This window comes from Fischerella sp., assembly GCF_013388695.1.
GTDB lineage: Bacteria > Cyanobacteriota > Cyanobacteriia > Cyanobacteriales > Nostocaceae > PCC9605.
Window position 1 is genome coordinate 1 of the sequence record NZ_JACAEU010000181.1, and the last position, 44,222, is coordinate 44,222.

39 protein-coding genes, 1 tRNA gene and 2 pseudogenes are annotated in these 44,222 nt (G+C 42.2%); 22 read left to right on the forward strand and 20 right to left on the reverse strand.

Going from position 1 to position 44,222, the window contains the following annotated elements; all coding sequences use genetic code 11:
- Positions 1–599: 599 nt before the first annotated feature.
- Positions 600–704 (reverse strand): annotated as a pseudogene (locus tag HXY43_RS24475) (transposase); the annotation flags it as partial.
- Positions 705–866: 162 nt separating this feature from the next.
- Between HXY43_RS24475 and HXY43_RS24480 the strand changes: the two are divergent.
- From HXY43_RS24480 to HXY43_RS24500, 5 genes are all read left to right on the forward strand, one after another.
- Positions 867–1,160: a transposase family protein gene (locus HXY43_RS24480; protein ID WP_290889076.1), complete on the forward strand. Its 294-nt coding sequence runs from the start codon at positions 867–869 to the stop codon at positions 1,158–1,160.
- A 59-nt stretch (positions 1,161–1,219) separates the two neighbouring features.
- A complete protein-coding gene (locus HXY43_RS24485) occupies positions 1,220–1,465 on the forward strand; it encodes a transposase (RefSeq protein ID WP_290889079.1) in 246 nt (81 codons plus the stop codon).
- Between the two features lie 45 nt (positions 1,466–1,510).
- The gene (locus HXY43_RS24490; protein WP_290889082.1) at positions 1,511–1,942 is read left to right on the forward strand and encodes a transposase; all 432 of its coding nucleotides are present in this window, start codon (positions 1,511–1,513) and stop codon (positions 1,940–1,942) included.
- Between the two features lie 559 nt (positions 1,943–2,501).
- A complete protein-coding gene (locus HXY43_RS24495; RefSeq protein ID WP_026732862.1) occupies positions 2,502–3,275 on the forward strand; it encodes an ABC transporter permease in 774 nt (257 codons plus the stop codon).
- Between the two features lie 171 nt (positions 3,276–3,446).
- Positions 3,447–4,340, forward strand: a complete 894-nt coding sequence (locus tag HXY43_RS24500) for an ABC transporter ATP-binding protein (protein ID WP_290889087.1) — start codon at positions 3,447–3,449, stop codon at positions 4,338–4,340.
- 85 nt (positions 4,341–4,425) lie between these two features.
- Here HXY43_RS24500 and HXY43_RS24505 read toward each other — a convergent pair whose 3' ends face one another.
- From HXY43_RS24505 to HXY43_RS24515, 3 genes are all read right to left on the reverse strand, one after another.
- A complete protein-coding gene (locus HXY43_RS24505; protein WP_290889090.1) occupies positions 4,426–7,803 on the reverse strand; it encodes a substrate-binding domain-containing protein in 3,378 nt (1,125 codons plus the stop codon).
- Between the two features lie 507 nt (positions 7,804–8,310).
- Entirely contained in the window at positions 8,311–9,468 is a 1,158-nt protein-coding gene (locus tag HXY43_RS24510; RefSeq protein ID WP_290889093.1) for a precorrin-8X methylmutase, read from the reverse strand.
- Positions 9,469–9,492: 24 nt separating this feature from the next.
- On the reverse strand, positions 9,493–14,037 hold the full coding sequence (locus HXY43_RS24515; protein ID WP_290889098.1) for a caspase family protein: 4,545 nt from the start codon (positions 14,035–14,037) through the stop codon (positions 9,493–9,495).
- Between the two features lie 583 nt (positions 14,038–14,620).
- Between HXY43_RS24515 and HXY43_RS24520 the strand changes: the two genes are divergently transcribed.
- Positions 14,621–15,553 carry an alpha/beta hydrolase gene (locus tag HXY43_RS24520; protein ID WP_290889101.1) on the forward strand — a complete coding sequence of 311 codons (933 nt, stop codon included), beginning with the start codon at positions 14,621–14,623 and terminating at the stop codon, positions 15,551–15,553.
- A gap of 139 nt (positions 15,554–15,692) precedes the next feature.
- Here the strand turns inward: HXY43_RS24520 and HXY43_RS24525 are convergent, their stop codons facing one another.
- From HXY43_RS24525 to HXY43_RS24555, 7 genes are all read right to left on the reverse strand, one after another.
- Positions 15,693–15,827, reverse strand: coding sequence for a hypothetical protein (locus HXY43_RS24525; protein ID WP_290889104.1), 135 nt, complete (start codon positions 15,825–15,827; stop codon positions 15,693–15,695).
- 59 nt (positions 15,828–15,886) lie between these two features.
- Positions 15,887–16,108, reverse strand: coding sequence for a hypothetical protein (locus HXY43_RS24530; protein ID WP_290889107.1), 222 nt, complete (start codon positions 16,106–16,108; stop codon positions 15,887–15,889).
- 51 nt (positions 16,109–16,159) lie between these two features.
- Positions 16,160–16,294 (reverse strand): hypothetical protein, encoded by a 135-nt coding sequence (locus tag HXY43_RS24535; protein WP_290889110.1) that lies wholly within the window; start codon positions 16,292–16,294, stop codon positions 16,160–16,162.
- A gap of 199 nt (positions 16,295–16,493) precedes the next feature.
- Positions 16,494–18,785 carry a 1,4-alpha-glucan branching enzyme gene (gene glgB / locus HXY43_RS24540; RefSeq protein WP_290889205.1) on the reverse strand — a complete coding sequence of 764 codons (2,292 nt, stop codon included), beginning with the start codon at positions 18,783–18,785 and terminating at the stop codon, positions 16,494–16,496.
- Positions 18,786–18,976: 191 nt separating this feature from the next.
- Positions 18,977–19,297: a hypothetical protein gene (locus HXY43_RS24545; protein WP_290889113.1), complete on the reverse strand. Its 321-nt coding sequence runs from the start codon at positions 19,295–19,297 to the stop codon at positions 18,977–18,979.
- Positions 19,298–19,382: 85 nt separating this feature from the next.
- A complete protein-coding gene (locus tag HXY43_RS24550; RefSeq protein ID WP_290889116.1) occupies positions 19,383–19,595 on the reverse strand; it encodes a hypothetical protein in 213 nt (70 codons plus the stop codon).
- A gap of 6 nt (positions 19,596–19,601) precedes the next feature.
- Positions 19,602–20,678, reverse strand: a complete 1,077-nt coding sequence (locus HXY43_RS24555; RefSeq protein ID WP_026732870.1) for a PIN/TRAM domain-containing protein — start codon at positions 20,676–20,678, stop codon at positions 19,602–19,604.
- Positions 20,679–20,929: 251 nt separating this feature from the next.
- Between HXY43_RS24555 and hemW the strand changes: the two genes are divergently transcribed.
- The 5 genes from hemW (at position 20,930) to HXY43_RS24580 (ending at position 25,965) form a co-directional block, all read left to right on the forward strand.
- Positions 20,930–22,117: a radical SAM family heme chaperone HemW gene (gene hemW, locus HXY43_RS24560; RefSeq protein ID WP_290889119.1), complete on the forward strand. Its 1,188-nt coding sequence runs from the start codon at positions 20,930–20,932 to the stop codon at positions 22,115–22,117.
- 636 nt (positions 22,118–22,753) lie between these two features.
- Positions 22,754–22,975 carry a hypothetical protein gene (locus HXY43_RS24565; RefSeq protein ID WP_290889122.1) on the forward strand — a complete coding sequence of 74 codons (222 nt, stop codon included), beginning with the start codon at positions 22,754–22,756 and terminating at the stop codon, positions 22,973–22,975.
- A 168-nt stretch (positions 22,976–23,143) separates the two neighbouring features.
- Positions 23,144–25,177, forward strand: coding sequence for an FAD-dependent oxidoreductase (locus HXY43_RS24570; protein WP_290889125.1), 2,034 nt, complete (start codon positions 23,144–23,146; stop codon positions 25,175–25,177).
- A 132-nt stretch (positions 25,178–25,309) separates the two neighbouring features.
- On the forward strand, positions 25,310–25,636 hold the full coding sequence (gene clpS, locus HXY43_RS24575; protein ID WP_026732875.1) for an ATP-dependent Clp protease adapter ClpS: 327 nt from the start codon (positions 25,310–25,312) through the stop codon (positions 25,634–25,636).
- A 5-nt stretch (positions 25,637–25,641) separates the two neighbouring features.
- The gene (locus tag HXY43_RS24580) at positions 25,642–25,965 is read left to right on the forward strand and encodes a DUF2103 domain-containing protein (RefSeq protein WP_026732876.1); all 324 of its coding nucleotides are present in this window, start codon (positions 25,642–25,644) and stop codon (positions 25,963–25,965) included.
- 84 nt (positions 25,966–26,049) lie between these two features.
- Here HXY43_RS24580 and HXY43_RS24585 read toward each other — a convergent pair whose 3' ends face one another.
- Positions 26,050–26,370, reverse strand: coding sequence for a hypothetical protein (locus HXY43_RS24585; RefSeq protein WP_026732877.1), 321 nt, complete (start codon positions 26,368–26,370; stop codon positions 26,050–26,052).
- 213 nt (positions 26,371–26,583) lie between these two features.
- Here HXY43_RS24585 and HXY43_RS24590 point away from each other — a divergent pair, with 213 nt between their 5' ends.
- The 5 genes from HXY43_RS24590 to HXY43_RS24610 all read left to right on the forward strand — a co-directional run bounded on the left by HXY43_RS24590 (position 26,584) and on the right by HXY43_RS24610 (position 30,299).
- The gene (locus tag HXY43_RS24590; protein WP_367161503.1) at positions 26,584–26,925 is read left to right on the forward strand and encodes a response regulator transcription factor; all 342 of its coding nucleotides are present in this window, start codon (positions 26,584–26,586) and stop codon (positions 26,923–26,925) included.
- A gap of 60 nt (positions 26,926–26,985) precedes the next feature.
- On the forward strand, positions 26,986–27,492 hold the full coding sequence (locus tag HXY43_RS24595; RefSeq protein ID WP_290889131.1) for a HugZ family protein: 507 nt from the start codon (positions 26,986–26,988) through the stop codon (positions 27,490–27,492).
- Between the two features lie 300 nt (positions 27,493–27,792).
- A tRNA-Ser gene (locus tag HXY43_RS24600) sits at positions 27,793–27,879 on the forward strand.
- A gap of 196 nt (positions 27,880–28,075) precedes the next feature.
- The gene (locus HXY43_RS24605) at positions 28,076–28,219 is read left to right on the forward strand and encodes a hypothetical protein (RefSeq protein WP_290889134.1); all 144 of its coding nucleotides are present in this window, start codon (positions 28,076–28,078) and stop codon (positions 28,217–28,219) included.
- A 490-nt stretch (positions 28,220–28,709) separates the two neighbouring features.
- Complete coding sequence (locus HXY43_RS24610; protein ID WP_290889137.1) at positions 28,710–30,299, forward strand: glycoside hydrolase family 57 protein; 1,590 nt, start codon at positions 28,710–28,712, stop codon at positions 30,297–30,299.
- A 126-nt stretch (positions 30,300–30,425) separates the two neighbouring features.
- On the opposite strand, the gene HXY43_RS24615 is transcribed toward HXY43_RS24610, so the two are convergent.
- The 5 genes and pseudogenes from HXY43_RS24615 to HXY43_RS24635 form a co-directional block, all read right to left on the reverse strand.
- The gene (locus HXY43_RS24615; RefSeq protein WP_026732848.1) at positions 30,426–30,653 is read right to left on the reverse strand and encodes a hypothetical protein; all 228 of its coding nucleotides are present in this window, start codon (positions 30,651–30,653) and stop codon (positions 30,426–30,428) included.
- A gap of 261 nt (positions 30,654–30,914) precedes the next feature.
- A pseudogene (locus HXY43_RS24620) lies at positions 30,915–32,663 on the reverse strand (NAD+ synthase).
- A gap of 100 nt (positions 32,664–32,763) precedes the next feature.
- Positions 32,764–33,510: an NUDIX domain-containing protein gene (locus HXY43_RS24625; RefSeq protein ID WP_290889140.1), complete on the reverse strand. Its 747-nt coding sequence runs from the start codon at positions 33,508–33,510 to the stop codon at positions 32,764–32,766.
- Positions 33,471–34,070: a nicotinate-nucleotide adenylyltransferase gene (locus HXY43_RS24630; RefSeq protein ID WP_290889142.1), complete on the reverse strand. Its 600-nt coding sequence runs from the start codon at positions 34,068–34,070 to the stop codon at positions 33,471–33,473. The genes HXY43_RS24625 and HXY43_RS24630 overlap by 40 nt, the downstream gene beginning before the upstream one ends.
- A 90-nt stretch (positions 34,071–34,160) precedes the next feature.
- Positions 34,161–35,540 carry a nicotinate phosphoribosyltransferase gene (locus HXY43_RS24635; RefSeq protein WP_290889145.1) on the reverse strand — a complete coding sequence of 460 codons (1,380 nt, stop codon included), beginning with the start codon at positions 35,538–35,540 and terminating at the stop codon, positions 34,161–34,163.
- Positions 35,541–36,070: 530 nt separating this feature from the next.
- Here HXY43_RS24635 and HXY43_RS24640 point away from each other — a divergent pair.
- Both HXY43_RS24640 and HXY43_RS24645 read left to right on the forward strand, forming a co-directional pair.
- Positions 36,071–36,226, forward strand: a complete 156-nt coding sequence (locus HXY43_RS24640) for a hypothetical protein (RefSeq protein ID WP_197036029.1) — start codon at positions 36,071–36,073, stop codon at positions 36,224–36,226.
- A 202-nt stretch (positions 36,227–36,428) separates the two neighbouring features.
- A complete protein-coding gene (locus HXY43_RS24645; protein WP_026732843.1) occupies positions 36,429–36,752 on the forward strand; it encodes a Rieske 2Fe-2S domain-containing protein in 324 nt (107 codons plus the stop codon).
- 107 nt (positions 36,753–36,859) lie between these two features.
- Here HXY43_RS24645 and HXY43_RS24650 read toward each other — a convergent pair whose 3' ends face one another.
- Together HXY43_RS24650 and HXY43_RS24655 are read right to left on the reverse strand one after the other, a co-directional pair.
- Positions 36,860–37,471, reverse strand: coding sequence for a hypothetical protein (locus tag HXY43_RS24650; RefSeq protein WP_290889150.1), 612 nt, complete (start codon positions 37,469–37,471; stop codon positions 36,860–36,862).
- A gap of 628 nt (positions 37,472–38,099) precedes the next feature.
- Complete coding sequence (locus HXY43_RS24655) at positions 38,100–38,801, reverse strand: hypothetical protein (RefSeq protein ID WP_290889208.1); 702 nt, start codon at positions 38,799–38,801, stop codon at positions 38,100–38,102.
- Between the two features lie 312 nt (positions 38,802–39,113).
- On the opposite strand from HXY43_RS24655, the gene HXY43_RS24660 reads away from it, so the two are divergent.
- Positions 39,114–39,578, forward strand: coding sequence for a hypothetical protein (locus tag HXY43_RS24660; protein ID WP_290889153.1), 465 nt, complete (start codon positions 39,114–39,116; stop codon positions 39,576–39,578).
- 91 nt (positions 39,579–39,669) lie between these two features.
- Here HXY43_RS24660 and HXY43_RS24665 read toward each other — a convergent pair whose 3' ends face one another.
- Positions 39,670–40,380, reverse strand: coding sequence for a diacylglycerol/polyprenol kinase family protein (locus HXY43_RS24665; protein ID WP_290889156.1), 711 nt, complete (start codon positions 40,378–40,380; stop codon positions 39,670–39,672).
- A 58-nt stretch (positions 40,381–40,438) separates the two neighbouring features.
- Between HXY43_RS24665 and yidD the strand changes: the two genes are divergently transcribed.
- The 3 genes from yidD (at position 40,439) to HXY43_RS24680 (ending at position 43,418) form a co-directional block, all read left to right on the forward strand.
- The gene (yidD, locus tag HXY43_RS24670; RefSeq protein ID WP_290889158.1) at positions 40,439–40,660 is read left to right on the forward strand and encodes a membrane protein insertion efficiency factor YidD; all 222 of its coding nucleotides are present in this window, start codon (positions 40,439–40,441) and stop codon (positions 40,658–40,660) included.
- A 482-nt stretch (positions 40,661–41,142) separates the two neighbouring features.
- Positions 41,143–42,138, forward strand: coding sequence for a DUF1350 family protein (locus tag HXY43_RS24675; RefSeq protein WP_290889199.1), 996 nt, complete (start codon positions 41,143–41,145; stop codon positions 42,136–42,138).
- 170 nt (positions 42,139–42,308) lie between these two features.
- Positions 42,309–43,418 (forward strand): tocopherol cyclase family protein, encoded by a 1,110-nt coding sequence (locus HXY43_RS24680; protein ID WP_290889202.1) that lies wholly within the window; start codon positions 42,309–42,311, stop codon positions 43,416–43,418.
- Positions 43,419–44,222 lie beyond the last annotated feature (804 nt).

The following is a 44,222-nucleotide window of genomic DNA, read 5'->3' on the forward strand; positions in this document are numbered from 1 at the left end:
AACCCATCCCGAACTCAGTTGTGAAACGCTGCTGCGGCGACGATAGTTGTCGGGTTGCCGACCGCCAAAATAGCTCGATGCCAGGACTTATACTCCACACAAAAGCCTCCTCTTCATAAATAGAGGGGCTTTTTAATTGCTTTTAAGCTGTTCCACATCTAATTTGCATAACTTTGGCGGGCTGTCCGGATCACCCCATAAGAGATTGAGAAAATATAATTGTGCAATTTAAATGTGCTTTAGCTTACTAAGTTGCAGTCAATGAAGTAATCTGTCATGCTGAGGACAGCATAGACGCGCAGCAGCTCCTCGTAGGGTAGCATATCGGAGATTCTACCCTACACTTAGGGCGTAGCCCTCCTCGTAGAGTAGCCGCAGAAGCGTCTACAGAATGATATGTTAGAATCCAACTTGGTATTGGTTGATGTCACATTTTTCTACATATTTCTACACAAATCTGAAATCTGAAAAGTGTTGTTTATTTGCCCATCATACCGCTCCCGCAGTAAAAATCTATCAAAACTAATGTGGGAGGGTGAGAACCCCTGAGATTTATCCAGGGGATGAAACCCGACCCAAGAGGCTTTAGCCTCGTGTTTCTATTTGCCTTTTTGATTCTCAATGTATCTTTTAACTACCTCGGTGCTGACTTGACCAGTTGTTACAACAAAATAGGTCGGTGTCCATAATGCAGGTAGTTTTTGGTTCTTTAGGACTTGTTATGCTAAACCATGAAATAAAAAGGCAAAAAGCAGTAAAAGATTTATCCAAATAGTGAAGAAAAACCTTGTTTTACTTGACACAGAAGCAATATTTATTGTTAAGTGTAAATACAACAAGAATAAATTTGTGATAAATATTCAGCAATGATGAAGAAAAGAGCCATAAAGGTTTTAACAGAACTCCTGGGTTTAAAAGATATAAAAGTCGTAGGAGAAAACCTTTATGATGGGATTGGAGTTATCTTACAAACGCAGTCAACAATATCATACAGTGTTTGTCCACACTGTGGAACAAAAAGTGAGAAATTGCATCAAAATCATCGGCATATTGTCAAAGATTTACCCTGGGGAGAGAAACAGGTATTTTTAGAAATAAATAGAAGACAAGAAGACAATTTAAATGCAATAGATGTAAAAAACCTTTTAGTGAGGAGCTAGAATTTGTACAGAAAAAAAGAACTTATACAAAACGACTGGCAGAGAAAGTAATCCAAGAAGTGTTAGACAATGATATTCACAGTATAGCGTCCAAAGGAATAGTAACAACAGAAGAAATAGAAAGAATGTTAAAAGACGCATCTGATGCTAGAGGTGATACTAAACCATCTGGATTAAAAAGGCTAGGAATAGATGAAATAGCCTTAGTTAAAGGTAAAGGGCATTACTGTGCAGTATTAATAGATTTAGACACATCTAAACTCCTGGCTATTTTGAATGGAAGAACACAAGAAATAATCAAATAAACCCTGAATGGATGGGGAACAGAAGTTTTAGAAAAAATAAAAGAGGTGAGTATAGATTTATGGCAAGGCTATAAAAAGTTAGTCACAGAATTGATGCCAAATGCTCAATTAGTTGCAGACAGATTTCATGTGATGGCACAAATAAATCAAGAATTAGATACACAAAGAAAAACAGCACACTGTGATATGCACTTCATGTATGCACTTAGAATACCATCTTTAACAGAAGGCGATTGCTATTTCTCCGACATCGTACAACGCGCCGCCAAACTCATCTGCACTACTCCAGAATTTGACGAACTGGCTATAGAGACGTTAAATTTAACGTTTCTACAATGTGGCATTACCGAGGAAAGCGATCGCGCTAAACTCCGCGCCGAACTCGACGGAATGATAGCGCACCTCTACAACTTAACGGAAGCAGAATTTGCTTACATCCTCAGCACCTTCCCCATTGTTCCCGAACAAGTTAAATAGGATGCATTAGCAGCTTATCGCACCTTTACCCCACAACAGAAAGAGACAAAAATAGCCGCATTATAGCGGTACTTGCATTCAAAATTTCAAACACAGCATTTAGAAAAAATAGAAATAAATTTTTCGGCGTTGCTGATTTGAAGTATGAATTTGATGTTGTCATGCTGAGTGTAGCAATGCGAAACGAAGCATCTATCGAGATTCTTCGCTCCACAAAGTTCCGCTCAGAATGACAATTCATACCTTGATTCAGCAACGCCAATTTTTCCATCTAACCAGTAATTTTTATCCAAATGCGACGTTATGGGAATGCTTGCGACCTACACCCCATCATGTATCTAGGTATCAGCCGCAAGACAGATAAAGTGATTAACATAACTTAACATTTGTGTTAAGTTTAGGGTATCTTGTTGAAAAACCGTTAGTTTTGACTAAGTAAACCGAGAGTTATCTAGCGTTCCTGTTAAAGCACTAATACTTAAAGTTGATGTGCGATCAAAAACAGGGCTTACTCGGTTGAATGGGAGTATTGACTGACTACCGTTGCAACTGAATCAAGATGAAATTTTGGCGTGAAACGATTGCTGTAACTCAGCGTATTTTAATTGAACTATTGCGGCGAAAACGCAGCCTGATTCTTTGGACTATTTTTCCTGTTTCTGTACTGTTGATCAACGGGTTTATTTTATCAGAGAGCCTGAAACTATCAACAGAGCGAGGTTTTGAATATGCTGCTCCTTCAACATTGGTGGGAGCAGCGCTGTTTTTTAGTTGTTTGGGTGGCAGTGTTGCCACTGTGGTATCAGAAAGAGAACAACAAACCCTCAAGCGCTTGTTTATTTCTCCTTTAAGTGGTACATCCTATTTTCTAGGAATTTTTTTAGCTCATAGCTGCATTGGCTTTGGGCAGACATTACTTATTTATACTATTGCTGCATTTTGGGGTGCAACATTTAAGGGTTCTATGTTTTTGGGCACAATCATTATTTTCATGAGCATTGTTGCTTACGTTGGTTTAGGGTTTATTTTAGGTACACAACTGGCTCGTCGTACTGAAGATGTTAACTCTCTAGTTGCTGCTTTTGGAGTCCCTCTGTTAATTTTAGGCGGAGCTTTTTTTCCTACTACTTTTTTACCTGAATCACTACTTGATATTGCCAAAATCAATCCTATTTATCACATGAATGAAGCACTTGTGGCAGTATCTTTCCAGGGGAACAACATAAAAGATATTACGTCTCATTTTCAGTTTTTATCAGGGTTCGCTTTCACAATGTTTCTGGGTGGTTGGTTATCTTATCGAAGAATGTTGATAATAGAAAGAAAACTTTAAAATTCCTCGCCCACAAGGGGCGAGGAATTTGGTAATAGGTAATGGGAAATAAAACTACCAATTATCAATCAATCGTGCTCTATATTTATCTCCACCATCAAACTGGATTTTTGCAATAAGTTGATGATTTGGTGCGGTTAAATGTAAGTTCAGCTAAATAATATAAAAAATATGCTGCATATAGAAAATCTGAATAAGTCTTTTGGTAATAGAAAAGTTCTTCAGAATTTAACACTGCACGTTGAGCCTGGAGAAGTTTATGGTTTACTGGGTGCAAATGGGGCGGGAAAAACTACAACAATAAATATTATTTGTAACTTGTTACAAGGTGATAGCGGTATAGTAAAAATTAATCATCAACCAGTTTCAGAAGCAACAAAAAAAATAATTGGTATTGCACCACAGGAAAATTTGTTATATAAAAGTTTATCTTGTGAAGAAAATATCAAGTTTTTTGCCAAAATTTACGGTTTGGATCGGATAAAACGACGGCAGCGGCTCAAAGCTACCCTAGAGGCTGTAAATTTATTAGATAGGGCTAAATGTCCAGTAGAAACACTGAGCGGTGGGATGCAACGGCGGTTGAATATAGCGGTTGCTTTGGTACATCAGCCGAAATTAGTGATTTTGGATGAACCGACTACAGGCTTAGACATTGAGGCACGATATGAAATTTGGGAGTTGATCAAACAACTGAAAAATCAGGGAATTACAATTTTACTAACTACTCACTTATTAGATGAAGCAGAGCGTTTGTGTAGCAGAATTGGTATTTTAAAAAATGGTCGAATTCTCGCTGAAGGTAGTATAGAAGAATTGCGTACTTGCATTCCGGCCAAAGAAATTATCGTGGTGCAGACTCAAGAAGAGGAAAAAGCGATCGCACTAGCTATTGAATATGGTTTTACACCTCGGCGTTATGGTAATGATTTGGCTTTTTGGTTAACGGAACACTTAGAATTAAAGGATATTATCGCACGCTTTGATGGCATTGCCATTGATTCAATTTCACGGCAACCTGTTAGGTTAGAGCATATTTATCTAGAGTTGACACAAAAATGCTAATGGTTAGTGGTTAGTGGTTAGTGGTTGTTATAAACTACTAACTACCTACTAACTACTAACTACTAGCCAACACACAACAATTCTGTTACTGGCTGTTAGAATCTTTTTCTGGAGTGTCTTGAGAAAAGTGCATGCGAATGGTTTTAGCCTGTTTGCTATCAGCAGCAATAGCAGTCATCACATAGTTAATCAAATTTTCTGTAAAGGGAATACGCAAATGGAAAGTACCATCAGGTTTGAGTTTAATAGAATGATTGCCAACGGTTACGGTTGAACCTGGTTCAGTTGCTCCGTGAATAATTAGCTCAGCATCAGCTACAAACCAGAAATCTTTATCGGGACGGTTGAAAACGCGAGCAATTTCTGAGCGTGCTATTAACAACCAATGACTATCTTCTGTGGTGTAGCCAATTTCTGCCATGTAGTTGCGATCGCCTGCTGGAATCGCTACATAGCGATCGTTTGTTGTCTCTTCGCATTCATACTGCTGCACAAGTACGGGAGTTTGATAACTCAGATCAATGTCAGTGACATCATACATTCGTAACGCAAATTGAGAACCACCTTGTTGTCGCAGCGCCTTCTTAGCAGCATCAGACACTTTCCAATAAACATAAGCCCATTTGGGAGTGCGTGGTAAAAGAACAATACTGTTCTCAGCATTTACATCTTTTGATTCAACAGCTGCTGTGGATGCTATGGATGCAGCTTCGTCTACATTATGAGCCTGCAAATGATTTGAGTTATTATTTTCTCCTATGCCATAAATGTCAGCCCACGATCCAATTGTTACTGAGTCTGCTGGTGGAGTTAGCTGTTCTGAAGGCTGAGAGATGTTTGCAGTATTATCTACTTCTGTAATATTAACAGTTGGTTCTGCTGCATCTGCTACCATATCTAATAAATCTTCGGAAATTTCAGGTAGTTCTGGAGCAGTTCCTGCATCATATATAACAGCAGGGATATCGTGTTGTTGTGCTGTTGGTGCTGGCTCTGGAGTTGTATCTTCCCAAACATCCGGTAGTGGAGGATATGAAGTATTGACAACTGTTACTGGCGCTTCCAAATCCAAAGCCTCTTCAGAAACAGTAGGCGATCGCTCGGAAACTGTATCTGTTTCAGGAATAGATGGTGTCTGTGGTGGCGAAATTTCAGTCACGTCTTGTTGTTCATGGGAAGCAAAATCGGTGACTTCATCCACTGGCAGCACTTCTAAATCAGGTAGTTGAGGAGCTGTGTTTGTTTCATGAATAGATGGTGCTTGTGGTGGCGAAATTTCGGTTGCATCCTGTTGTGCAGAAGTCGAATCAGTAACTTCCACCACTGGGGGCAATTCTATATTTGGTGGTTGGAAAATTGTATCTTCCTCATGAACTGTTCGTACCTGCGGTGGCTGAATTTCGGTTGCATCCTGTTGTGCAGAAGTCGAATCAGTAACTTCCACCACTGGGGGCAATTCTATATTTGGTGGTTGGAAAATTGTATCTTCCTCATGAATCGTTCGTGCCTGCGGTGTCTGAATTTCAGTAGCGTCTAGTTGTTCGGAAGCAAAAGCAATAACATCAGCTACTGGCATTTCTGCATCAGATTCAACTGCCGAAACACTGCGTTGTTTGGGGATTTCAGTTGTTTCCTCTCTCAACGAATCTTCTGGTTTGGATGCTATTTGAGGAGTATTTGGTTGTTGTACTGTTGGTGTTTGTTCTTGGGCTATATCTGCCCAAAAATCCATAGTTAATAAATCAGAAGTTGCCATCTCAGCTGTCGGTGCTTTCATTTGGGCAACATCGCTGAGTGGTGTTGCTGAACTTTTGTCAGACAACTGCTCACTTGTGATTTGGGTGGTTTCTTGCACTCCTGGTTGCACATTAGATGAGGCTTGATTAATTTCTGATAGTGGAGGATATGAAGTTTTGACAACTGCCACCGGTGCTTCTAAATCTACTCCATTGGCATCATCAAATGGCGATCGCATTTGAGATGGAGAATTTAGTTCAGATACCGCTGGTTGTACGTTTTTGGTTTCATCTGTAGCTACGGTTTCTGGGTTTTTCTCTGACCATTTTGATACTAGTGTACCTCCCGTTGCTAGAGCGGCAGCACCGCTTCCTATGCTAGCAGCGACGGTGGGAGTAAGATTTGCAGCTAAATTCTGACTGGGTAGGGTGTTATTTACCTCTGGTGTCAAATCGGATGTTGTCTGAGTGGTTGCACCGATATTAGGAATCTCCGGTGATGCCGTTTCTGGTGATGGGAGAGTCGGATCTGATTCCGGTGCTGCCTTTGTTTCCCCTTTTTGAGGTGGGCGTTTTCTTCGCAATAACCATAATAATGAGCCACATGCAGCCAAAATAGCGAAGAAAAACACCAACCACCCAACTTTTTGAGATTGGGCAGTTTGATTGTTACCAGCAGGAGCCGCTAAGGTGGAGTTATCAGAAGCAGTATTTGCTTGGCTGGTTGTAGCGTCGCTTTCACTTGACAAAAATGGCGAGACACTAGCATTAGGTGAGGCAGTAGCATTGCTGTCCGTAGCAATCTGCGATTCTCCTCCCTTTACCGCAGTTGCGATCGCTTCCGCCTCAGCACTTCTTGCTTCCTCCATAGCCTGCTGTCCGGGTGAGTTAGTCGCAAAGCCCAGAAAACTAGCCACTGCTGGACTGGGATTTTTCTTGTAAATGTATACTAAAGGCTGAGAGAAGGGATATTTAGGATTATCTGGCAGAGTTTGATGTATTTTGAGAACTCGCACACCTTCGAGTTTCGATATCTGACTGGCTAAAACGTAGCCAATACCATCCTTGCCTAGTTGTTTGACAACTTCGGCGGTGCTGTCCTCAATGAGTTGGGTAGCTGTTGAGCCTGTGGCAAACTTCACATTCTCGAAGGCTGGGTAGCTGCGAAAAGAATCTCGAATGTCGCTGGTTGGCGGGCGATCGATCACCCGAATCTTACCCGCAGTTCCACCTACTTGCGACCAATCTGTAATTTCGCCCCGGAAAATCCGGGCAAATTGTCGATTAGTCAAGTTCCCCTTGAAGGGATTATCTTCACTAACTATAATTGCAATCTTTTCTCGCCGCAAACGCACTTGTTCCAAACCTTGTGCTTTTTCCTCCGGCGTCAGACCGCGACCAATTGCTGCTATGTCAATTTTTCCTTCTTGCAAGGCTTGCAGTGCTGTATATTGACCGTTGGCGGCAACTTCCACTGTAGTACCGGAGAACTGTTGCTCGAATCGCTGTTTCAGGGTTTGGTTAATCGTACTCATGGTACTTGAACCATCGATCCGCACAGTAGTGCCACTCGACACTGTTTGCGGTAGTGGAAAAGTTGGAACCTCGGTAGATTGCGCCAGTGCCGAGTCTGACTCCACAAGAGTGGCTGCCATTGGGGTTGTTGCTAATGTCAGCAATAATGCCAGACCGACTATCGAATTATCTTTTTTTTCTTTTTGCCACATATGCCCTCTTATTAAGCTAGAGGAATTTGGGTAGAGTAAACAGAAAATAAATCTGTCCCGATCGCTATTTGTTTTCTGGAGGAAACGCGCTAATTATACATCTGTGTTATCTTTTTCTTAAGTTGGGGCAAGCACTAGTGTTTATTTATACTTAATTATCTTAGCTTGTTTGGCTCGCGTTAATCTCATTTGAGATTGTTTAAAGTATTTAATATTACAATCTTTATTATTTTTTCAGCTATTTTGACCCTATTTTTTTTCAGAAGTTAAGCAACAATTTTAACGAACTAATTTGAGAAGTAGGTATTGACATCATTAAAGATATTTCAATCCTTATCTTCAGAAGATAACCATAATTTATATATAAATTTCTAGAGTTGATCTACTGAGATTGGTTTCTGCTCAGGGTGTAAATCAAACAATTTATCTAAATTTTCACTAAAAATTTAGATATTAAATGTATTATTAGCTTGTTTAATATACAAAATAAATCGTAACAAAATTAAATTATTTTTTTATGTTGCGCAGGTTAAGACCGTTGTAGCAACTGCCGTCTTTCTGCTTAAGATAACAATGACAATCAGGTTTTTCAATTACTGATGCAACTAAGACATTTAAGGTAGTAGCTGCTAACAAACCACCTCCCAAAGTCCCTTGTATGACAATCCAAGCAACGTTTTTTTGCATGAGTTGTCGCTTAGCAGCGGGAGCATGGCTAAAGCCAATGGGCATGCCAATTACTAGTGCAGGTTGAATGCGCTGTTGTTCAATAGCTTCGCAAATCGATAGTAGTATCGAAGGTGCATAACCAACTACGAAAATGCAATCTTTTGTTACTTTCTGCAATCTTTCCTGCCATTGCCGATCTTGCCAAAAGGCCTGTTCTGCTTCCGCGGGAGTGGTAACGTGGGGATTGTCAATTAAAGTTTCTAGGTGACATCCTAAGTGAACTAATCGTGTTTGGTCTAAAGCAGCTGCAACTGTGGGAATATCTGCAATCACCTGACATCCCGATTTAAGGGCTTGACGACTAGTGGCGATCGCCTCTGAACTGAACCTGACAAACGACGCTAAACTCACATCTCCACAAGCTAGCACTAATTGAGAAATCAAGTCTCGTTCAATTGCAGAATGCTTCGACAGATCGGGTAACAAGCATTGTAGCGATTCGTGAAAATCTTCTGGATGAGCGTGAATTTGAGCATCCAAACCACTCCAGAGTTTTTCCAACTCCCCCAATCCAGCCTTAGTTTCTACTTCTATTAACTTGAGTTGGGCTAGCACTTCAGCTTGCATGATTTGACAATCGCGATCGCGTCCTAGTAAACCTTCTAATGCAGATGCAGTTTGCCGCAATTGGGAGATTTGCTGCATCACAGTCTGGTATTGCTGCTGAAGTTGTGCCATCAAACTGGCAGTTGTATCTGTTTGTGGTTCAACTTCGAGAATTTGGCGAATATGGTTAAGCTGGAAACCTTGCTGCTTTAGTGCGACAATGCGTTGCAATCGAATCACATCTTTTTGAGTGTAAAGGCGATAGTTGCTGCGCGATCGCATTGGTTGGGGTAGTAATCCCAATTGATGGTAATGTCGCACCATCCGTGGCGTAATACCGTCCCCGACTGCTTCGGTAAGTTCTTTAATAGTTAAGCAATCAGTTTTCATATCAACCCCAACAACCATACAACACTAATTGTTGCAGAGACGGCGATCGCGATTCTGATGGGTGTTATTCTTCAGATAATCATGAAGGCGATCGCAAGCCCGATTCATCAACTCGTCAAAAGATTCAATCTGCCACACCTTAACAGTACCATCATTGCCGGCTGTAGCTAGTAACTTGTCATCCTGACTCAAAGCGACGCTGTTTACCGATGATTCATCCGTTTCCCATGCTGCTAAAGGCAGCTGGTCTTCCGTTGTCACATCCCACAACTGCACATTGCCGTTATTTGTACCGCTGATAATTCTCTTGCCATCACGACTAAATACTAATGACATTACTCTTGGCCCATATAGTTGAAATAGTCTAATAGTTTCGCCCTGCAAGTTCCACAAGCGAACAGTGCCATCTTCTCCGCCACTGGCTATTTGCTTACCATCTGGACTAAATACCGAACTATGAACAGGCCCTAAATGCTCCTCAAATTTCTTTTGCTGCTGACCCTGCAAGTCCCAAACAAAAACAGTACTATTTTGTCCAGCACTAACAATTAGTTGACCATCCGGGCTAAAACTGACGCTGTTAACTCCTTGTTGCTGTGCTTTCCAAACCAGGGGCTGTTGTGGAGAATCGTGCTGATTTTGCGTCTTCCATAGGCGGATAGTATCATCATTTCCTGCGCTAATCAATTTTTGACCATCTGGACTGAAACTGACACTGTTGACTAACCCTTGATGCCCTCTCAATTCTGCCAACAGCTGACCCTGCAAATTCCATAGGCGAATAATGCCATCTTTGCCAGCCGCTGCCCATCGCTGACCATCCGGGCTAAAACTAACACCCTTAAACGAGCCTCGATTTACTGTTGAGCTTATTAACTGCCGATTTTGCAAATTCAAGAGGAAAGTACCATCATTACCAGCGCTGACAATTTGGCGACTATCGGGGCTAAAGCTGACACTGTTGACAGACTGTTGATGGCCTGTTGACTCTGCAAATTGTTGACCCCGTAGATTCCAAAGTCTAACAGTCAGGTCATCTGCGGCGCTAGCTAGTACCTGACCATCCCGTCTAAAACTAAGGCTTCTGACCGGGCCTTGATGCCCTACAAATCTCTCCATCTCATTACCCTGTAAGTTCCAGAAACGAACAGTACCGTCACCTCCTGCGGTAGCTAATTGCTGACCATTTGGGGTAAACGCCACATCCCAGGGTTTAATTTGTTGCGTTTTCCATTCTTTCAATTGCCGACCTTGCAAGTTCCACAGGCGGACAGTATCGTCTTCTCCGGCGCTAGCCAGTTGCTGACCATCCGGGCTAAAACTGACACCGTTGATTATCTTTTGATGCCCTTTCAATTCCTTTACTTGCTGATTCTGCAAGTTCCACACGCGGACAATTTTATCATCTCCACCGCTAGCTATTAGCTGACTATCCGGGCTAAAACTAACGCTTTTGATCGAACCTTTATGTCCCTGCAATTGTGTCATCAATTGACCTCGCATATTCCATATGCGAACAATGCTGTCATCTCCAGCACTAGCCATCAGCAAATTATTAGGGCTAAAACTAATGCTTCTAACCGAACCTTGATGCCCCTTCAATTCTGCCAATAGTTGACCCTGCATATTCCACACGCGGACAATGCTGTCATCCCCAGCGCTAGCCAATAGCTGACCATCTGGACTAAAAACAATGCTTCTAACAGAGTCGGTATGACCCTGCAATTTTGTCATCACCTGACCCTGCATATTCCACACACGAACAATACTGTCATCTCCACTGGTAGCTAATTGTTTACCATCCGGACTAAAACTGACGCTTCTGAGTGGGCGTTCATACATTTCTTGGCGGTTACTTTCTCTGACTGTGTAAACCGCTTTTTGCAGTGTTCCTCTCACTTGCTCCCGTAGCTTCTGTTCTGTGGGAAATAACCACAAAAGAGGGTGCTGAAAAATTTTTCCTGCGTGTAAAATTTCTAGCATTCCATCTAACGTTTGGTTCTGATTCAAACTTACTTCAGCGGTTTTTCTAGATGTACGGATTTGACCTATTAGCGTACCTCTCAGACCAAACAGAGTCAAAGTAGTCAACACAATTGATACAGTTATAACACCGATCGCAGTGCTCCAACGCAGATGAATATTCCTTTGTTTTTGCATCACGCTTTGCTGCACAAACTCAGCTTCTAACTGGTTAAACCAGCGATCGCCAGACTTGAGTTGCTCATGCAATACTTCGAGATAGGGATTAGCATTCCAAAGAAACTGCCGTGGTTTCTCTTTGGATTGCTCTTGGCGATCTGATGTACGTCGTCGCGATCGCACAAACCTAGTATTTATTTTGTTACACAAATTTTCGGCAAAGTAAAAACTGCGATCGAGCAACTTTAAAATAGGTTCGGCTTTGGCGAGAAAATCTGTTGGCTGTTTTTTGGATTTGATGTTTTTCCATTCTTGGGCTGCTGGGGTCAGCCGCCTTTGTAAAATTAAATTTTCCTCCGCATCTTGTTTCCACGCCAGCAGCTTTTGCCATCCTCGCACTAACGCATCATGGGCAGGTTCTACATATGGGTTCCCTTCTGTGTCTTGTCCTTCCACAAGTAAGCGCGCTGTTGAGAACCGCCTAATTACCTCCTTTACCCTTGCGTTTTCTGGTTCTGGGTACTCTAATTCCGATAACGGTACTCGTCTGCGTGCCAACTCACCCCCGCCTACTGCTACCATTCGTAACATCACATGGCGGATTGTCTGTTCGTAGGCTCGATCCTGTTTGACTAACTCCTCATATTCACTATCCGCTCTTTGGGTGAGACTCCGCATCACTCCACCCAATTCTCGGTAATCTGCCTCGGCGATCGCTCGGTCAATTGTTTCACCGTATTGTTGAGCGATTCTTTGCCGTTTTAAATACTTGAGATAAAGCTCACTCAGTGTAAAAGATAATAGAGGCAGCGTACCAGGCATATCTGCTACTTCATCAATCAGGCGATCGACCAAAGGATAATTGGGATCGTCTGATTGAAAATACATCACTTTGGCAGATGCAGGTTCTTCTATTGCTTGACGCAATTCCCCTCGTGTCATCGCTGGTACAATAAATCGAGCTGCTGCCCAATGTCGTTCTAAGGCAGTATTTTTAAATTGGGGTTCAAAGTCACTTCGTAGTGTCAGCACTAAGCGTAACTGCTCTGGATATTCGTTTACAGCTTTCGCTAAAAAGTTGATAAAGTTTTCCCGCTCTTGTTCATCCCGACAAAGAGTGATCAGTTCTTCAAATTGATCAACTATTAGTAGTAAATTTGACTGCGGGTTCAATTCCATCCAAGTTGCCAGATTGGTAGAAAGAGTTTCTAATTTTTCAATGGAAGGCAAGCTGGTAATAGAATAAATAAGTGATTTTTCTTGTGTCAGCGTATTATTTAAAGCCCGTAATGGAGACTCTCCGGGACGCATTGGAGCTAGGATACGCCATTGCTGCCTTGCCCCCTCCCCATCAACGGGGGTGGGGTTCTGCATCCTTTTAATGTAAGGAATCAATCCCGCCTTAACTAAGCTAGATTTACCCGTACCCGAAGCCCCCAGCACCACTGTCAATGGTTGCCCCAAAATGTATTGATACAGTTGTTCGGTCAAAGCTTGCCTGCCAAAAAACAGGTGACTGTGTCTTTCATCAAACGATTGCAAGCCACGATAGGGATTTTGAGATTCATCTAGGGGTGGCGCTGGGGGTAAGTTGAGTGGATGCCCAGGAGCTAGAAAAATATACTCGCCTTTATCGTGTTTTTTCAGAGGCCAGATACCGGGGGTTTGCCGTTGGCGGTATCCTTCTGTTCCTGGTTCAACTGCGTCGCGCAAATATAAGTACAATTCAGTAGCAGTAATTACCCCATCTCCTGATGATTTACCATTAGCAGCAGGAGGATAGGCATCAGCTTTACCTTCTAGCGCTTCCAGTAAAGCTGCGGCAAAAGGGGAATGGTCGCCGATTTGACCGCGTTCGGTGTTGAGCACGAAGGCATCTAAGGCTTTTTGATCGTAAGCAGCAGAGGTAATGACTTGCCAGGCTGGATCGGTAATAAAGCGATCGTATCTTTCTTTGTGAATGACTTTTGGCACAGGTAACAAGTTTCTAGTACTCGACCAGCGAAAAGCACCAGCAAAGCAGCAATCAAGGATTCCCAAGAAATGACGACAGGGCAAATTACTTAAGCACTCCTGCAACTGGGTCATCGGTAGGTAAGTTTTGGTGTCTCCTAGCTTGGCATCTTGGGGGATTAAATAACCTTGCGGGCCATCATCGCCATTGAGGGCAATTCCATGTCCAGCAAAGTAAAACAGCAGACGGTCATCTGCTTTAATTTGTTGTGGTAGAGTTTGTTCGAGGAATTTTTTCAGATTACTAAGGATGGCTACCTCATCTAAGCACACCCATACGTGATAATCATGCTTTGTACGCAGAATTTCTACTAGCTTTTTGGCATCGTTAACCGCGTTTTGCAGAGGAGAAATGCCATTACCATAATTGTTAATCCCAATCACAAACGCTAGATTGCGCGAGAACTCAGACATAGCACCCCAGTTTTTTCTTTGTTCACGTGACGTGTTGTTCAGGTCAGCTATTATTCAGTTTGAACTGTCTGCTTACCTAATAAAATAGGTGAAACCACATGCAAGTTATGCAGTTTCCTAAAAGAGACTATTAGCGATCGCCCTTCTCTGCTAAATATTTGACAAATAGCTTTTTTATGGTTTTGGAATCAACTGGCTAGTTTTGTTAGTGCGATCGCCTGGTTGTATGTCATACCATTTTGGATTTTAGATTTTGGATTGGGAATTACTGTCTCTGTCCGGGTTCTGTCATACTAAATAGCAGTCAAAGATAGTACTTCCCTCACCCCGCCCTCTCCCAAATTGGGAGAGGGGAAGGGGAGAGGGCACGAATTGCTATGTTAATTAGCTACAAGCAAGTTAGTGAAAACTCGGTTATAAAAAATTGATTGACCTTTTTACAAGTAATCGAATTTTAGATCGATATCTCAATCCTGGTTGTAATTGTTATGAAAGTGCATCATTCTTAAATTGCATCACACAAGATGTAAGTATTAAGGATGTAGACTATAGCCTGAAGCAGAAAAATTGCAAAGGTAAATAAATGCTCTGGCTGATTCTTGCAGTAATTGTTTTGGGGACTTTAATTGCAGTAGCGATCGCTTACGATTGGTACACGAATCAAGCAATTCGACGGGCTGAAGCTGAATTTCCCCCTCAAGGAAACTTTGTGAAAGTTGCTGGAGTGAAGTTGCACTATATTTGCAAAGGTTCCGGTCAAGCCGTTATTTTGCTGCATGATAACCCTGGCTTTTTGCAAGATTATTTACCTGAAACATTCAACTGCATTGCTCAAGAATATTGTGCCTATGCTTTTGATCGTCCCGGACATGGTTATAGCACTCGCCCTAATCAACAAGCAACGCCGTTAGTGCAAGCTCAACTGTTACGTGGTGCGTTGCAAAAACTCGGTATTGAGAAACCGATATTAGTTGGACATTGTTGGAGTAGCGCTATCGTGCTAGCCTATGCACTGCGCTACCCCGATGAAATCTCTGGGATTGTGCTTATTTCTGCCATAGCCTACAAAGTTACTCGGGCACTTTTGCCGCTAGCCAAGTTTGCACAGTTCCCACTACTAGGAATGTTGCTCAAATTTCTACCCCCGATCCTGATCGGACGTATTTTCCGCAAACGTCTGCGTGAAGCGTTTTCACCAACACCCTTACCAAGGGAGTATGCTAAAGCAGCACAAGCACTGTGGGCAAGACCGATTCAAATTCAAGCCATGCTGCAAGACAACAGTAGTTTGCAATCAACATTAAATATTATGAAAAAACATTATGGCGAGATTAACATCCCTGTTGTGATAGTTATAGGTGATGCTGATAATTTTATCTCTCCCAAAGTCAACGCCTATCGATTGCACTCTCATATCCCTCACTCCCAGCTATGTGTTCTACCCAAAACAGGCCATGCAATTCCACAAACGCAGCCAGAAGCAATTTTGAAAGCTATCAATATTATTGGGAAATAAGCGATCGCACTGAAATTTTCTGGTCTTTGCGGTGATTTTTCGCTCACCAACTTCAGCAAATTTCACAGCGAGTACTCTTGACAAAATCCTTACCTGATTGAATAAAACAGCCTTGCTTTTTTAGGGGGGTTGGGGGGATCTACATATTGCGATCTAACGACAACTTGTTGCGATCTAACGACAACTTGTTGAGATCTAACGACAGCTTGTTGTGATCTAACGACAGCTTGTTGTGGAATTGCGATCGCTTTTTTCTAGAGAACTGCGATCGCATGTGTTCACCTAGATAACGCTTCCCAAACAGAGGTGCGATTGCTCAATTTTATTGTGAGCTTATTGAGTGCGATCGCCCTTCTCCAAGAAATTTAACCCAAATCCTCTCCCTGAACCCCTACGCGTTGCTGGCGATCGCCTGGCAATGCCTGAAACAAACTTTTCGTCCCACAACCGCCAAACTTGAAGATGTGTTAATGGTAGTGTCGCATGCTGGGTCAACAGTCTCTGGCTACTCGTCACCCTCATGCCAGCGGTGGCGCTGATGTCGTTCGTGGTCATCCCGCGAGAGGAGCAATACCTGGAGACCCGCTTCCCGTCGGACTACTTGCCCTATAGGGCTTCTGTGCGTCGCTGGCTGTAAGCAGCCGCCGAACAAGGGCATGGAGCTGACTGCCTCCAGCGTCCGCTCCTGCGTCGCTCCCGCTTCCGGCAGCAGCTCATCTCAGCCGTTAGTTTTGAGGTCATCGTGCCAAAACGGGTTGCATTGTACGCGCTCGGAATCAAAGCGATTGCCCAAATCCTTACTAGATAAGAGTTTGGACTAACTAAAAGGGAATTTTTTTCATCCGCAGAGGGCGTAAATTATCAAGGCTACTCACCGACTTCAAATTCCAAATATAATCACCAGTCAAAAATTTAGGGTGGGCAATGCCCACCCTCTCGATTAAGATTCCATCACTTCTGCTGTCTTCTTCCTATCCAACTTGAGAATTAACACTCCCAAGGGCGGCAAACACAAATCTAGTGAATAGGAACGGTTGTGCATTGACCAATTATCCGTCCATTTACCGCCTAGATTACCCATATTGCTGCCACCATACTGACGCGCATCACTATTAAACAACTCGGTATAAAATCCTGGTTCTGGTACACCGATGCGGTAGTGGGAATGGGGTTGGGGTGTGAAGTTGCAAACGATGATAACGAAATCTTCAGAGTCTTTGTCTCTGCGGATGAAGGAGACTACGCTATGGCGATTGTCGCTACAATCAATCCACTCAAAGCCCTCCTGAGCAAAATCGAGAGTGTACAAAGCAGGTTCATTGCGATAGAGATGGTTTAGATCCTTGAAAAATTCTTTGAGTTGTTGGTGCGGCTCATGCTGTAACAAGTGCCATTCTAAATCGCCCCAAACATTCCACTCACTCCACTGCCCAAACTCCATGCTCATAAACATGGTTTTCTTGCCTGGGTGAGCAAACATATAGCTAAACAAACAACGCACGTTAGCGAACTTCTGCCATCTATCCCCTGGCATTTTGCCGATGATATTGCTCTTGCCATGCACGACTTCATCGTGAGAAAGTGCCAACATGAAGTTTTCGCTGTGGTGATACCACATGCTAAAGGTGACGTTGTTTTGGTGGAACTGACGGAACCAAGGGTCCATGCTGAAATAATCAAGCATGTCGTGCATCCAGCCCATGTTCCACTTTAAGTTAAAGCCCAATCCGCCAGTGTAGGTAGGCCAGGAAACCATTGGCCATGACGTAGATTCTTCGGCAATGGAGACAATGCCAGGAAAATAACTAAAAATAATGTGATTTACCTGACGCAAGAAATCAGCTGCTTCTAGGTTTTCTCTACCACCGTACTGGTTAGGCAGCCATTCGCCTTCTTTGCGGCAATAATCGAGATAGAGCATCGAGGCAACAGCATCGACGCGAATGCCGTCAATGTGGTACTTGTCAAACCAGAACAGGGCATTGGCAACTAAGAAATTGCGGACTTCGTTGCGTGAGTAGTTGAATACTAAAGTACCCCATTCTTTATGTTCGCCTTTGCGGGGATCGGCATGTTCGTAAAGGTGAGTGCCATCGAAGAAAGCTAAACCATGACCATCTTTGGGGAAGTGACCGGGAACCCAATCCACAATTACGCCAATTCCATTTTTATGGCATTGGTCAACAAAATACATGAAATCTTCGGGTCTGCCATAACGGGAAGTAGGGGCGTAGTACCCGGTGACTTGATAACCCCAGGAACCATCAAAGGGATGTTCGGCAATGGGCAATAATTCAATATGAGTGTATCCCAAATCTTTAACATAAGGGATCAGTCGATCTGCCAATTCCCGGTAGGTGAGGAAGCGTGCACCAGGGTTGAGTTCAGAAACAGGAACTACAGGTTCAATTTCCCCATTGGGGAGTTTGGGTGGTTCGGCACTAGAGGCGTGTAACCAAGAGCCTAAGTGTACTTCGTAAACTGAAATAGGCTGAGTGAGGGGATCGGTGTGACGCCGCACCTCCATCCAGTCTTGGTCGTTCCACTGATAGTTGTCTAAATCAGTGACAATCGATGCTGTTTTGGGGCGGGGTTCTTGTTGGAAACCGTAGGGATCGGATTTTTCGTATATGTGGCCTTCTATATTTTTAATTTCGTATTTGTAATGTTCTCCTATCCCAAGTTCGGGAATAAACAATTCCCAAACTCCAGTTTGACCTTTACGCATTTGGTGTTTGCGTCCATCCCACTGGTTAAAATCGCCTATGATGGAGACATTGCGGGCATTGGGTGCCCAAACAGCAAAATACACGCCTTTGACGCCGTCTACTTCGGTGAGGTGCGCTCCCAGTTTTTCGTAAATCCGGTGGTGATTACCTTCAGCAAACAGGTGCAAATCAAAATCAGTCAAGCGGGGCGAACGGAAAGCATAAGGATCGTAGATGACTCGCTCGTGTTCGCCTTCTTTGATTCTTAACTGGTAATTTGCTAATTCTTTTGTTTCAATGGCGCATTCAAAAAAGTGGGGATGATGCACGGTTTGCATTGGGTATTCTTTTCTTTCCTCTGGAAGGATAACCCACGCTGCACTGGCATTAGGTAGGTACGCTCGCACAGCCCAGACGGTTTTGGTACCATTTTCTTCTATGAGATGGGAACCCAGTACTTCAAACGGATCTTGATGTTGATTCCAAACAATGCGGTTTACCTGTTCGGGGGCGATCGTGGTCATAGACATGGAGCTACCTACGTTGATTGAATAAAGTGACTAAGTAAATTTGCTTTTTTAAGTTCTATATATATTCTTTACATTTATTTGCAATTTTTGTCTCCACGATCATAGTACTTGAGAGGGAGAGAGGGGGAGATAGGGAGTAAATAAAAATAACTACTAACCACTAACTACTAACCACTAACTCTTGACTAAATCAATGTATCCAAAAATGGGAAAAGCTGAAGTAATGCTTTACGCAGGTTCAGCAAAAAGATATTTTGCCGTATGTTAGGACTCAGTTTTGGTGGTGGGGCTTGTTGCAGTTGGGCTTGCAGTTGTGCATATTCTGCGGCTGTTAGGGGTTTGCCATCAATGGGCGATCGCGCTGCGGTGATAATTTCTGTCCGTAAGATTTCTTCTGGTGTATCTTCTGGTGGCGGTAATGCGATCGCCACCGTTCCCCAATAACTAACGATCCCCAACCCAATGCTAGTAATAGCTGTCAAAACAGTAAATTTTATCGCTTTCATTCTAATTCTTTATTATTTTTTTATTTTTTATTGTTGATTTTAATCAATTACTTTTATGACAGCGCATAAATAATATCATGTCCATCTAATTGGCGATCGCACTGAGATGGAGTGGGGGAGTGGGCATTGGGCATTGGGAATTGGGAATTGGAAATAACCAGCAACCAATGTACAGACATGCCATGGCACGTCTGTACAACAACCAACAACCAACCACTGAAGAAACGATCGCAAAAAAAGAATCGGTGCAGCCAATCCGCACCGATTCAGAGGATTTGATCAAATTTAAACTTGACATTTTTCCTCATGCCAATGCCGAAGCTTGCGGTTTGGCAAAAATCATTCTTCCAGCAGTAGTCTGCAAAGCACTGGTAACGACTACCCGCAATTCACCACCCACATAACTACTACCTTCCTCAACAACAACCATTGTGCCGTCGTCTAAGTAGCCAATTCCCTGGCTGGGTTCTTTACCTTCTTTGAGAATCTTCAGGTCAATGTTATCGCCTGGTAAGTAGGTGGGACGTACAGCGTTTACTAAATCGTTAACATTCAGAACAGGCACTTTCTGAACGCTAGCAACTTTGGATAAGTTGTAGTCATTGGTTAGTAGTGTGCCGTTGATTTCTTGGGCAAACCGTACTAACTTCGCATCTACGGTAGTGATATCATCGTAGTCCACAGGGTTGATCAAAATGCGATCGGGGTACATTGTTTTGATCCGGTTGAGAATCTCTAGTCCGCGTCTTCCCCGCACCCGCTTTTGGTCTTTGCTGGCATCTGCAACCTGTTGCAATTCTTGCAAAACAAATTGCGGTACCAGAAGCTGTCCTTCTAAAAAGCCAGTTTCTAGTAGTGTTTCGATGCGACCATCGATAATACAACTAGTGTCTAAAACTTTTGTGCTAGCTGGTTTAAGTGTTCCTTCTACTACCATTGTTTCCACGGTGTTGGGATTAATTAAACGCAACAATCCGCGTCCGTGGGTGTCTGCTAGATTCATGCCGGTGTATGCCAGCACAATGCTACCAACAACTGCTACCAGTGGTTTGATAAAGCTAAAGTCAACAGGAATTGGCAGCAAGAACACTGGTGCTAACATCAAGTTAGCCACCAGCAACCCGATTACTAAACCGATCGCCCGAGTCAAGATGACTTCAAACGGCATTTCCCGGACTTGCGCCTCTAGACGCCGATATTCGGTCTGGAATCTCAGTCCGACTGCGCCCCCAATAATAGCAGCAAAAGCGGCAACAACTAAGCGCAAAGCCTCTAAGTTCGTCACTCGATCTAGTGCCCCGCTTGGTAGCAAATCGATACTATAGAACCCTACACCTGCTGCTGCGAATATGAATGAGAAAATGATAATTGCATCAAGCATGGTTGTATTGCTTTCCTACAACTGTGTTAGCTAATCAGTCTAGTATTTTTAAACTTATCGCTAAGACAGATTTACAATATATGAGCTTCATCCTAAAGGCTGAGACAGATAACATCTGCAATCATTATAACCAAAGATTTTTATGCTTTATTTTTGTCATCTTTTTGTTGGAAAACGATAAAAAATTGTTAATAACGTATTAATATTCATGTTTTGTAATTCTTAGAATGATATTTTAATTTTTACTCAAAATGGCACAAAAATATATAGTTTCAGGAATTCCCAGTGCTGCTTATATACATGTTCCCTTTTGCAGGCGTCGATGTTTTTACTGTGATTTTCCCATCTCGGTTTTGGGCGATCGCTTGCGCGGTGAAACATCTGGCACTGTCTCTGAATACGTAGAAATGCTATGTAAAGAAATTGCGATCGCGCCTGATTTTGGTCAACCTCTGGAGACTATTTTTTTTGGTGGTGGTACTCCTTCTCTTCTATCTGTGCAGCAGTTACAACGTATATTGACAGCTTTAAAACAAAAATTTGATATTTATCCTAGTGCAGAAATTTCTATGGAAATAGATCCAGGTACGTTCGATTTAGCACACATCCAAGGCTATCGCAGCGCCGGGATCAACCGTGTTAGTTTGGGTGTACAAGCGTTTCATACAGATTTGTTGCAAGTCTGTGGGCGATCGCACACCGTTGCTGATATTTTTGCAGCAGTGGAGTTAATTCACCAAGTCGGGGTTCCCGAATTCAGCATAGACTTAATATCGGGATTGCCGCATCAAACTTTAGACAGGTGGCAGGAGAATTTAGAAAAAGCAGTTGCGATCGCACCGACACATATATCTATATACGATCTAACTATCGAACCCGGAACTGCCTTTGGTCGTTATTATAAACCTGGTGCTGCTCCTCTACCAACCGATGAAATGACGGTGCAAATGTACCGAATGGCGCAGCAAATCTTAACTGGTGCAGGCTACGAGCATTATGAAATTTCCAACTATGCTAAACTAGGACACCAATGTCGGCATAATCGAGTTTATTGGGAAAATCGCCCCTATTATGGCTTTGGCATGGGTGCAGCGAGTTATGTAGAGGGGAAGCGGTTTACTCGTCCGCGTAAAACAAAGGAATATTATCAATGGGTAGAAACTGGATGTGTGATTGATTGTGAAGTCACATCACCTGATGAAATTTTGTTAGAAACCTTAATGCTGGGGTTGCGTTTGGCAGAAGGTGTGAGTTTAGAAGTGTTGGCAGAACAGTTTGGGGAAGACAAGGTAGAAGAGATTAGGAAGTGTTGCGATTTGTACTTTGAGAAAGGCTGGATGGAAGTTGTGGGAGAAAGGTTGCGCTTAACCGATCCCGATGGATTTTTGTTTTCTAATGTGGTTTTGGCAAAGTTGTTTGCTGAGTTGGGATCGAATTAGGGGTCAAGCAAGAGTGTTCAGTTTTGGTCGCACTGCCAGGTAACTACAGACTGGTTGTAGTTAAACTGCTTAGGTTGTCGGTAGAAGCAGTATTCGAGGTTATCTGTTCGAGTTCAAAATCAAGTTAAGCTGCCAAAGCGTATGTGAATGGTTTATAAAAGACTTGGAATTTAGGATGTTTTGTAGAAAAATTCGGCTTTTTATCCCTTCATGGGTAGATATATGCAAACTTTCGACTTTTGATCCCATTGTGGGGAGATATACGAAAAATTGCTGGCTAATAAGTAGTTGGATTGCTTATATTTACTGTTAAAAGTACATTAATTGCACCAGTAAACACTGCATTAATCGTGAAAAGTTTGAACGTTTTATTTCTACACGTTAATGTGGGCTATCTGATTAAACTTTTTATTAGAAAATAGTAAGCAATCGTTCTTCAGTGTCAGCCTAGTAGCATGACCGCCTTAAAATAGCGCATTATGATTTTCTTGTGGGGTAGGCATCTTGCCCGCCCAGAACAGGCAAGATGCCTACCCCACAATAGTTATATTTATGCATCAAATTAGCCAGGTCACGCCACTAGGTCAGCAGAAGCGCTCAGTTGTGCATTAAATCATCAATATGTAGAGGAAACAAGTGAACATTAGCGAGTTCATGCAGCAAAATCTTGCTGGTGCCAATGAGGGCGAAGGTTCTGCCATCTTGTCGCATACTCAGTTGTTTAGTGCACTGTACAACCTCATTGGAAATGAACGTGCCACAGAAGCCACAACCGCTACAGTTTTGTGGCAGATTATTGCTGCTTCACTTCCGTTTACCTACGAATTTATGAACGTACTGCAATCTTCACTTAATTAAGAGCCGTAAAATAAATTGCTGGCTGCGTAGAGACGTGCCGTGGCAAATCTCTACTGGCAAGATAGGAATTTCATCCTGTTGTGACGGATTTAAGAGCCTACCCCTAACTTTTAATTAAGAGCTAAGGTATAAATTCTGATGTAGGAGCTGAACGGAATCAGATTTAACATGAAGCGCAAACACTTAGTAGCCTTTCCTCAAACATCTTTAATTAGTCTGACTCTCATTTCTAGTTTTATTGCACCTTACTCCGTTATTGCCGCAACACCCAGAACCCCTGACAAAACAGTAAACTGTGACATTCTTGTGGTTGGTGGCGGACTTTCTGGTGCTGCTACCGCCTACGAGGGGTTACTGGCAGGTAAAACAGTTTGCTTGACAGAAATTACTGACTGGTTAGGAGGACAAATTTCTTCTCAGGGAACTTCTGCACTTGACGAACGACCAACCCAGCGTGCCAAGTTATATTACTCTCGCGGTTACTTGGATTTGCGAAAGCGGATTGAACGCAAGTACGGAAAACTCAATCCTGGTGATTGCTGGGTAAGCGATTCTTGTTTTATGCCCCGCGATGGTCATGAAATTTTGACTTCTATGCTCAAAGACGCAGCAAAACAAGGTAGGGGCAAACTGCAATGGTTTCCGAATACGGTAATTAAGGACTTAAATATTAGTGCGGATGGGAAAATAATTAATAATGCGATCGCCATCCAACATCGGCCAGCCCCCAACGCACCACCGTTAAACACGTTTCCCTTATCTCAAACCATTAAAGACGCCTATACTTACCAAAACTCGTCTCGCTTTACCAAAACCATTATTCGCTTTGCTCCCAAGCGAGCAAAAAAAGGTAATGCTCCTAACTGGTATGTTATGGATACCACTGAAACCGGAGAAATTATCGGTCTTGCTGATGTCCCCTATCGCTTGGGCATAGACGCTCGTTCTTATTTAGAGCCTTCTTCCTCTAGTGCTACTAACGATCCCTATTGCACTCAAGGCTTTACTTACACATTTGCAATGGAGGCTACTCGCGAACCCAAGCAGCACACAATGCCCCCATTCTATCAACAGTATTCACCCTATTACAGCTATGAATTATCACGATTGGCAAGCTTTCCTTTAGTATTCACCTACCGCCGCATCAAGAGTCCCCACAAAGGAGAAACAATGAAATTCGGCGGTATAATTTTTACAGCTCCTACACCAGGCGACATTTCCATGCAAAACTGGACTTGGGGTAACGACTATCGCCCTGGAACTGCTAAGGATAACCTCATTTATACTCGCCAACAACTCCAAGCTACCGGGCAGTTGAAATCAGATGGTTGGATGGGTGGATTGCGGATAGAAGCTTTGCGTAATGCTGAGGAACATGCTCTAGGTTACTATTATTGGCTAGTAGCAGGTACTACAGATTCCCAGCTAGGAAAAGCTGTCAAGCAGCCGCAATCGAATAATCGCTTTCTTGCTGGGCTGAATTCACCGATGGGGACAGCACATGGCTTGTCAAAATATCCGTATATGCGCGAAGGGCGACGTATCATTGGACGTCCTAGTTGGGGAGCACCTGGTGGCTTTAGTATTTGGGAAATTGATATTTCTCGCCGCAACTACGATGATGAATATTACCGCCAGGCACTTCCACCTGCTGAGTATCGCCGCTTGAAAGCAGCATTGTCTGGTTTAGAAGCTTTGTCGGTGCTTACTGGACAAAAGCGCCCAGAAAATGTTGCTAGGCGAACTCGTTCTACTATCTTCCCGGATGCGATCGGTATTGGTCACTATGCAATTGACTTCCATCCTTGCATGACCAAAAGCCCGCCAGAAGCACCCGGAAATACGGAACGTGCAGGTGAAAGACGTGGTGCAGGACAAGCTTACCCCTTCCAAATAGCCCTGCGGGCGATGATTCCCCAAAAAATTGATAACTTACTAGTTGGAGGTAAAAGTATTGCGACGAGCCACATTGCAGCGGCAGCGTATAGAGTACACTCTTTTGAATGGTCTGCTGGTGCTGCGGCGGGGACTACGGCTGCTTTTGCCTTGAAAAATAATATCGCTCCCTACCAATTAGTGGATGAATTACCAAAGATTGAACCGCAACTTATTGCCCTGCAAAGGTTGTTAAAAGAAAACGGCAACCCTACTGCTTTCCCAGATACCTCGATTTTTAATCAAAATTGGGAAGATTGGAAATAATTAGTTAGTAGTTAGTAGTTAGTAGTTAGTAGTTGGTTGTGTACCACTATCCACTAACCACTAACCACTAACCATCGACTAAACTGTTATTTGTGATGTAGTTTTGTAAAGATCCGTTGGCTAAGTATTCTTATGATTACAAGACTTTCAGCAGCTGTTTACGGGATGGCAACGGCACCAACTGTAGCTCCTGAACGGTCTAGTCAAGTTACCCGCAAGAGCTACCCGAATTATAAAGTCATTGTTTTGAACGATGATTTTAATACTTTTCAGCATGTCGCTGAGTGCTTGATGAAATATATTCCGGGGATGACTAGCGATCGCGCTTGGGAACTCACTAACCAGGTACACTACGAGGGTCAAGCCATTGTTTGGATTGGGCCCCAAGAACCAGCTGAACTTTATCACCAGCAGTTGCGTCGAGCTGGTTTAACAATGGCTCCTCTGGAAGCAGCGTAAAAATCATGACTAAACCCACCGCAGACACTCGTAAGGCAACACCTGCCAAAGATGGCAGATTAGTTTGGAATCACTCAACCCATATCTCTGGTCTGATTCCCATTTTGGAACGTCTCTGCAAGTTAGATGGAATTCAAACAATAACACCAGGAGAAATTGGAAGAGTGAAAGGTCACAGTCCAAAGTTGCAATTGCGGGTGTCTGTACCAATTCGTGGGGGTTTTAAAGTCATCGCACGTCAAGGTAAAACAGTGCAAGAAGTGTTTATCTTGACCACTTTGTCACAGGAACAACTCGAAGAAGCATTGGCGATCGCCATGCAAAAGTAATAGTTGGTAGTTGTTTGTTGTTTGTTACTTGTTTACCACCAACTACCAACCACCAACAACTAACTAACAACAACTAACTAACAACTATTCCTCAACCCGTCGCATTGCGAATTTGTGTAGAGGCAGGCTGACAATGCAAGAAAATGTTAAAAAATATGACAGAGCGGTAGTAATTCTTAAAGTCATTTGTAGAGCTTCCCAATTTGGTAAAAGAATTTTTTCAATGGCAAAAGCAACACAGTAAACGAGCCAATAAGAGAACGTCATTCTAAACAAAACTAGCTCTGTTGCGTCTGTATCATCTTTTTGCTGTTTGTTATCCAACAATATAATTAGACCGACAACACAAGCGACAAAAGAGACAGCAATAACAAATTCATGACAAATAAGATTTACCGAATGCATTTGTGCTTATCCCAAATGTTTTCTATTGAAGATCAGTCTAAAGGAATAGACCTACTGGGATAATTAAATAGTTACAAAATAAAATATAATACTACAAAATATGTAAATAATTGCTACGAATTAATAAATTAGTTATTAGTCCATAGTTTACAGTCAATAGTCATCAGGAAAAACTCTGAACTGTGGTTCTTTGTTGATATACGAGGTGTATTATTGAATGTCTGCACAGAGTCCGAAATTATTGCCACTGTTGAGGCAGTAGCTTCTGGATTAGTAGTTTTGCACCCCGATGCTGTTGAATATTTGCTGAATCTGCCAGAGTTAAGTGCATCAAATCCAGCCTTGCTTAACCCAGTGCAAGCATTGACACCCCGAGAAATCGAGGTTTTAGACATGCTTGGTTCTGGGCTAAGTAATAAGGCGATCGCCAAACGCTTGCAAATCTCTGAGCATACTGTTAAATTTCACATCTCTTCTATCTTTCAAAAACTGGGTGTCTCAACACGTACTGAGGCTGTAACTGTTGGTGTGCGGCTAGGTTTGATTATGTTGTAATGTTGTTGGTTGTTAGTTGTTTGGTATTATTCCAACCAACACCAACAACCAACAAATAACATGAACAATATCGAAAAAGCCCAAGCAGAGTACGAAGTTTTTATTCAAAAATTCCAAAGTGCAATTATCAGCACAGCTAGCAATCAAGGAATACCCGATGCTAGCTATGCTCCTTTTGTAATGGATGAATCAAAAAACATCTATATTTATGTCAGCGGTCTTTCAACTCACACTCAAAACCTTTCTGTTAATCCTCATGCCAGTGTGATGTTGATTGAAGATGAAGGTAAAACAGAACAAATTTTTGCCCGTCGTCGTTTAACTTTTGATTGTACGGCAACCTTGATAGAGCGCGAAACCGATATATGGCAGGAAATCGTTAATCAATTTCATGCTCGTTTTGGTGAAATTATCGAAGTATTAAGCGGTTTACTTGATTTTCGCATTTTTAAACTCACTCCTCAACAAGGGCGTTTTGTGATTGGTTTTGGTGCAGCCTACTCTATTAGCGGCGATAATCTCAACAAGTTAAAACCTACTCCTGGGAATAGTGAGAAAAAAAATTGAGATTTTGATTGCCTTGATTCACATCTTGCAGCAGTTGCAGGTGCCCCCAGACAAGCTTATCACCCTCGTTACCAGGTTCAACCTGGTAACGAGAATTAAGAGCCTCTGGCTCTCTCACTTCAGTATTACTTAATTTGCATTGGAGCTAGGCTGCATCTATAATCGCCTAATTCCCTGACAAATTTTGAAAATATCAATTTATTGCGACCGCCAGATATAGACTTATCTTCATATCGTGCTACGCTGGAAAAGAATGCTATTTAATATAATTTTGGAGTATACTGTGTATCTCCATCACCTGGAGAGGTGGCAGAGTGGTTGAATGCGGCGCACTCGAAATGCGTTAATAGGGCGACCTATTCGTGGGTTCAAATCCCACCCTCTCCGTTTACCCATAAGACTTTTAGCTTTTTTAGTCAACACGACTTGGTTGAAGTAATGGTTGAAGTGGCTTTTTCAACCAATTTTGTTAATCATTTTTATAAAGTATTTTTACTTATCTACCGTCTAGCTGCATCTTATGTCTAAAATCGTCAGACATGGTGTCTGACGATTTTTACTATTAGCTATGGAGGGTGAAATAATGCGATCGGGCAAGCTTATACAAAGTATGACTATCAAAATGCCTAAGTCAATGAAAGATAAGGTAAAAGCAAAAGATAACCCTGCTGAATTCTGTAGGCAAGCAATCCAAAAGGCACTTGATGAGGATAAACAGGATAAGTAGAGTGCTTCGGGTATTGTGTGCCGTTGGCCAAGGGTGCGATCGCCAACCTCGATTATTTGCTTTAATAGCCGAAAACATCAGAAAAAGGGGATGAAATAAATTACTGCTCGGCAAGAAAAAAAGCAATTTGCTTTTTCACTTTTAACAATGTCCTTATGTTTCAGGAGACCAATAACAAGATAAGCTAACAACAAACTTCTTGCGGGAATAGAAGTAGAAGAAAAGGACAAACACTTTTAACCTTTCCTACTTAGTCTTTTTCCTGCAAATCTAGCTTTTTGCTTTGCAAAAGACAAAATACCGTTGACAAAAAATAGATGAAAAGACTGGCTTGTTCTACCTTTTGCCTTTTTCCCTTCCCTAGTGTGGAGTATTAGCCACTGTAAAGTGTTGGCTAAAGCCTGTTACGATCCCCAGAAAGTCTTAAAATATTGTTAACTTCTGCCAAATCCCTATCGTCCGATATATTTAGTACCACCCCGGAATCATTATGGCTATTGGCTACGTTGCGCTAGTACTGCACGCACATCTTCCCTTCGTCCGTCACCCAGAAAGTGACTATGTGCTAGAGGAAGAATGGCTTTATGAAGCTATTACAGAAACTTACATACCTTTACTACGAGTTTTTGAAGGGTTAAAGCGAGACGGGATTGACTTTAAAATCACGATGAGCATGACACCACCTCTAGTGTCAATGCTGCGCGATCCTCTGCTGCAAGAACGCTACGATGCTCATTTAGCAAAACTAGAAGAACTTGCAGAGCTTGAAATTGAGCATAATTCTCATCATGGTCATATCAAATATCTAGCCGAACATTACGCTAGTGAATTTAACGCCACGCGACAAATCTGGGAACGCTACAAAGGTGACTTGGTGACAGCTTTTAAGCAGTTCCAAGACACAAATAACCTCGAAATCATTACATGCGGTGCTACCCACGGTTACTTACCACTCATGAAAATGTATCCGCAAGCAGTGTGGGCACAGTTGAAGGTAGCATATGAACACTACGAGGAAAATTTTGGTTGTCCTCCTAGGGGTATTTGGTTGCCAGAATGTGCCTACTATGAAGGTTTAGAGCGGATGCTGGCAGATGTTGGATTACGCTACTTTCTCATTGATGGACATGGTATCCTCTATGCTCGTCCTCGTCCACGCTTTGGCACTTATGCCCCTATTTTTACAGAAACTGGTGTAGCTGCTTTTGGACGTGACCATGAATCTTCTCAACAGGTGTGGTCTTCGGAAGTAGGTTATCCTGGTGCGCCGGAATACCGAGAGTTTTACAAAGACTTGGGCTGGGAAGCTGAATATGAGTATATCAAGCCCTACATTATGCCCAACGGTCAGCGAAAAAATACTGGTATTAAATACCATAAAATTACTGGTCGTGGCTTAGGTCTAGGAGATAAAGCACTCTACGATCCATATTGGGCAAGGGAAAAAGCTGCTGAACATTCTGCTAATTTTATGTATAATCGCGAGCAGCAAATTGGGCATCTCTACGGTATAATGCAGCGTCCACCAATTGTGGTTTCGCCCTACGATGCAGAATTATTTGGACACTGGTGGTATGAGGGGCCTTGGTTTATTGATTACCTGTTCCGCAAGTCCTGGTATGACCAACAAACATATCAAATGACTCACTTGGCTGATTATTTACGCGCATATCCGACTCAGCAGGTTTGCCGTCCCTCTCAGTCTAGTTGGGGTTTCAAAGGTTTCCATGAGTATTGGTTAAACGACACAAATGCGTGGATTTACCCACATTTGCATAAAGCTGCCGAACGCATGATTGAACTCTCTAAAAGAGAAGCAGTCGATGAACTGGAGTGGAAAGCGCTGAACCAAGCAGCGCGAGAGTTGCTTTTAGCACAATCTTCTGACTGGGCGTTTATTATGCGGACGGGAACGATGGTTCCCTATGCAGTCAGACGGACGCGATCGCACTTGATGCGTTTTAACAAGCTCTACGAAGATATTAATATCGGCAAAATCGACAGTGGTTGGTTAGAAAAAGTCGAATTTATGGACAATGTATTTCCTAATATCAACTACCGCGTCTATCGTCCGTTGTAATTAAAAATAGAACTAATGAAATATCCGGTTTCTCAGACAGAGAAACCGGATTTAATTTGGGAACTATTTCTATAGAAATTTTGGTGGGGGTGGTGCGTTAGCAACAGCGTAACACCCCCCATTACTCTAGCTAGGTAGTGTGTTGCTGGCATAGGCATCCATCCCATAAGCAGGAGTGCGATCGCTATAGTCTGTTTCCTTGCCAGTGATGGACTTAGCCAATTTTTCAAAAGACTCGGAACGCCAGTTACGCTCGTGGATGGGCTTTCTCTGTTCTCCCAGGAAATAAGCCAGAGAACCTAATACGGAAGCCGCTACCCAACCAACAACAAATAATCCAATCAAGATACTCATCATATCGCCAGTCCTTTGTTTAATTTATGTTGCTTTATGTAAATAAAGGTAACAAAAGCTTGTAAACAAGTCATGGTGTGCATCCCGATCAAAGGGGTAGGGTATTCCGCACTTAAAAATTCAAAGGGCTAGGGACTGGAGACTGGTGAGAATTATGAATGATGAATGCGATTGGGCTGAAAATTTCATAATTCATAATTCATAATTCATAATTTTTATGCCCCAATCCCCAGTACCCAGTACCCTTTTACAAACATTTCACTACTTAATCCTGGGATGGGCATCTCGCCCGTCCCAGCGTGCCAAGGAAGGCGTAGGGATATTTCTTGCCTGGTAAGTATTTTTAACAGCAAGCCAATTGCTGGCAATAGGCATGCGCCAACCAGTACCAAAAGCGCGATCGGTGATTTTTAATCCTGGAGGTGCTTGTCGCCGCTTAAATTCCGCACGTGCCACCATCTGAATTACTCTGTCTACAACAACTGGATCGTGTCCGACAGCAACTATTTGGGCGGGTGATTGGTGATTTTGAATGAGGCGTTGCAAGATGTCATCCAAAATATCGTATGGAGGCAGAGAATCTTGGTCAACCTGACCGGGTTTGAGTTCGGCGCTGGGTGCTTTGGTAAGGACGTTTTGGGGAATGATTTCGCGATCGCTATTTAACCAACGACACAGTGCATAAACGCGGGTTTTGGGAACATCGGCTATGACTGCCAAACCGCCGTTCATATCGCCGTAGAGTGTACAGTAACCAACCGCCATTTCTGACTTGTTGCCAGTAGACAGCAGAAGATAACCAAATTTATTAGAGATCGCCATCAGTAAGTTACCCCGAATTCGGGATTGAATATTTTCCTCTGCCAGTCCAAATTGTGTACCCGCAAACAAATCGGCTAGGGTTTTGTCATATTCTTGCATTAAATCCCCTATTGGCAATGTAGTCGTTTTGATACCAAGATTTTCTGCCAAAGCCAATGCATCAGTGATAGAATGCTGAGAACTGTGGGGAGAAGGCATCAAGACACCGAGGACATTTTCTTTACCAAGGGCTGCTGTGGCGATCGCTGCTACGAGTGAGGAATCAACCCCGCCACTTAAACCGAGAATTACTTTATTAAAGCCGCACTTGCAAACATAATCTTGCACACCCAAAACCAATGCTTGCCAAATTTCTTCTTCTTCACACTCGTAGTTGGGTGCGACGGAACCCAATTGTAAATCCCGTGCCTCTTCGTCAAATTCGACTACTAGCAAATCGGTTTCAAAACCACGTCCACGACAGATAACTTCACCCTGACGGTTTAAGGCAAAACTTCTGCCATCAAAAATCAAATCGTCATTGCCACCCACTTGGTTAGCATAAATAATCGGTTGGCGAAAACGCACCGCACTGTGACTTAGCATGGTTTCGCGGAACCGCTGCTTGGTGACGGTGTAAGGTGAAGCTGACAAATTGACAATAAAATCCACACCTAAAATTGCTAAGTCCGCAATCGGGTTGGCAGTATAACTGCGTCTACCCTAAAATTCTTCATCGTTCCACAAATCTTCGCAAACAGTAACGCCAATATGAATATCATCTAGGGTGAAATAATTGGCTTGCAAACCTGGTTCAAAATAGCGGCGTTCGTCAAAGACATCATAAGTAGGCAAAAGTCGTTTGTGAAAAATTTGCTGTACTTTGCCTGCTTCTAACCAAGCGATGCTATTAAATAAAGTTTTACCACCAGTAGAATGGGCTTTGAAATTCTCTTCTACCGTTCCCACCAGTACTGCTAGATTAGGTGGCAAATCTCTAGCTAATTGTTGCAAAGTAATGCCCATTGCCTCAACAAAACTGGGATTTAACAATAAATCCCGTGGAGGATAGCCACACAAAGACAACTCCGGTGTCAGCAACAAACGCGCACCTTGTACTACTGCTTGTTGTGCTGCCTCTAGAATTTTTTGGGCGTTTTTTGGCAAATCACCAATGGTAGGATTAAGTTGAGCGATCGCAATTTTCATCTTTAGATTTAGTCAAGAGTCAATAGTCAATAGTCAAGGGTCAATAGTCAAAACACTCTGGACTTTGGACTTTTGACCCTGGACTCTGCGTAGCAGTTAATCAAATAAACACCAAAGGTTTATCTTTGAAGGGAGCAAAAGCTTCCGCATCAAATTTATATAAAGTAGCTGGACGCCCTGCACCTCGCGATACCTTAATTCCGGTATCGCATAGAAAACCCAACTTGAGTAGACGCGCCCGAAAATTAGAATAATCGGAAAAATTTTCTCCTAAAATCGTAGTGTATAACTGATACAAATCATTCAAAGTAAAGACTTCTGGTAAAACTTCAAAAGCCACCGGACTATACTCCAACTTATTTTTTAGTCGTCTGTGTCCGTATGCGAGAATTTCGTTATGATCAAAAGCTAATTGCGGTACTCGCTTAACTGGATACCAAGCAATACCAGCAACTTTATCAGCAATCAATTCGGCTTCTTCAAATCGCACCAAGGCAAAGTAACTAACACTGAGATAACGCACCCCATAACTATTGGTTGCTTCCCGTGGATCGCGATGAGGCCCGCCGAATGTGTACAATTGCTCTAAATAAAGATTTTTGACTTTAATTTTTTCAGCTAAGATGCGATAGGCAGCATCTTCTAACGATTCGCCTCGACGCACTAAAGTACCGGGAAGACCCCAATAATTTAAAAAGGGTTCCTGCTGTCGCATGACTAATAATACTAACAGTCGGTTCTGGGCTGTATCTACGGAAAAAATTACATTGTCAACACCGACTTTGAAATCAGCCAAAGGTTGTTGATTTAGCGGATCTGCAAGCTTTTTTTGGGTGCGTCCTGGCATTTGTACAAATGCTGTTGATGAATATAGTCAATTACAGGGGGTGTGAGAGTTTCGGCATCTCCATGTTCACGATAGGCTGTTGAAGAAACATCTGGAGCATTTAATTGAGCGATCGCTATTTTTGCTCCTAGATTTTCCGCTGCCTGCAAACTAGATTGATCTATTACATATCCCGGTCGTGGCACAACCAAAAGTTGTACTTGCTGTAACAAATCTTCAACTCGATACCAACGCGATAGTTGAGTCAGCAAATCTGAACCTACCACTAAAGTAAATTCAGTTTCTTCTCCCCAACGTTGTTTTGCTTTATCCAAGGTTTCTAGCGTTCTCAAGCTGCTGAGTTCTTGTTCCAAGCTAATATTATGTGATGGCGAATCGATATCGGCAATTAATAGTCGTAACATCGCCACCCGATGTTCCAAAGGGGTTTGATGGGATTTAAAAGGATTATCTGCTGCCCAAACCACTACGCGATCGTAACGCTGTGACAACCATTTGATAATCGCTTGATGCCCAGCAGTTGGTGGATCGGCACTTGTTCCAAATAAGGCAATTCTCATTTTTTGTTGGTTGTTGTTTGTTGATTGTTAACTACTAACCACTAACCACTAACCAATGTACAGACGTGCCATGGCACGTCTCTACAACCACTAACCACTAACTAATGCTGGTTTTTTCAGCGTCTTCTCTGTCAAAACCCGTAACTGTTCAGAAATTTCCATTGCTACCGGTACTGGATTTTCTAAACGTCGGGTTTCTTGAGGTAGACTTGCTACGGAGATTGCTGTGCGTTGTCTAATTGTTGCCAAAGTCTCTTGAGTTTGCACCCGTTTACCTTCTCTCATAAACAGTTGCAACAAAGGTAGTCCTCCTTGGCGACTTTCATCTGCTAATCCCAAACAATCTGCTTTCACCTTATCTTCTGCAAACGAACGAAAAATTTGCTTGCGTCCCGGATAAGTCATTTTGCCACTTGACTCTTTCATTACCGGAATGCCATCAATTTCTACTAATTTATAAACCCCATTCACAGGCTTTCCTGTCACTAGTCGCGTCCCTACTCCATATGCATCAATCTCAGCATTGGCAGTTTTTAACCTGTGAATTTCCTGCTCATCTAAGTCTCCGCTAGCTACAATTGCTACACTAGGTAGGAGCGATCGCACTTGTTTTGACAATGCCACCAAATCACCGGAGTCCAACCTCACGCCAGTCAACTTCATTTGTCCAGAGTTGACCTTCACGGCTAATCTCTGAGCAGCAGCGATAGTATCGTAAGTATCAATCAATAACGCTGCACCGGGGAAATACTGATGAAACGCCGCAAACGCTTGATCTTCACTTCCTTCCATTGCTGTTAGTGCCATGACTAAGGCGTGTGCCATCGTACCACTTGGTTTTTCACCTAGTTGTAGTGCAGCTAACACGTTGGAAGTGGCATCGAAACCTGCTGCCAACGCCGCCCGCGCCGCCCACAGCGCCCCTTGAGGACTAAACGCCCGTCTAGTACCAAATTCCAGCAGCTTTGCTTGTTCGCCCGCCACATCACGCACTCTAGCCGCTCGTGTGGCAATTAAAGTTTGGTAGTTTAGGGTATTAAGTAGATAGGTTTCCACCAATTGGGCTTGCCACAAAGGTGCTTCCACTCGTAACAAAGGTTGATTGGCAAATACTGCTGTTCCTTCTGGTACTGCCCACACATCCCCGCTAAAACCTCCTGATTCTAGCAGCGACCAGAAGCGATCGGGTGCATGAGCAAAAATTCCCGTCGCCTGCAAAGCCTCCAGATGGGAAGCACTAAAGCGAAATTTCTCCAAATATTCCAATGCTTGCGCCAGTCCCATCGCGATTAAATAGCCAAAGTCCTCTGGCAGTTTCCTGACAAATAACTCAAAGCTTGCCCGTCGTTGTTCTACACCTTCACCCGTGTAACAAGCTGCCATCGTCAGCTGGTAAAGGTCTGTCAACAGGCTGTAATCATCAGCACACAGAGTTAATTCTTGGTTCAACACACCTGGGAAATACGTCATGCGATCGCCCCCTCTCCAGAATCATTCTTTAGTTTATGGTAGTTTTCACCATAAATAATGTCAATGTTTGACTATGCTTTGTAAGCAAAAGACTGTTGTTAGTATTTTTACAGTTTATTTAATTCAATTTTTATCCAATATTTAAACTTTTGTAATAGTTATAATGAATAATAATAAGCTGTCATAAACTGCGTACACTCAGACCAATAAAAAAGGGAATAGGGAATGGAAGAGTGGGAGAGTGGGCATTGGGCATTGCGCATTGGGAATTGGGAATTGGAAATAACCACCAACCACTAACCACTAACTACTAACCACCAAACACCAACCATTACCAAACAATTACTAAGTTTAGTTACAATCATAATCAAACAGGTAAGATTTGCCTTTTTAACTAGTTGAATCTTTGCAAATATCTGTCAAATAATATTGCGTTAAATGTAAATATATTGAGGATGTCAGATAACTAAAAATGTTAGAATTAGAGTATAGATATCCCATCAAAGCGAGCACAACAAGGGAGTCTAATTATGAGAGCTATCTCCAATCTAATTGCTAGGATAACTCAGTATATTTCGGAAGCCGCTGTACGGATATTCGGCCCAAATGATGATGCTTATCCTAACATTGGTGTACAACCCTTTACAGGCGATCCATACAAGGAAGGTACAGCCAATAATTGGTAAATAAAAGAAAAGATGAGTCAATCAAAATTAAAATCGGTGGACAAGAAAATCCAAATTCCACCGATTTTCTTTTTTACTTGTCATTTGAATAGTTATTAGTTGTTTGTTGTTTGTTGTACCCTTCGGGAAGCCGAAGAAGGCGCGTCTATGGAACATCCAACAACCAACTACCAACAACCAACCAACAACGAATCATTGACTAATGACTAAATGGAAAAAAGTTTGTAATCTTGAAGATGTTCCTCCTGGTAGCGGTCGGTTAGTGATGGGGTTGTATGATAAACCGATCGCATTATTCAATGTTGAGGGCAATATTTATGCGATCAATGCCATTTGCCCACATATGGGTGGCCCCTTGCAAAGTGGTAGGCTAGAGGGCAAGGTGATTTACTGTCCTTGGCATCAATGGAGTTTTTGTGTTGACACTGGCGAGGCAGATCATCAAGGTGGACATCGGGTTTCCACTTATCAAGTCCAGATTCAAGATGGAGAAGTGATGGTAGGATGGCTCCAGAATCGCGGATAGATAGTTAGTAGTTAGTAGTTAGTAGATAGTAGATAGTAGATAGTAGTAATTTTTTGTGAATAATCAACTACCAACCACCAACCACTAACCACTAACCACTAACAACCTTAACAATGATCCCACTCAAGTTCAGCCAACATTAACAGGCAGAAAACCATCAAAGCACCTGTACTGAGAAATTGCCAACTGGCTAGATAAGGCAAAATGAAAATTGCCAGCAAGTGAAGTGTGCCTATGAATATTAGTGTACGCGATCGCACTCCTAAGCCAGTACACAGGTATCCCAAAGCACTTAATCCCAACCACAAGGGACATAAATTTAATAATACTTCTCCCCAACCGAAAAAAATACCCAAATCAGTTAATATTATCCCGAATAGCATTAGCAGTACCCAGCAATACAGCACCCAGCTAACGTGTCTTCGCTTCACCCAATACTGCGTCCATCTGAACATTTTTACAGTACCAATCATGCTGAGAATTGACCAAACAACAGCCTGCAAATTCCAACTAAAAGGGAAAAACTGCGCTGTTGCAAACATTGGTATCAGTAAAATACCCCAAAGTATAAAAGCTTGATCTATGCGGGTATAAAAAGTCGAATAAAGCTTGATTTTGCCAATTTGCCAGTTAAATAACCAGAATTCTTCTGAGTCATGAATATTCGGAATGACCTGTTTGCGACGCAGTGGTGGTACGGAATTATTAAAGAAGCTCATTTTGCCGTTGCTGATTTTAAAAAGATTTAAGGTTTTTTGGCTGAAAAATGTCGTATTTATTTTTTATCTATAATTCAGCAACGTTTAATTTCAAATCTGTCTCTGGCATTGACTTTAGCAAATTTATAATATGTCAAGTATCATAAATTCTGTTATGCTTTTTACACCATCTTTACAATACAAATAAATCCGCTTGGAGAAACATCTCTCAAGCGGGATAAGTTTTTCATACACATACAAAAGAGTCTCTGTTAAAAAGCCACAACATCCCAGTTGTCCAATTTTATGATTATATAGTGTCAGACACCTTAGACTGTTCTGATGGATGTTTTAGCATCCCTCCAGTACCCGTAAAGCAGGGGAAACGGCAAAAACCCTACACCACTGCTACTCAACTCCTACACCACTCCTAATCAACAAGGTATGTTGGCTATTTACTTTTTAGTTTGCGATTAGCTATCAGTCGCTGCCCTGACGCCGTTCTCCTTCGGGAAGCGATTAGCAGGACAAACAGCACAACTCCTGCGCCGATGGTGTAGCATACATGCTTTTTTCATATATATATGCATGCTACACATTTTTATTTTGAAAGAAAACTGAGAAATTGTAGTTTAATCTACAGAAATATTTAAAAATTTTCTTTTTTCTTCAAACGAAGCTCTTGTTGTGTTTGATTAAATAATTTTTGCTCTAGTGTTAACACATCGAAATCGATTGACTGACGCATATCCCATTGCCACTCAGCTAACACTAGTAAACTCACCGCCATCACAATACCAGTAGCGAGAAATTGCCAACCACAACAGTAAGGTAAAACAGCAATACCAGCAAAGTGAATTATAGCCATAAGTAAAAAAGTACGCGATCGCACTCCCCAAGCCGTCAATAAGTAACCAACAGCGCTGACTGTCAACCACAAAGGACACAGGTGCATCAAAACAGCACCCCAACCATAAAAAATGCCCATGTCAGTCAGCGCAACAGTTCCTAACATTAAAATTACCCAGCCATATAATAGCCAGCGCAGCCTTTCTACACTTACCCAAAACCATGTAAAAACCACCATACTCATCGTACCGACGAGGGTAAGAACTGACCAGACAATTGCTTGCGTGTACCAGCTAATCGGTAAAAATTGGGCAGTCAGAAAAATACCAGCACAAATAAGACCCCAAATAATAAATACCTGATCTATTCGCGTATAAAACCCTGACCACAGCTTGAATTTACCAATTTTCCAATCAAGGCGTAATAAACCTTGTAAATCTTGAATATCTAACTCTTCTTGTTTCTCACTTAGCAGTGGTTGAGATAGTGGTAGAACAGTCATCCAGGATCTTTCGCTATAAATGTTCAAGAGTTTTCGCTCATGTTATGTAACTTTTTGTAAAATTTTAACAAAAAATTACAATATTTTTAGATCTAAGTTCGCTAATAACTATCCTCTGGATGGATTTCGTATTAGTTGTTTTCCTATATCTCAAACCTACTTCTTTGAACAGGCGGAATCTCAAACTAGCCATTCTCTGGCATTAGATCAAAACTGCGTGAACCACCAAGCATAAAAATAAACCTCCCAACCTTTTAGGTGAGAGATAGGGAGTTATTGAGCCAAAGAACGAGAAATAAGGAGCACGCAATCATGTTTTGGAAGTTTGTAGTCAGTGCTTTAGTGTTGCCTATTAGCTTGGGATTAGAGGTAGCAACAGCATCTGTAAAAGATGAAGTTCATATCCCCTCATCTATTCAGACATCCATCGTTTCACCCGAAGAAGCTGACACAGCAGAATTAAAACAAACAATACACAGCCAAGATTACAAAATCAGTCAACACAGACGGCATTACCAGAGAACGCGCTATCACAGGCGGCATCCCCATTACAGACAACGTTATTACAGACGGCATTACCAGAGAACGCGCTATCACAAGCGGCATCCTCATTACAGGCAGCATTATTACAGACGGCATTACTATAGACCCCATTATCAAAGGGTTTATTATCCCAATTACCGTTACTATCATCCGAATTACCGGAGAGTGTTTCGTCACGGCGTAGATTTTCCGCAAACCAATTTCTACTATCGCAGATACGATCACCACAGATAGTGAATGGACATATTTATTGTGGTGATTGTTAGTAGATAGTGGATAGTAGATAGTGGTAAAAAACCAACCACTAACCACTAACCACTAACCACTAACTACTAAAAAACTGACTTAACAAAAAAGCCAGGGCTGCACTACCTATAGGAACTGTCAAATTGTCAACACCCATAAACGAAACAGTTTCTAAACCAGTTGCAACTAAAGCTACTACCAAAGATATAACCCAAGTTTGCCAAGAGTTGCCCTGTACGCTCAGTAAAATCAAACTACAGATGAAATAGCTGACAACAGCCATTGTTGAGGAGCCTTCCCAGCTTTTTTGCCCTCCAAAAAGTTTATACTTATGCTTGCCAAATCGTTGTCCAATCACTGCGGCTAGTCCATCTCCCCACGCCATTACTAAAATCCCAAGGGCAGCGTAATGGGGTTGTTGTAGATGCCAAAACCAGGCAACTAAAATACCGATACTCACAGAATAGAAGAATGTTCCAAAACTTCGCCGTCCTACGCTATTGATACCGGGAAGAATGGGAAAGCGGTAAGACAATAAGGTAATAGTACCTGCTAAAATCGAGGCCGAGATACCCACTATTGCAGGAATATGCAACCACCAAGCTAGCAAAATTACGTTGCCAGTACCAATATGCACTACCTTGCGGACTATTTCTGGATCTGCTTTGGCAAAGCGATTAACACCCCATGCACTCAGGATGATCAGGGAAAGCCAAGCTGCAACGCTGACAATTTGCAGCCCGAGAGGAGAAATTGACTCTAAACTGGGAAACAAACTTAGTAACAGCAAAGATTTATATAAGAAATTTTGACCTTTGATACCAATTTATTAGAAAAACGTGACTGTGTTGAAACTATTATTGATCTGGCCGATTCGGTTCTACCGAATATTCATTTCACCATTATTCCTTCCTACCTGTCGCTTTCAACCAACTTGTTCTATGTATGCCATCCAAGCAATAGAGAGATTTGGGCCTTGGCGTGGTTCTTGGTTGGCAATTCGACGCATCTTACGCTGTCATCCTTTTCATCCAGGTGGTTACGATCCAGTACCAGAGGTGGAAGAGTAGGAGAGTGGGAGAGTGGGCATTGGGCATTGGGCATTGGGCATTGGAAATAACCAACCACCAACCAACAACCAACCACTAACTACTAACTACTAACTACTAACTATTGCCCCTTGACTCTTGAATATGCTGTTAAAATTTCTGTCAAAATATATACTATATACCTGAGTTGTGTTACTTTGCACTAACACCCTCACTTAAGAAGTAGCCTGTGAGTATCTGAAAGTAACTCACAGGATTTTTCATATTATTCTACAAAACTATAATCTTCTAAACAAAAAGTTAGATTTTAGTTGGTGCAAAAAATATTTGGGCAAAATCCGGAATAGAATCACTATACTTTGTAGCTCCCAATAGTTCAACAAAATCAGATAAACATTAACCCCATGTTGTTGAAACACAGGCGATATCTGTGCAACTGAAATTGCAAGCATGGGTGGCGATTTCCGAACTTCGCTATTTCTCTACTGCAAGGGAGCATATACATGAGTGCAGAATTTAAGTTTCACCCGGTTTCCCATAGTTGGGTTGCAATTCATCCCAATCCAAAAGGGGTAGTGCAATTTATAGGAGGTGCTTTTTTCGGTACTTTTCCAACTATATTTTATCGATATTTTTTAAGAAAGATTTTTGAAGAAGGTTATACAATCATTGCTTTACCATTCAGGTTTACTTTTCGTCATTGGCCGATCGCAATTAGTTTATTGAGAGAACAAGGTGTATTAGCAGAAGATATCACTCAAATCGCTAAAAGATTAAATTACCAATATGACATCTATCAAGATAAGAAAAAATATTATTGGATTGGTCACAGCTTAGGGTGTAAATATATTACTCTCCTAGAGTTTCTCAGTAACGATTGGGAAACTATTTTAGAAAAAATCCCCGAAAAAATTCGTAAAGGCCAATTGCAACAAATTAAAGACAATCTTAGCAGCATTCCCAAAGAAAGATGCAATATTAAGGGTCAACCATCTTTACTGCTTGCACCTGATATTAGTGATACTGAAAGTGCTGTTCCTCAACCTCTAGCTTTCATCGCACATTCGCTGGATAGACTGGGTCTAGGTGTATTACCTACGAGAAAACAAACTCAGTACTTGATCAAAGAAAGTAAGTTATTTAACTTAACAGGAATGATTTCTTTTGATAAGGATACTATTGCCGGAAGTGTAACTGACAAAGACAAAAGCCCGAAGATTCAAGAAAATAGTGATGTACTTTGGATGTTGCAAAACTTGCCGCAAATTCAGCACCAAGAACTACCAGACACGCGGACTGTAAAAGGCAGACATTGCAAACATTTAGAACCAGTTGGCAATCAAATCGGTGAATATGTGGTTGATTTAAACCCAGTGGATAAATTCATTCAACCGATTAAATTTAGACAACTAGAAGGTGTGGCGATTAAATTCTTAGGGGAACTGAAACACAAGGAACTGCTACTTCGTTCTAGCAAAATTACTCGATCAGCTGCATAACTAGCCCAACTTGGCTCGATTTTCCATGATTCAACTTGGTGTCTTGGTGTCTTGGTGGTTAATAAAACTTACTTTTGAACCACAAAGACACAAAGAAAACTTTATTTTAAAAGTCACATCTTTACAGAGGTACTACTAACTACTAACCACTAACTACTAACTAAAAAAAAATGAGTCGCAATGCATACATGCTGCAAGGAAAATTAGCAACGAGAGGTTACGATTGGTGGTGGCACTCGTTGGTAGGCGTCAGCAAAAGTAGTGGCTTGCAAAGACCGTTTTTCATTGAGTATTTTGCGATCAATCCTGCACTTGGTGGCAAAGAGCCGATTTTAGGTGAACTGGAAGAAAATAAGCGCCAAGGTATCCGACCATCTTACGCCATGCTCATGGCTGGTAGCTGGAGTCAAAATGAGGCGGTACAAATTCATAATTACTATGGCATCACAGATTTTACTGCCTCGGTTGACAAAATGGATGTACGTATTGGTGACAATTTCGCTACGGAAACTCACATCAAAGGTGCGGTAAAGCTTTCACAGACACAAGCCACTGAACACCCAGAGTTTATGTCCGACGCCGGGGAAATGAGTTGGGATCTAGAGGTGAAAAAGGTGCTTTCCTATAGTGTGGGTTGCGGTGCATCTGAATTGGCGCGATCGCTCAATGCTTTTCAGATGTATTGGCATATCCAAGGGATGAAAACTCTCTACAACGGGACAATTATCTTCAACGGCGAGGAGTTTGCAGTCACCCCCGAAACAAGTTACGGCTATCAAGATAAAAACTGGGGTACAGACTACACAAATCCTTGGGTTTGGCTCAATTGCAACAATTTTACCTGCCGCACTACAAAGAAAAAGCTGGCGCTGACTAGTTTGGATGTGGGTGGTGCAAAAGCTGTATTTTTCGGTGTGCCTTTGCAACGCAGCGTACTTGTTGTTTTTTACCACGAGGAGCGACTGTATGAGTTTAATTTCTCAAAAATTTGGCAGTCCCCACGCCAAAAGTTTCGCTGCGAAGTCACCGAAAAGGAGGTAATTTGGGATATCGTTGCTTGGAATAAACAGGCGAAAATCGAGATATACTTCACCTGCGCGAAAGACACAATGCTATTTATCAATTATGAAAATCCGGATGGGGAAAAAAAGCACAATCAGTTATGGAATGGTGGTTATGCGGCGGGTACGGTGAAACTGTATCAGCGAACAGGCAAAGATTTTGAGTTAATTGATATATTTGATGGCGAACTCGGCGGTTGCGAGTACGGCGTTTACTAGCGAAAGCGTTTCATCTGACTTTTGCAAATAATCTTGAATGCCTCTGTGATAGTTTTTACAGGAATCTTGGTGAGCGATCGCACTGCACTCAAAACGCGGTTAACTTGATAGGGTGGTCGCTGGGAACTTAAACTCTGTAAGTATTCAGAGTGAAGTGTAAAGCCAAAGTTGACACCTTCTGGTAAACTGATTTTGGCGATCGCGCACGATGGTGTCTACCTGAGTAATAGTAACCAATTAATTCCGTTATTTTTGAGTTGCTATGAGGCTTATCAATTACCGTATCGTCACCACTTAAAGTACCCGACAGCTAAATTATCTGTTTTTCATGCTTCTATTAACTAGCGATCGCTAGTATTTTTCTAAATCCTCTGTATGCACTTTTTGTTCCGCTTGTCAATGCGTAAGTTCTAAATACTTGCTAATCAGGTTCTGAGACTGATTTATCTGATTCTGAGACTGATTCATCAGGTTCTAATACTCATTAACGAGGTTCTCAGACTCGTCGACGAAGTTACGTCTAATGTGAATGAATCCACGAAGCAAGGCAGAATGTTTATTAGCAATAGTCCAGTTGTTTTTGGGAAACGCAGACTGACTTCCCGGAAGGTACACAGATACACACCACATGCACAGCGATGATTTATCTGTGTCCATCTGTGTTAATCTGTGGCCGATTTATAATTTTGACAACTCCCCGCCGTAGAACGGCGGAGATTCTTCCTTCACCCAACATTGCCTCTAAAAGCAGTGCCTTTAGATGGTCTTACACGTTGTCCAGAAGCGGTAGCGAGATGCCCTCCC

Coding starts and splice junctions, on each gene's coding strand:
- HXY43_RS24630 (WP_290889142.1), bottom strand. CDS start 34,070: ATGAGAATTGCCTTATTTGGAACAAGTGCCGATCCACCAACTGCTGGG.
- HXY43_RS24495 (WP_026732862.1), top strand. CDS start 2,502: ATGAAATTTTGGCGTGAAACGATTGCTGTAACTCAGCGTATTTTAATT.
- HXY43_RS24525 (WP_290889104.1), bottom strand. CDS start 15,827: ATGCGATCGCAGTTCTCTAGAAAAAAGCGATCGCAATTCCACAACAAG.
- glgB (WP_290889205.1), bottom strand. CDS start 18,785: ATGACCACGATCGCCCCCGAACAGGTAAACCGCATTGTTTGGAATCAA.
- HXY43_RS24520 (WP_290889101.1), top strand. CDS start 14,621: ATGCTCTGGCTGATTCTTGCAGTAATTGTTTTGGGGACTTTAATTGCA.
- HXY43_RS24605 (WP_290889134.1), top strand. CDS start 28,076: ATGCGATCGGGCAAGCTTATACAAAGTATGACTATCAAAATGCCTAAG.
- HXY43_RS24545 (WP_290889113.1), bottom strand. CDS start 19,297: ATGAAAGCGATAAAATTTACTGTTTTGACAGCTATTACTAGCATTGGG.
- hemW (WP_290889119.1), top strand. CDS start 20,930: ATGGCACAAAAATATATAGTTTCAGGAATTCCCAGTGCTGCTTATATA.
- HXY43_RS24480 (WP_290889076.1), top strand. CDS start 867: ATGATGAAGAAAAGAGCCATAAAGGTTTTAACAGAACTCCTGGGTTTA.
- HXY43_RS24510 (WP_290889093.1), bottom strand. CDS start 9,468: ATGAAAACTGATTGCTTAACTATTAAAGAACTTACCGAAGCAGTCGGG.
- HXY43_RS24625 (WP_290889140.1), bottom strand. CDS start 33,510: ATGCCAGGACGCACCCAAAAAAAGCTTGCAGATCCGCTAAATCAACAA.
- HXY43_RS24555 (WP_026732870.1), bottom strand. CDS start 20,678: ATGCTTGATGCAATTATCATTTTCTCATTCATATTCGCAGCAGCAGGT.
- HXY43_RS24595 (WP_290889131.1), top strand. CDS start 26,986: ATGAACAATATCGAAAAAGCCCAAGCAGAGTACGAAGTTTTTATTCAA.
- HXY43_RS24500 (WP_290889087.1), top strand. CDS start 3,447: ATGCTGCATATAGAAAATCTGAATAAGTCTTTTGGTAATAGAAAAGTT.
- HXY43_RS24615 (WP_026732848.1), bottom strand. CDS start 30,653: ATGAGTATCTTGATTGGATTATTTGTTGTTGGTTGGGTAGCGGCTTCC.
- HXY43_RS24675 (WP_290889199.1), top strand. CDS start 41,143: ATGAGTGCAGAATTTAAGTTTCACCCGGTTTCCCATAGTTGGGTTGCA.
- HXY43_RS24535 (WP_290889110.1), bottom strand. CDS start 16,294: ATGACCTCAAAACTAACGGCTGAGATGAGCTGCTGCCGGAAGCGGGAG.
- HXY43_RS24610 (WP_290889137.1), top strand. CDS start 28,710: ATGGCTATTGGCTACGTTGCGCTAGTACTGCACGCACATCTTCCCTTC.
- HXY43_RS24515 (WP_290889098.1), bottom strand. CDS start 14,037: ATGTCTGAGTTCTCGCGCAATCTAGCGTTTGTGATTGGGATTAACAAT.
- HXY43_RS24650 (WP_290889150.1), bottom strand. CDS start 37,471: ATGAGCTTCTTTAATAATTCCGTACCACCACTGCGTCGCAAACAGGTC.
- HXY43_RS24530 (WP_290889107.1), bottom strand. CDS start 16,108: ATGACCACGAACGACATCAGCGCCACCGCTGGCATGAGGGTGACGAGT.
- HXY43_RS24550 (WP_290889116.1), bottom strand. CDS start 19,595: ATGTCAAGTTTAAATTTGATCAAATCCTCTGAATCGGTGCGGATTGGC.
- HXY43_RS24570 (WP_290889125.1), top strand. CDS start 23,144: ATGAAGCGCAAACACTTAGTAGCCTTTCCTCAAACATCTTTAATTAGT.
- HXY43_RS24660 (WP_290889153.1), top strand. CDS start 39,114: ATGTTTTGGAAGTTTGTAGTCAGTGCTTTAGTGTTGCCTATTAGCTTG.
- HXY43_RS24580 (WP_026732876.1), top strand. CDS start 25,642: ATGACTAAACCCACCGCAGACACTCGTAAGGCAACACCTGCCAAAGAT.
- HXY43_RS24640 (WP_197036029.1), top strand. CDS start 36,071: ATGAGAGCTATCTCCAATCTAATTGCTAGGATAACTCAGTATATTTCG.
- HXY43_RS24635 (WP_290889145.1), bottom strand. CDS start 35,540: ATGACGTATTTCCCAGGTGTGTTGAACCAAGAATTAACTCTGTGTGCT.
- HXY43_RS24505 (WP_290889090.1), bottom strand. CDS start 7,803: ATGTGGCAAAAAGAAAAAAAAGATAATTCGATAGTCGGTCTGGCATTA.
- HXY43_RS24585 (WP_026732877.1), bottom strand. CDS start 26,370: ATGCATTCGGTAAATCTTATTTGTCATGAATTTGTTATTGCTGTCTCT.
- HXY43_RS24655 (WP_290889208.1), bottom strand. CDS start 38,801: ATGACTGTTCTACCACTATCTCAACCACTGCTAAGTGAGAAACAAGAA.
- HXY43_RS24680 (WP_290889202.1), top strand. CDS start 42,309: ATGAGTCGCAATGCATACATGCTGCAAGGAAAATTAGCAACGAGAGGT.
- clpS (WP_026732875.1), top strand. CDS start 25,310: ATGATTACAAGACTTTCAGCAGCTGTTTACGGGATGGCAACGGCACCA.
- HXY43_RS24645 (WP_026732843.1), top strand. CDS start 36,429: ATGACTAAATGGAAAAAAGTTTGTAATCTTGAAGATGTTCCTCCTGGT.